Genomic DNA, 50,484 nt, shown 5'->3' with positions numbered 1-50,484 from the left:
GTGAAATTGATCCACGCAACAATGCCTACTCACAATGACGTATCTCCAAAAGTTTTTTAGCTTCATCATCTGCAATTAAAGCTTCAACAAACTCATCTAATTGTCCGTTTTTAACTACTTCGTCTATCTTATAAAGTGTTAAGTGTATTCTATGGTCGGATACTCTTCCCTGTGGGAAATTATAAGTACGTATCCGCTCCGAACGATCTCCCGAACCTACCTGCCCTCTTCTGCTATCGGCTCTTTCTTGTTCCTTTTTACGTCGTTCTTCTTCATAAATTCTAGCACGTAGAATTTTTAATGCCTTTGCTTTATTTTTATGCTGTGACTTCTCATCTTGCAAGGCTACGGTAATACCAGTAGGGATATGAGTTATACGTACGGCAGAATCGGTAGTATTAACGTGCTGTCCACCAGCTCCTGAAGCTCTATAAGTATCGATTCTTAAGTCTTTATCTTCAATTTTAATATCAACCTCTGCAGCCTCAGGAAGTACTGCAACCGTTGCTGCCGAAGTATGAATACGTCCTTGTGATTCCGTTTCCGGTACTCTCTGTACTCTATGAACGCCCGACTCAAATTTGAGCTTAGAAAATACATCTTTGCCTTTTATTGACGCCGATGCTTCTTTATAACCGCCTATTCCCGTATCGGAAATTGCTAATATCTCAAAACGCCATCCTTTTAACTCAGCATATCTTTGATACATATTAAAAAGTACGGCAGCAAAAAGTGCCGCTTCTTCTCCGCCGCTTCCTGCTCTAACTTCAATAATAGCACTTTTACTATCCGCATCATCTTTTGGTAATAAAGCAATTTTTACGGCTCTTTCAAGTTTTGGTAACGAATTTTCAAGAGTGTATATTTCGTCTTCAATCATTTCTAAAGTGGCATTATCAAGTCCCACTTCTAGCTTCAAATTATTTGCTTCTTCAAGCTCAGATTTAGCCTTATTATATTCTTTAATTTTTGCTACAACATCTTCAAGTTCTGCATATTCTTTAGATGCCTTAACAAACTCGTCTCCCATAATGCCGGAAGATAGTTTGTTGCCTAAATTTTCGTATTTGTCTAAAATTTTTGCTAAATTATCTGAAAAACGCATGTTATTTTATTGTGATTTGTTTATGGGTGAGATTTCAACGTTATTGCAAGAAGCAACTGAAAGTTGTGACGAAGCAATCTCAGGATATTTGACGAGATTGTCACGCAGCCTATGGCTGCTCGTAATGACGACTTATATCAACATCAAAACGGGACTCTCTATAAACTTTTTAAATGCTGTCAAGAACTCAGCACCGACTGCTCCGTCTACTACTCGGTGATCGGCAGAAAGAGTTACGTCCATAATTGTGGCTATAGTTATTTGATCATTCTTGACTATAGCACGTTTTGCAATAGCTCCGACACCCATTATACAACTTTGCGGTGGGTTAATTATAGCATTGAAATTCTTAATACCGTACATACCGAGGTTAGAAATGGTAAATCCTCCACCTTGAAATTCTTCAGGGGTTAATTTATTATCTTTTGCTTTCTTTATTAATGCTTTCATTTCACGAGATAGTTCTAGAATATTTTTTTGATTGGCATTTTTAACTATCGGTGTAACAAGCCCGTTCTCAATCGCTACCGCTACTGAAATATCGATATTATTGTAATATCTAATTGCATCTTCTCCCCAGCTAGCATTGGCATTTGGCACTTCTTGTAAAGCTTTGGCTACTGCTAAAATAATAAAATCATTAACCGATATCCTTGTTGATTTATCTTCAGAAAAAGATTTATTAATGTCTTCTCTTATATCTAACAATTGATCGACATTACATTCTATAGATAAATAAAAATGTGGAACTGTTTGTTTAGATTCAAGCAGACGCTTTGCTATAATCTTGTGGATATTATTATTTGGTACTAAACGATATTCTTCAGGATTTCTGATAACTATTTTATTATGAGCAGTGCTAGGAGTATATGATAAGATATCTTGTTTGACTATTCTACCGTGCGGACCGCTACCTTTCACGCTCTCAAATCTAATATTTCTCATTTTTGCAAGTCTTTTTGCAAGCGGTGAGGCGAATATTTTACTAGCATCATGTTTTATAACTGTTACCTGTTCTTCTACATTAGTTATATTCTCGTGGGGTTTCGGAAGATTAGCATCTGTTTTCGGTGACGGTGATACACTATTATTTTTTGCAATAAACGCATCAATGTCTGTTTTTTCTTCTCCCTCTTCACTTAACACGGCAATTAAAGAGTTAACAGGTACATTTTGACTATTTTGTGGGATAACTATTTTGGCAAGTATACCTTCGTCTACTGCTTCTACTTCCATCGTTGCTTTATCTGTTTCAATTTCAGCAATTACTTCTCCAGGATTAACTTTGTCCCCTTCTTTTTTTAACCACCTAGCTAGATTTCCTTCCGTCATAGTTGGAGATAAAGCAGGCATTAAAATTTTAATCGGCATAACTTATTTAGATTTGACTTTTTATTGTTGTTATTACACGTCATTGCGAGGAGAGGCCAAGCCTCGACGCGGCAACCTCATGAAACAGTAAAATTCCTGAGATTGCCACACTCTCTATGTTCACGCGCAATGACGATTTGAGTAGCTATTGCACCTTAATATCAGGGCTAACGATCATTATCATCTGTTTACCTTCCATTTTAGCATGCTGATCGATTTTAACGAGTCCTTCGAGCCCTACTTCTATACGTTTAAATAGTTCTTGACCGACCTCTTTATGAAGAATCTCTCGTCCCTTAAACCATAAAGAAATTTTTACTTTATCTCCGTCTTTTAAAAATTCTTTTATTTTTCTTAACTTAGTTTCAAAATCACCTATACTAATATTAGGTTTAAATTTCATTTCTTTAAGTACGATGATTTTTTGTTTTTTGCGTGCTTCATGTAAACGTTTTTTGCTTTCGTACTTAAACTTACCAAAATCTAGAATTTTACAGACAGGTGGTACAGCATTCGGTGATATCTCGACTAAGTCAAGACCGGCTCTTTCCGCCATATCTAATGCTTCTCTAATATTTACGACGCCGTGCATTTCGCCGTTTTCGCCTACTAAACGCACTTCTCTAGCTCTGATTTCTCTATTAGCCTTAGGAAAATTATTTTTAGAAATAAAATGTCTCCGTATTATGTTTATAAATAAATATATATTGCATTTAACTTATTTTATTTAAAATTACAAGTAAATAAAATATTTTATCTTTAATTTTATTTAGAAAGTTTTAAAAAAAATTGAAACTATAAGGCAAATTCCAAATATTAATAAACAGATTCGTGTTAATTTAGCGACTCTTGCCTGTATTTTCAAGTTTTTTAGGTCTATAGCATGCTTATGAGCTTGCTCTTGTTGTGCCATATGCATTAATTCCTGTAAAGTACCGGGATAAATACTCTCATACTCACTGATTAAATCAATTGGCGGTAATATATGTTCAAATTTTTTACGGTAAAAATTATTATCAGGTTCGTTTACACTAAAAGTCTTAGCATAACCTTTATTTAATCTATTATTTTTGTTAAAAAAACGTTTAGTCTCTTTCATATCCCTGTTTTATTTTTTGAAATGTATATAATATATTACTTTCAACTATTTTAAAATAATCAATTAATTGCGTTTCTTTTTTTTGCTGTTGTTTGGAGCTTTTCATATTTATTATATTCTGTAGCTCTACATATACTAGTTTTATAAAACTTTGTTTCATTGATTATACTAAATTTATAAAATCTTTTTTTGGTATTAGCGGTTCGTCCCTAAAATTTATAGCATTATTAAATTTATTGCAACAGGTTATAAAATTTTTATCACATCCGGCAGTAATTTTTACTTCCTCGGCATCTTTAACATAATCCGGTATAATATCTAATATAATCAAATCACCGAAATTGCTTAGAACTTTACTGTTAAAACGATTGTGCTGAATATAATTTGACCGCCGTTATAATAGCTGTTTTCCTCAAAAATACCTGCAATGATTATATGGTTTTGTACGGAATCGTTAAATTCTGCTTCTTTTAAATCTAAACTGGAATTCGGTACAAAAATTCTCTCTTCACTTTTTATAGCATGATCGCTATTTGTTAAGTTTAATTCCTCACCGCTAGCTCGCTTAATTTGAAAACAATAAACAAAATTCGTAAGCTTTGTAATTACCTCTTCAATCGCAATACTCATATAATCACCTCCACTAACTCTATGTTGTATAACTCTATAGAACCGTCATTACAATAAGAATATTCAAAACTATCTATACTAAATCTAACTGTTACGTCAAAAATAAAATCAGCAGTTAAAATTACATCTTGACCTAAGGGACTTGGTAAGGTCACTATACCATCGTTATAATCTACAATGCCCATAGTTCTTACATTAATGTATAGAATGACACTATTATTAATTATTAATCGGTTTAGTAAAATAACTCGTTCGTAATAATTCCTAAATCTCAAAGCAAAATTACTTCCACATCTTGCTTTAAAAAAGCTATTAAATCGCTCAAATTCCGTACTGCTTAACCTTGCATTTTTGATTAAATATTTCTGACTCGTTAATTGCGAAAGGATCTTCACTATTTTGCTGTTGACATATTTAATAGTTTTTACGTGAGTAACAATGGTTTGAGAAATTTTTCATTAATATTTACTGACAATAAGGAGGTATTTATACATTGTTTATGCTTAAGTTCTCTTCCGACTAAGACCATAATATCTCTAAATTGTGTTATATTTATATTTTGAAGTTCCTAATTAGGCATTTTTTATTACTTCGTCATATAATTCTACTAAACCTTCACATGCGTTATTATTACCCGTAAATATTGTACATTTAAAAGCTTTTTCAATTTTATAAAATCTTGTATTAATGTACGAATGTTATTAGAAGAAAGTGTTTTAAATTCGTTTAATGGCTCATATGCATTTGTTAAAAACGCTTGAGATAGATAACTTGGGTTGTTATTCTCTTGGGGCATATATTTATTACTTTGTTAAATTGGAGCTTAAGTAGAAGTTAACAGAAATTAAATCTATAATTTAAATTTAGTAATATTTTTTGCTAAAAAAAAGTTCGGCATTGGAAAAAGAGATTATTTTTTTAGACGGTAGTTGCAATATTATTCTGCCGGTATTATCGATATCTTTAAAAAGACCGGTTACTATATCATTTTGATATTTAACGCTAATATTTTCATATAACTTATAAGCATGTTCTAACCATTTTTTTCTAATAAAAGGAAAACCGTTATTATGCCAAATTTGATAATATTCTTCAAAATTTTCTATTAATATCTCAAGTAAAGCTTGCGGTTCTATAGGTGGTAGATTTTCGCTTATTAAGCTAGTAGTAGGCTGGTCGATATTATCAGGGTGATAGCTAATATTAATGCCGATACCGATAATAAGGTAATAATTATTTTCTACTTTAACAGATTCAAGAAGTATACCGGCAATTTTCCGACTGTTAATTAATACATCATTGGGCCATTTTAGTTGTATAATGTTATTTTCATTCCTTATGTCATGCCCGCTTTCGCGGGAATGACATAGAGAACTATAGGAGTGACATAAAGAGGTTATACTATCATAAACGCTAAGTGCCGTAACAAAAGATAATTGCGGCACTAATTCTAGCTCTTTATCAGGCTTTATTAGTAAACTTACATGTAAGTTACCTGACCTAGACTGCCAGTGTTTGCCGCTTCTACCATGTCCATTAGTTTGAGATTTGGCAAGTACTGCATAGTTTGAATCAACTTTAGTATTCTGAGCCATTTTCATAGCCTCAGAGTTTGTACTGTCTAGCTTGTCAAAAACAATTAGTTTAAATTTACCGATATTCATTTTTTTGATTAGCCGTCATTGCGAGGAAAGGCGAGTTTTGTTGCATGGCTTGAAAAACCCACTTGATGTCATTCCCGCTTTCGCAGGAATGACATCAAAACACCTCACTCGCCCCCTACTGACATGACTTGTAGCTACACTATATTTGCTTTGAATTTTTGGTGCTTCGCTTTTACTCTTAGTTATAAAGCTTTCTAAATCTTGTTTAGTAAATTTAAACTTAGCAATATTTTCATCAAAGGTTTTAGTTTTATCAAATCTTACATCTTTATTTTTATCTATTCCAAGTACCTCAATGAAACTATCTTTTATTTTACTTGAAGCAGCAGTATCATTTAAGGTATACAATAAAGCGTTCAATGAGTTTGTATCGGCTTTTAGTGTATTATTACGACTAGTTGCAGCAATAATTACATATTCTTTAAGCTTTTCATTTAATTCTTTTTCGTTTAATGCTCCGGTTTTACAAAATGATAATAACATCTTTGCTTTATCATCATGATTTTCAATAACTCCTTCTTGCCATTTAGAAGTATTATTTTCTTTTGACTGAATAAACATTTCTAACAATTTAGTGCCCAATATTTTATGTAGATTTTTATTATCATAAACTTCATAAACATTATAGTAGAAATTTTTGATGGTCAAATATTTTATCTGCTTCTTTGCCAAGGTCATGATTATTCAAATGTTCTCTAGTTTGACAATATCCTTTAATATGCATATAATTAGAATATTTTTGTGCATCTTTGAAATCCAAAATATCTATTCCGGTAGTATCTAAAACAGCAGTGTTTAAAGCATTTTCACGTAACTGTTTATTAGTTGCTCTTAGAGTTTCAGTATATTTAAATTTTCCTCCTATTTTTGCAAGTGTCTTAAATAATATATCAGCTAAAAACTTTACGATATTACTTGGGCTTTCAAATTTTTTTGCACTATATATAGCAATATTTGCATCAGCTTCCATACACGTACCAAAAGCCATAGCTAGAGTTCTACCTTGTTGTTTAGCTAAGGTAATCTCCTCCATATTATCAGTTATTGTTTTTGTATCAAATTCCAGTTCATTGCCTTTAAAATATTTTGTTGGTATACTATCTCTATATCTATATCTGCCGTCTATATATTTTTTACTATCAATTTCTACCGGCTTAAAAATAAGCGGTATAGAAGCAGAAGCACAGCAAGCTAAAGTAATTTCAACATTTGGCGTATCAAAGCTATGGAAAATAGTTAGTTCACTTGTCTCGTGCTGAGTTGTCATAATTACTAAATCTTTATACTGCACTGGATTGTATTTTCGCAGTAACGCTATATCCTTAAAATATATTTTACCGTCTTTTTGGTTGTATCTTTCTCTTAATTCATCAAGAGCTTTATCATCTTTAACATTTACTATATCTGATCTCTGTAAAAAATTTCCTATATTTTCTTTAATAACAAGTCCTAATAGAGCATATAAAGGTTTACCATCTTTATTTAACTGTACTATATCCACAGAAAATCCTTTTTTTCCAAGTAAAGTTTGCAGATTTGTATTTTTAGAAATTTCTTCAAATCGCTCAGGCGGGTGTCCCAAGAGCTACCACTGTGGCAGTTATAGCACCAGCGGAAGAACCTGCTACCGCCTTGACATTATCTAAAATACCAGCTTTTTTTTGCTGTCTCATAAGCTCCGGAATATATTGCTCCCTTAGCTCCTCGTCCACTAAAAGCTATAATATTCGATAGGAGCTTTCTGTGCTTGCTCTAACTCCTGCAATGTTTTTGTTTGATTGCTAGAAGATTGTAGAATTTTTTTAGGTCTTTTAACTCCTCTAATATATCAGATTACTCATTAACTACAGGAGTTTGTGACTCTTGCTTCAGATTATTAATAATAGGATGTTTTCTTACCTTTATATCAGCCATAGTTTTATTTTATTAAGTTATCTTCTACAAACTTCCAGTTGATCATATGCTTAATAAATATGTCAACATAATCAGGTCGTTTGTTACGATAATCAATATAATAAGCATGTTCCCATACATCACATGCAAGAAGCGGCTTCATACCGTGTGCTATAGGTGTACCGGCATTAGCAGTTTTTATAATTTGTAACCTGTTATCGTGATATACAAGCCATGCCCAGCCGCTACCGAATTGCCCTACTGCCTCTTGCTTAAACTGTTTGCAAAACTCTTCAAAGTTACCGAAATCTTTATTCATTTGTGCTAATATTTTACCGCTTGGCTTACCTCCACCCTGTGGCTTTATTGAATGCCAAAAAAAGGTATGATTCCATATTTGGGCTGCGTTATTAAAAATAGCTGCATTTGAGTTTTGTGATGACCATTCTATTATTTCTTCTAAATCTTTTTTTTGTAATTCTTCTTTATCTTTGAGTAAATTGTTTAGATTTTGTACATAAGTATTATGATGCTTACCATGATGATAATCAAAAGTCTCGAGAGTAAAATATGGTTTAAAACTTTCTTTCTCATAAGGTAAATCAGGTAAGATAAAAGGATATGAGGTTTGATTAGATTTGTTGCAATAGGTCATGTTATTTTCTCCTATGTTGGTTTTTATATATTTATAGCGAGAATCAATACGTCATTGCGAGGAAAAATTGAAAATTTTGACGCAGCAATCTCAGGAGCCCTACTTTATGAGATTGCCACACTCCTTGCAGTTGCTTGCAATGACGATTTAGTATCCACGCAGGCATGACATCATAGTAACTTATAAAAATNNNNAGCTAAATAAAGCGATCCGGTTATTATAATATTTGCTTTATTATCGCCGTTTATCTTCTTTATATCACTAATCGCTTCTTCGAGTGAGTTGCTTTCGCTAAAATCAATACCACTCTTTCTGCCTTCCAAATTTATTGTTTCTGCACTATAGCTTAGCGGTTCGGATAAAACTTTAACGCCGTAACCTTTAATTATCAAATCCTTAAAGTAAGAGCAAAATTCCTCAATATTCCTATTTTTAGTCATACCGAGTATTAAATATATCGATGATTTTAAATTATCACGCATCCAATTTGTCAAAACTTGAGCTCCGCTATTATTGTGAGCTACGTCTATCCAAATTTGAACATTATCACCTATTAATTTAGAATATTTTTTCGGTTCTATTTTTTCGATTCTAGCAGGCCAAATAGTATTTTGTAATCCTTTAGCAATAACCTCATTATTAATATTAAATTGTGTGTTAATAAGGCTTATTAAGGCGATAACGCTTGCAGCATTTATTAATTGATGATCACCAAGTAGCGAAGGAGTCGGAAACTCATAGGTAAAATTTCGTGATGAATAAATAAATCCGTTGTCCGTCTTTTTAATACCAAAATCATATTCATAACAGAAACTCGGTACTTCTAACTCTTCAGCCTTGGCAAATAATGTTTCATAAACTTCCAAAACTTGCATACTTATAACGCAAGGAACGCAAGACTTCATAATACCAGCTTTCTCAACTGTTATTAGGGGTAATGTATTACCCAGCATATGCATATGATCATGTGAAATAGGTGTAATTAAAGTAATTAACGGTTGTTCTACTATATTTGTTGCGTCTAACCGACCGCCTAGTCCCGTCTCTAAAATTAATATATCGGCTTTTGTTTTCTCAAATGCTAAAAACGCTGCTGCCGTAGTACCTTCAAAGAAGCTAGGTTCAATATTAAATTTTTCGCTTGCTACCCTCACCTGCTCACAAACCTGCCATAATTCATTATCCGAGATTTTCTCACCTGCTACTACGATTCGTTCATTAAATGCTAATAAATGAGGAGATGTATAGCAATGTACCTTATAACCGGCAAGCGTAAAGATGCTTTTAAGCATAGCACTACTTGAACCTTTACCGTTTGTACCTGCTATATGTATGACGGGAGGAAGCCTTAAATGAGCGTTACCTAAGGCTCTTAAAAGTCTTGCTATATTTTCAAGATCATATTTAATGTTATGTTTCCAGGTCGGCACCGGAAAATGAGGCATTAGCATTGTTATTGACTTTTTTCATGAATGATAGGGTTATACCATATTTGTTGTCAACTTAAAGATCGATGCCATTCCTGCAAAGGTGGTGTTTTTGCATGGCTCGAAACAGGGTAAAGCGAGATAAATCAAGCTTTTAGAAAGCTTAAAAGTAGCGGATTCCCGCTTGCGCGGGAATGACATCGAAACTTTAGATCAACTGTTTTTAGGCAATACTGAAGTTCATCGAGTTTTTGGTTTTACTGCATTGATAAGTCCAATTAATAATACTGATTTAATTATTCCCGGTATTATAAAAGGTAATACGCCGCCGTAAAAGGCACCGCTTGCTCCTAAAAGTGTAGAGAGCCACATCCAGCCTAAACTCATAATAATTATATTACCGATCAAACATAACGATATCTGATTTAACCATTGATTAGAAGTAAAAATTTTATCTTTTAAGCTAGCCATAACATATACGGCAATTACAAAACCTGCTAGATATCCTCCGGTAGGACCGAATAATATTCGTAAACCGCTTGAAAATTCTCCGAACACAGGGATTCCCATTGCTCCAAGAGTTATGAAAGATAATATTGTTAAAGGTGCGGTAGTCTTATTATATGTAAGTCCGATGAATATTACTGCAACGGTTTGCAATGAAATAAATATAGGCTTTATAGGTATTACTATTTGTGAACAAATAGTAAGTAATGTCACTCCTAAAACTATTTCTATTGCTTGCCTTGTGGTTAACGGTAGTGAGATTGAATTAAGTTGCATAAAATTACCGCATGATTTATTTTTAAGTAATTACACTAAATAGAATTATATAATGTCCTTGTCAATAAAAATGAAAATAAAAATTTATAATGATCTAGGAGTTTCAAAAGAAAGTATTAAGCATTGCATGCATACCTTAAGACTTTATGCTCCAAAGTATAACGTAGATTATATTACTGCACAAGAAATTATAGACGAAAAGTGGGATCAAAACACCTTATTACTTATTTTACTCGGTGGAAGAGATTTATACTATGTACAAAAATTGCAAGGCAAAGGAAATGCTAATATAAAGAATTATATTGAAAACGGTGGTAATTTTCTTGGGATATGTGCAGGCAGTTACTACAGCGGTAACTATGTAGAATTTGCTAAAGGAACAAATATAGAGGTTATAAGTAAAAGAGAATTAAAGATTTTCAATGGAACGGTTAGAGGACCATTGCTTGCTCCTTATTATTACAACTCACATAAAGGAGCAAGAGCCGCTTATCTAAAAATAAATCCAACACTTAATTTAAATATTAAGGATTGTTATGCTTTTTATAATGGCGGTGGATATTTTATTGATGCAGAAAATACCAAAGATACTGAAATAATAGCAAGTTATGAGAATTCTCAGGCTGCAATAATAAAATGTACTTACGGCGATGGGACAGCTATTTTAAGTGGAGTCCATCTTGAATATGATCCTGCACTCATAAAAAATCAATCTCTTAATAATATTCAGAAAATACTAAAAGCTCATGATACGGAAAGAATCAAATTATTAAATTATATATTGGACTTCTTCGGAAACGCGCTTATAGAGAGGAATTTGTAGGAAACACGCAGCACAACAGAACCGCAGCGTATGTAGAAGTACGTGAGAGGATGCGAGCAGTGAATTGACGCACAAATTAGCTCTAGAAGTAGAGTTTCCGAAGAAGTCTATTTAAAAATCTAAATCTGTATAATAGTTTGGAGGGGTAAAGCCAGGGATTCTATCTTGTAGTAATAACCTAAAAGCCGGTCTTGATTTAATTAGTGAATACCAATGTTTGATAAGCGTCCATTTATCCCAATAAATCTCACCGAAATAATCGAGTACCGATAAGTGACAACTTGCGGCAATATCAGCAATAGTTAGTGAATCCGATACAAGATAGCTTCTTTTTTCTAGTAAAGAAGTTATATATTCTAAGTGATAATTTAAATTATTTTTTGCAACACGTAAAAACTCGGTTCGTGGGCTGCTCATTTTAGCAATTGATCTTATAACTTTTTCATCGATAATAATCTTAGTAACTTCACGATAAAATTTATCGTTAAACCAAAAGAATAATCGTCTAATTTCGCAACAAATATCAATATCTTCATCTAAAAAATTAAAATTCGGATATTTGCTATTAAGATATTCAACAAAAGGATAAATACCTACCACAAATAAGCCGTATGATTCTGCTAAAATAGGTACAGTTCCGGCAGGATTTATTTTTAAGAAATCTTTATTGAATTGCCAATAATCTTCTTTAATCGTAGTAAATTCTATATCTAATGCTTTTAAGAAGACACGGGCTTGTCTTGAAAGAGGACAAATAGGATTATGATATAACTTTTTCATTAAATTGTGTTACAGTCCTAGTCATCCCGCGACTTGATCGCAGGATCTATCAATATTTGTTAAGCTATTTTCTAAGCTCCCGCGATCAAGTCGTGGGATGACAATAAGGTCTATAAGCCGGATTCTGTATGAATATCAATTCATTGCAGTTATTTATCTAGGATAAACGTTACCGTTTACCTCAAGCGATCTACCCGCATTACAAGCCGGCTAGAGATAACCCGGGAACTTAATAAGTGTTCTGTAACGCCTATTTGATCTTGCTCTTGGTGGGGTTTACCATGCGTAATTTGTTACCAACTTACCGGTACGCTCTTACCGTACCTTTTCACCCTTACCAAAAATACTCGATCAACTGCAAAAATTGGCTGCATCATTGCACAAGTACTACGGTACTCACGTATTAAGTATACGCTCCGTTCCTCGTCTTGTGAACTCCTAGCTCTTTTTGAAGTTGATTTTCGTATTCATACTTGGCGGTGTATTTTCTGTGGTACTGTCCCTAAAGTAATAATACTCTGCCGGAGGTTAACCGGCACCATACCTCTATAGAGTCCGGACTTTCCTCGTGATCTATAGCTTTGCTATATTATCACGCAACTGCACGACCATTTAGAATTATGGTCAATTTTCTTAAATTAGTCAATAATATTTAGCATAAGTTCAATTAACTTATTAGGTTCTGTGAAGGTTTCTAATTGATTTGCTATTTTGAGATATTTTTTAGCGAAAATTAATAAGATTTTTTTTGAAAATGTGACTTTTGTACACAGAATATAATTAAATTAACAAGTATAATAACAAATTTAAAATTTCAACTATTTTATTAAAGATATTCTTAATTTAACGTTGCTACTATTTTTTTCATACTGTATAAATATGTATTTAATGCTCCTAAACACATAAATTGTTAGCAAATTTTGATATATGATATGAAAAAATTAATTTATTATTTTGGCAGTAATGGTAGTGATGGAAACGCTAGAATGAAAAATATACTTGGTAACAAAGGTGCTGGTCTTGCCGAAATGTCCAACCTAAAACTACCTATTCCTGATGGTTTTACAATAACTACAGAGCTATGTAATTATTTTTATACCCACAATAATAACTTTCCTAAAAACTTTCAAAGCGACTTAAAAAAAGCTATCACTGAACTTGAAATAATTACCGGTAAAATTTTCGGCAGTACACGCAATCCTTTATTGTTATCGGTGCGTTCGGGCTCTACGGTTTCAATGCCTGGAATGATGGATACTATCCTTAATCTTGGAATGAATAACGAAGTGTGTAATGCTCTTGCGGATTCCTGCGGTGATAAACGATTTGCTCTTGATAGTTACAAAAGATTTTTAGAAATGTACGGTTCAACGGTATTATCTATACCTAGTGATCTATTTGAACAAATTTACGAAAAGCACAAGATGCAAGCCGATATTCATAAAGATAGCGATATTACCGTAGAATTATTAGAAAAAATTATTGATGATTTCAAAAGGTTGCATATTAAGTATACTAAGCAACTAATTAATGATCCTTATGAACAGTTAGAATCGGCAATTAAAGCGGTGCTACATTCTTGGATGAGTAATAGAGCGGTTATATATAGAAAAATCAATAATATTTCGGAGGATTTTGGTACGGCTATTAATATCCAAGCAATGGTTTTCGGTAATTTAGGTAAAACTTCAGCTACGGGAGTTGCTTTTACTAGATCACCTTCTACAGGAGAAAAAAAGCTCTTTGGAGAGTTTTTAATAAATGCTCAAGGTGAAGACATAGTATCGGGAACTAGAACACCTATGCCTATTATTGCAAATGATTCAAATTCTATGCAAGCAATGATGCCGGAAGTGTTTAAGGAGTTATCACAAATTGCACAAAAGCTTGAAGAACATTACTTAGATATGCAGGATATAGAATTCACTATAGAAAATAATAAGCTATATATTTTGCAAACACGTACTGCAAAAAGAACAGCCATCGCTGCTATTAATATTGCCGTACAAATGGTAGAAGAAAAGCTTATTTCTAAAGAACAAGCCTTAATGCGAATCGATCCGGAATCATTAAATCAATTATTACATACAAGAATTGATTACAGTAAGGGGCTTACTTCTATTGCTGAGGGGCTACCTGCTTCTCCTGGGGCTGCAACAGGTATTGCAGTATTCTCACCTTATGATGCCGAAAAATTATCTCATCATCATAAAGTAATTTTAGTACGCCATGATACTAGTCCTGAGGATATTAACGGAATGCATGTTTCTTCAGGTATTGTAACTATTAGAGGGGGAATGACTTCACATGCTGCAGTTGTGGCAAGAGGTATGGGGAAGCCTTGTGTTTGCGGTACAAGTAATTTATCTATAGATGAGAAAAAACAAATATTAACAGCAGGCGATATAGTTATTAAACAAGGTGATATTATAACGATTGACGGAGGTAGCGGTAAAATCTTCTTAGGTGAAATGCCATTAATTCAACCTACTTTCAGTGAGGAATCAAAATTAATTTTAGATTGGGCAGACGAGATTAGTAGCTTAAAAGTTCGTGCAAATGCTGAAACAGTTAACGATGCTTTAGTATCTGTAAAGTTTGGAGCTCAAGGTATAGGTTTATGTCGTAGCGAACATATGTTTTTTGATAAAAATAAAATTCCTTTAGTAAGAGATATGATTATTGCTCCTGATATAGAACGGAGAAAGCTTGCCGTGCAGAAATTATTACCTCTGCAAACTGAGGATTTTAAAGCTTTATTCAGAGTAATGAAAGATAAACCGGTAAATATTAGATTACTTGATCCGCCGTTACATGAGTTTTTACCTACCACCGAAGAAGATAAAAAGAATTTAGCCAATAGCTTAAATCTACCTTTATCCATGATTAATCAACGTCTTCATGCCATGCATGAAGTAAATCCTATGCTCGGTCACCGTGGATGTAGACTTGGTATATGTTCGCCAGAAATTTACCAAATGCAAATTGAAGCAATTTTTACAGCTATTTTTGAGCTACATAAAAAAGAACATATAGAATGCAACTTAGAATTAATGATTCCTTTAATTAGCAATGTAGGTGAAATAAAAAAGCTTAAAATGGATATTTATGCGGTAATAGAGGAATTAGAGCAACGTTATAGCTATAAGTTTTCCTTTACGCTCGGTACTATGATAGAACTACCCAGGGCAGCACTCGGCAGTAAGAAAATAGCTAAGGAAGTTGACTATTTTAGTTTTGGTACTAATGATTTAACTCAGACTACATATGGAATTTCTAGAGATGATATTGCCTCTTTTCTTCCATATTATTTAGAAGAAAAGATTTTTGAATCCGATCCATTTACTACTCTCGATGAAGCAGGAGTAGGAGAATTAATTGAAATTGCTATAAAACGCGGAAAAAGCAGTAATGCTAATTTGAAACTCGGAGCTTGCGGAGAACATGCAGGGAACCCTGCCTCTATAGAATTTTTTCATAGAATGAATTTAAACTATGTTTCTTGTTCTCCATACCGTATCCCTATAGCAAGAATCGCCGCAGCACAAGCTAAAATTAAACACGGGTGATAAAGGTGTTGTTGCGAGCGGGTATTGGATACCTATAGTACCGGACATTTTCGTTCTATATCATTTCCGCGTGGCCTTGTTGCGTGAATCAATTTCACCTCTGTCACCCCGTGGCTTGACCACGGGATCCAGTGAAAAATACTAACATTATTAGTATTGTTTATTGTTTTTTGGACCCCGTGGTTAAGCCACGGGGTGACACAGTGGGTTTTACCGGTTCACGCAATGACCAAAAAATTATTTACAATATTTACAAATTAATATGATCATAATACCAATATTAAGCATTTTTGGGTTTTCATCTTTTTTTGCCAAATATTTCAAAACAAAATTGACTTTCGCTATTCCCATAACAATCAGCATATTAGTACCGATTTTATATTGTTTTGCTATGTTAAAGCTATTACTGGCTACAACATATATATATTATTTCATCGGTATATTTTTAGCTTTCATGTCATTCCTGCATTTTATAGGCGTTGTTGTAGGGGGTGGCTCCGCTCCTGTCATCCCGCGACTTGATCGCAGGATCCAGTTAAAAATGTTTAGTATTTTTAAGTTATATTTTTGGATACCGTGGTCAAGCCACGGTATGACACCGCACGCATTTCTTGATCTACGCAATAATACCTCCTTCATGTCATTTCTGTGGAAGCAGGAATCTAGAAAAAATATAATTGAAATCATTGTATTTACTTTATTGATTCTTTTGTTTTTTCTTTATACCAGAGATGCATCGCTGCATTCTTATGATGATTTCTCACATTGGGGAATATTTACTAAAGAATTATTATATTTCGGTGTTTTTGAAAATCAGTCTTCGTTAACTTCCATTATTACTACTCATGCCCATTATCCAAGAGGAGCTGCCGTTTATCATTATTTTATGCTGCTACTTTCAGGTTATTCGGACGGTAACGTATTATTTGCTCATTTCTTATTACATTTAGCATTTCTAGCTCCTTTAGCCGCAAATAAGAAATTGTGGCAAACCGGAATGTTGTTTTCACTGTTACTTTGCAGCGTAGTATTATATACGACCGGAATTCGTTCAATATATAACGATAGTACTATTGGCTTAATGTTCGGAGCTATTTTTGCAATTTATATCCTTGCGGAAGACAAGAAAAAAGCATTATTGCTTATTTTACCTATTACGATATTACTTGCCTCTTTCCGAGAAATTGGAACATGGCTTGCTAGTTTTGCTTCGATAATTCTTATAGCTCATTATACAATTTTTTATAAACAGCCTAAAAAATCAAGTGATTATATTACGTATCTGATTTTACTTACTTTACCTATTTTGTGTAATTTTATTTGGATGAGTTATTTTAAAAACACCCATGATTTTTTTGACAGATGCGAACATAGTTTTAGCAATTTAGTATATATTGCTGAAAATTTTAATGAACAGCATAGATCATTATTACTAAATTACGGTAAATTTCTCTTGTTATTCTTATTAAAAGAAGGAAGTTTAGTTGTATATACTATTTGTATAGCTGCATGGTACGGAATTCGTAAATATAAACCGGATTTGCTGAAAGAATATAAATTTTTCCTGATAAATACGTTTGCGTGTTTTATAATTTTTGCTTTGTGGCGGTTATATTTATATTTCTTTAACTTTAGTTATGAAGAGGCAATTAGAGGGGCATCGTTACTTAGATATCTTGGATGTTATGTTATAGCTATCGGAATGATTGCAGCTTCGTATGTTAAAAATAGTATTTTCTTACACATGCAAAGTAATAAAGAGTTATTTATATTCCTTCTGCTTCTTGCTGTTTCTACGTTTTCTGTAGTAAAAAATATACTAAGAATCAAACGCTTAAACTTAGAACAAAAGAATTTTATCCAGCAAACAACAGAAGTGAAAAAGCTATTGGAGCAAGGCAATAAAATTGAATTTAACTTTAGCGGTAAGAAAGATAATTTACAATGTTATATATTAAATTATAATCTAGTACCGTATTTAGGTAAGAAATCCTTACAAGAATGCATAAAAGCTCCTAAAGAAGCGATTATAGAAACAAAGGAAGAAGCGGTATACGCTCCTTTTAAATAGCGTTGAGGATTTGTTGCACAGCTCCTATGTCATTCCTGTGTGGCCTTGTTGTGTAGATATTATCCCATCATTGCCAGCAGTTGTAGTACTTGCGTGGCAATCTCATAAAATAATAACAGACTTCTGAGATTGCTTCATCAATTGCTATGCAATTCCCGTAGCTCAGATGGGAAAGCTGATTCACGCAATAACATCACGCGAGAATAACATAAAACCAATATAGATTTTAACAATTATGGATATAAAATATAATTTAGCTGCCGCTTACCGAATAATGGCGTATTTATCGCTGGATGATCATACTTATACGCATCTATCCGCAAGACCTAAAAATGCCGTTTTTTACTATATTTATCCTTTTGGACTAAGATTTGAAGAAGTAACTACAGAGAATCTTTTAAAAGTTAATTTAGACGGACAAATTTTAGAAGGAGAAGAATATCAATATAATAAAACCGGTTACTTTATTCATGGTAGTATTTATAAAACACGCCCTGATATTTCTGCTATTTTTCATTATCATACTCCTGCAGCTATTGCCGTTTCTGCTTTAAAATGCGGGCTTTTACCGATCAGTCAATGGGCATTACATTTTTACGACAGAATATCATATCATAATTATAATTCTCTAGTACTAGATGCCGACACACAGAGTAGTAGACTTGTTACTGACCTTAAACAGAATTATGTGATGTTACTTCGTAATCACGGTGCTATTACCTGCGGAAAAACTATTCATGAAGCTATGTTTTATACTTACCATTTAGAACAAGCTTGTAAAACGCAATGCCTACTAAATTCTACAAAAGAACAAGAGCTTATAATACCTTCCGTAGAAATATGTAAGCAGACGGTAAAAGACTTATTATCGTTTGAAGAAGATTTAGGCAAACGTGACTGGGCAGCTTGGCTACGACTTGTGAAGATGTGATCACAATACTACGACCCCAGCGGCTTTACTTGCTTGTTTTAAGGATTTATCCAGTGTTGCTATTGGTAACCCACAGCGTAATACTAGTTCTAAATAGCTAGCATCATAAAGTGTTAATCCATATTGTACGGCTAAATCCATTGTCTCAAACCATATATGTTCCAATGTTATTTGATCAATTTTGATGTAAAGATCCTTTAAAGTATAAATTGCTTGGTGACGTTGATTTGCAGTAAGACGTTTTGCACGCTCTGCACATAATAATACATTTCCAATCTCAAGCCCCCAAATAGCAGGGACAATTGCTCCTTCTGTTATGGTTTTATCTAGTATATCCAAGCTTGCTACTCCATCAGGCATAAGCCATGATAAAGCAATTGAAGAATCTAAAACAAACGAGACCATTTTTTACTTCTTACCCTCATTTTTGTAATTTAGCCATACTTCTAAATCCGATGGTTGTAAATTAATTTCTTTTGCAAGTTTTCGAAGTCTAAGAGCTGCAATCTTTGCTATTTCAATATTATTATGAGAATCAATAGGAACAATTTTTGCAGCAGCTGTTCCTCTTTTAGTAATTAAAATTTCTTCACCTTTACTAACTCGGTCTAATAATTTAGAAAAATGGGTTTTAGCATCAAAGGCTGTAATTGTGTTTTTCATATAATCAACTAGTTAATGAACTAGTCAATTATAACATATTTTAAATTTAAATGTCAAAAACTTTAATAGATATCTTTCCAAACACTTATAGAGAGGAACGTAAAGGAGACACGAAAGCACTTGTCACCGCAGCGTACAAATTAAGTACGTGAGGATACGAGTCTAGGCTTGATGTATAAAAATTACTTCTAGAAGCACAGTTTGAGACAATGTCTAATGCCTACAACCGTTACCGTGAATATGTGGAGGATAGAGTTTTATATGCTTTAGCATCTTTTTAAGTAGTGTATCACGCTTAAGTTTTGATAAATAATCTAAGAAAGTTTTGCCGTTTAAATAATCTATTTCATGCTGAATTACAGTTGCTAAAAAGCCTTCTGCTGCTAGTTCTTGCTTATTACCGTTATAATCAAGATATTTTACCTTGATTGCTTTTGATCGTGTAATAGATGCTTCAATGCCTGGAAACGATAAAGAACCCTCAATAAAAGTTTGTTTTTCTTCTGAAAAATATGTTATGTCCGGATTAATAAAAACTATAGGCGATGATTTATTATTTTCATGTAGGTCAACTACCGCTATACGCTTTAATATTCCTACCATATTAGCACCCAAGCCCACTGCCCTTTCTATATGTAAATTCTGAAGCATTTTATCGACAATAGTACGAATATTATCATCAACAATGTCTATATATTCTGCTTGTTTTTTAAAAATATCGTTTGGTGCATAAACTATTTGATAGTAAGGTTTATCTTGATTCATTAATATACTCCGATAAATGCAGAGTGATTTTTGCATTGCTAAATAAAGATAGATATCGTTATTGCGAGCGAGCATTGTTGCATAGACCGGTTTTCCCGTCATTACAAGGAAATTACAAAATAATTGACGAAGCAATCCAGTAAAAAATTCTAATTTACAGAATTTTTTAATTATTTTCTAGATTGCCACGCAGCCTACGGCTGCTCACAATGATGACTCAGTGTCCATGCAACAACGCCTCCTTGCAATGGTGTAGCTTTTTCAAACCATCAATATTTATTTAGCAATGCCATTATTTCATTACGATAGCTGATAATATATTCTGATTATAAGGTTCTTGCAAATGATATGAGCGTCTTTTACTTGGATATTTTAACGGATGTGTGTAAGTATCTTCAGCAATATTTTTTATATCTTTGACGCCTGCTTCTTTAAGTTTTAACTCTACAAAAGCCGGTAAATCAAACATATAATGATTTTCTTTTATAGAGTTTATAAAAAACTGTTTATTGTTAATATCCTTACTTAAGAAAGCTTTATAATATTCATCATCAACTTCATATGAACTTTGAGCTATAGCAGGACCTATCACTGCTATTAAATTCTTTGCTCCTTTTTCTGTTATTTTAGTAACTATATTACTAATAATGTTATTTATACTTCCTTTCCAACCTGCATGTGCCGCTCCGATTATTTTACCGTCGCTGCTTGCAAGTAATACCGGTACACAATCTGCTGATTGTACCGCTAATACTAAATTTTTCTTAGTTGTAATGCTGCCATCTGCTTCAGGTACGGCAATTATGGACTCGTCAGCATTAACAATTTGATTGCCATGTACTTGGTTTAAAATTAAAATATCTTGTGCTTTAAAATAAGTAGTAATAGATTTTTTGTTTTCAACTATTTCTGTTTCATTTATAGAGTTATTTTTTTTTATATATCTATGACTAGAATTATTGAATGTTTTATCAAAAATTTTATAATAAACTGATCCGTTTATTAATCCTTCCATGAAAATATCCCATATTAATTATAATAGTTTTATTAATACTTTATCCGGTCGTTTACAAAAAAATAAACAGCTAGAAAAAATAATAGCACAATTTCATCAAGACTATAACCTAATCCCTATTATTGGCGTAGAAATAGAGTTTTATTTAAGTCACAATATTGATATAGCTAAATTTGAAATACTTTCAAGAAAATACTTAGCTAGATTTAAAATTGCTAAAATAAAAAAAGAAAAAGGCAATAACCAATTTGAAATAGAGCTCCCTCCTTCTGTAAACTTAATACAATATATAAAAAATATATTAGAGGTTAAAACTATTTTAAAAAAAATGGCACAGCGGTTAAACGGTTATATAGATTTTTCGCCTAAGCCGTTTTTGGATGATTATGGTAATAGTATGCATTTTCATATTAATTTTCATTCCGAGTTCAATGATTATTATATAATTTTAGCAGCACAAGGGCTATGTCACTATATGTTAGACACCCTACTCGCTTTTATGCCTACTACTCTAGATTATTCACGGATAAATAAAAAATTTATGGCTCCTACGCATATATCGTACGGTGGAAATAATAGAAGCGTAGCCGTACGAACTCCAAATGCTTTTCCCAAACGTTTAGAACATCGCTTATCTTCCCCCGAAACCGATCCATATATAGCAATTTTTACTATTTTAAAGTCAATATTGTTGGCTTTGCAATCTCCAAGTTCGCTCCAAACAATAGAAAAAATTTACGGGAATGCTTTCGATCCACAATATAATTTAACTCCATTACCGACATCATCTCAGGCGAGCTTTATGTTATTTAAACCGGATTTTTTTAAATAATTTGTATTTTGTTCACAAAACCTAAAAACTAAACAATAATTGTTTTTTACAACTAAAATAAAGATTGATATAAAATATTAAATATAAAACTGCCGAAATTGTTTCAATTAAGTATTTTATTTTTCTGATGAAGTGCTTTAAGCTGCACTTCACTCTATATTTTCATAATTTTTCATTAGATAATTAAATTCCGCACCATAGATAAATATCATATTTATAATATAAAAGAATATTAATGTAACTATTATACTACCAAGTGAACCATACATTAGATTTAATTGATTATAGTAGACTATATAAGTTGAAAGCAAATAGCCGCTTATTATCCATAATATCACAGTTAATAAAGCCCCTGGAAATACATCAATAAAACTTAGTTTTACATTAGGTAATATATAATACAAAGATGAGGCACCTAAAAATAATAAAATTAAAATTAAAAAATATCTTATAAAATTTAAAATGATCTTATATTTTTCAATGGTCTCTAATATTATCGGAATTTTTGTAAATAATATTGGAATCACCACTAAAAGAAACATAGTAAAAGTAATCAAGGCACTAATTATAAGAAACTGTATAATACTAAGTAATCTTCTTCTTATATAAGGAGGTGGAGATTTTATTTGATATACACGATTTAAAATAGTCCTTAAACATTCTACAAAAGAAGAAGCAGTCCAAATACTGCCTACTATGGCAAGATTCATTAAACTTTGAGGAGGAGCACTTAGTAATTCGCGTATTCTTTTTTCTATTGATTCCATTGCTTGTTCTGGAAGACTCTCTAGAAAAATTTGTATAAAATTTTGACCAAGTTCTGAAGCTCCTAAAAAGCTTGTTAAAGCTAATAAGAATACTAGGAAAGGGAAAATAGATAAAAGTATCATAAATGACATATATCCCGAATGTTCAACGCCATCATCTTCTATTGTTCTAAATAAGGCTACATAAAGACAATTACAAATTTTTCTCATTATAAAAGCTAAGTTGTTATTATTAATTTTATATTTAATCTTAAATAAGTTCGCTGTAAATAATTAATTTATAATTAAAATGCCACTATACTTTATCCTTGATTTGAAATATTAATATAGAAGAAATTTTTTCCTTGCATTAATTTTATATTTTTCTATAATGCACCAAAATTTATTTTTTATAAATTGTTACTTTATGCTTCAGTAAATAAGTTTTTAAAACATAAGGTATTCATATTTTACAAATAATTTTAAAGTTCTTATGATATTTTTATTTGATAAGAAATAATTTTATTCTTTAATAATTATTTACCAAATGATTACAAAAAACTTAAAAAATGTTATTTTATAGTTGCTTATAATATTAATTTATGGTATTATTTCTACTTATACTTGGATAAGTTTAACAGTATTAAATTATTAATAACCACATGTTTTATAACAATAAAGGATAATATCATTTTTGTTCAAAGAAAATTTTTAAATATAGATATAATTAGTAACCAAGGAGAGGATAATGGGTAGAAAAAACGATATTATACAAAAAATCGATAGTTTTATCGGCAAGAAAATTTATTCTTTAAGACTCGCTAAGGGGTTGTCTCGTCAACAACTGGCTGAAGTAATTGATGTTACGCATCAACAATTACAAAAATATGAAAAAGCAATTAATAGAATTTCTGTAGGAAGGCTAGTACTAATCGCAGAAGCTTTAGATAGGAATATTGATTATTTCTTTGAAGGTTTAGAAGAAGCTAATAAACCGCAGCCCGTACATACTCAACATCAACGTATGTGTATTGAAGTTTCAAGAAATTTTATGAAAATTAATAGCACAGAAGAACAACAAGCCGTTAATAATTTAGTAAAATGTTTAGCTGGAAAGAAAAACTAATGCATAACAGCAAGTTTCCATCCTGATTACGTTGTGATATAATTTATGTCATCCCCGCAGAAGCGGGAACAACATTGCTTGCCTTGATAATATACAGAATACAAATCTTGATCAGCGTTGTGGAGGGGAAGACTCTCTTTTAATAGGTGTTGATTTATTTAAATTTTCCGACTGAATGATATCTCTTGCATTCATTAATGCTCCCATAATTTTTATATTCCCTTTGATATTAACTCTATCTCTTCCTACTACCATTTTAGCTTTTTCAATATCTGGATTATCTTTACTTATAGGTTTTAATTGAGACTTTCCTGATACTACCCTTACATCTTCCGTTTTAACACTAGGGTTTTCAATTGCTGCTGCTCGTTTTTGTTCTTGTAATAACTTATCTATAGTTTGTAAACGTACCTCTTTAGATAAAGTTTTATCATCAATTAAATTAGTTTTAATGAAACTTTGTTGTTCTTCAGTAGAAGATTTAGTACCAAATGCCTTTACCAGCTTATCTACTTTTTTTATTGATTCCTCTTTTTTTTCTTCAAGAGTTTTAAGGTTACCATTTGGAGAAAGCATAGCACGAAAATTATTGACTTTCTCAACTGCAAGCTTAGAGATATTATTTAATATACTAGAAGTTTCTTGTACAATTCTTTCTTCTGCCGACACTACCGGTTCTTTAGATTTTTCTAATGCTTCTGTAACAGGATTAACAGCGTGAATTACTTCTCGAGCTTTGTTATATATATCATCGTGAGGCTTGTGTTCTTCTATATTTTGTCCTTTTAACCCTTCAGTTAAATTTTGAGTGTCTCTATCTAAAGCTGTCTCATGCGCTGCATCTTTAGCTTTTTTAAGTACCTCTTTCTCAGAGTCATTAATATTACTATTATCGATCCCGCTAGAAACTGCCTTAGTTATTTCAGGACCTCCTTTGCCTTCATAAATACCGTCTACTAACCCTTTAGTCATTAGCTCTCTATCAGGTAAATTGGTCTGACTTTCTGCAATACCTTTTTCCGCTGATGCCATAATAAGTGCTTTATTAGGTAAGGATAAAGAGGCATCACTATGAGTAGCTATAGTCTCGCCTACCCCTTTAACAATCATTGCTTTGTCGTGAGCTTCAAGCGAGCTTCCTGCAACTGTGTTAGTAATTTCTTGAATTATTTCGCCTTTGACTGCTGCTGTAGCCGGACCATCTAAAACATTAGATATAATGGCTTGTATGTTTGTTGTTTTTAATTCAGTATTACTTAGAGGATCAAACAAAATATCATTTACTTTTTTTATTGTATCTTTTTTAGTTTGTTCTGCCATAATCTTATCTAAATGCTGCTGCATCAATTGTTGTTGTGCCGGACTGAGCACTTGGGCTTCTACACCTTTCTTTAATACAGAACCTAATAATTTTTGTTTTTCCGCATTGCTTAATTCAGAGACATTAACCTTATCACCTACTGCTATAAGCATTGCAGTAGAAAGGTTACTTTTGATTACAACATCCTTAATACCGTCAATTGCTGCATCTCTACTTGCATCATCTTTAAGACTTAAACCGACATCTACTGCCTTTTCTAACACCTGCTGTTTTTGCTTTGGCTCAAGATTCTCTGAATTTAAAACGATAGCTACTGTAGCTTCAAGCATTTTTGATTTTTCTAGGTCTGGGGTATTCTGATTATTTTTTATGGTTTCTAATACTGCATTGACTCCAGCTACTTTTGCATCTGGTTTGAGGTTTTTATTATTGACCGTATTTTCAGCGAAAGCAATGATATTAGCCTGCTTTTCAGCAATATCACTTTTCTCATTATTAAGAATTGCCGTAGCTGTTTCTTTAATTAAATCAATTTGTTTATTGCTATCAATTTCTTTTGTTAAACCTGCATTTACATAATTTAATAAATCTTGCATGCTGCCTGATAAAGCCGTAGCTGCATTAAGAAGATTTGGATTCACTTGTTGCGACTGTGGCATTTGTGAAGTCTCAGGTTGCAGTGGTTGGTTAGTAGGAGTAATTAGTGGTACTTGTTGTTTATACTGAGGTGGTTCAACCGATGAACTTGTGGTTTGCTGTGGAGTTATTAGCGGTTGTTCCTTACTTTGTCCTTGTCCTATTATAATATCTTCAGCTTGTGATAAATCAACGCTCTGCCCTTGGTTTAGTTCCACCTCCTTCATCATTTCTTTATATTTACCACGTGTTACCGCAAGTGTATAAATTTCTCCACCATGCTCTATATAAGCTATTGCGTCATCTCCGGTTCCGGCAAATTTTAAAGGTTTTGGTGAGCTTATTTCTTTAAGTTGAGGTTTACCGTTTGGTCCTTCTTCGTAGTGGGCAGTGAAATATACGGCTTTATCTTTGGAGGGCTTTGTGCCATCAGCTTTTAATGCTACAATCGATAAATGCATTGACCCATCGGCTTTATCAAGTTTTATAGGAAAATCTATTTCCCTATATGAGCTGATCTGAACTTGAGTACCGTCTTGTTTAGCTAAAGTAAAAGGCGTAGTTTTAACAGTTGTTTCATTTAAGGTACAGAGTTCATCACCTGCATCATTTTTAACTACTGTTGCTCTAAGATCGCTTGCACTTACGTGATTTTCCCACTGTACCGGTTTAAATCCACCAGGGTATCCACTAGCGGCGCTAAATGTATTATGCAGATTTTTATAGCCGGCTATTTCTATTGATTCTAATTTCTTTTTAAGCTCAGGCTTTTCTAAAGCCTTATCAATAAATTCTCTATTAGTCGGATTACCGAAAAAAGTACTTAATGTTTTATCTTTATCTTTTTCTTCTTCTATTTCTTTTCTTTTTTGTTCAGCTAAATCACGGTCTGTAAAGGCTGCCAGATCTTTTAATATTTGTTCTATTAAATTATCTTTTTGCGGTTGTATAATTGTTTCTCTTACAGCCTTGGTTATTGGATCTGATGCCTGACTGTCAGGAGAGATATTGCCCGATAAAGCACTCATTGAAGGGGTAGATTGAGTAGCAGATGCAGAAGTAACGATAAAACCATCGTCAGCTTCTAGTTCTGGGGTTGTAGTTTGAGATAAAAATTCTTTTTGCTCTTGTTCTTCTGTATATTCCTTATTTGCTAAAGGATCAAATTCACTTGTATCTAGGTTACCGTCTTTACTCATAAAACCTCTCATTTAACCAAAAATTAATTAGCATAAACTGTAAGTGATGCGTAGTCAAGCCGATGTTGTTACATTGATCTTTACCTTCTTATGTCATTCCCGCGGAGGCAGGTATCCAGTCACTAAAAAGTCTAAGCACACTAGATTTTTAAATTAAAAGCTCGATTTATTTCGTTTTTTTCTGGATTTCCGCCTCCGCGGGAATGACATAACATATCCTTTTTTCACAGTTTGAGTTATACTGTCAAAGATAGTATATAGAGATTTTAGTAATATCAAGACAAAACTAATATCATTGAGAAAATTTAATAGAATTTTTATATTCTTTATTGAGTGCTTTAGTTGCCCAAAGCCAGGTTAAGCAAGTAATTATAAATATAATCATTAAACAGATGGAAATAGATTGATAACTAGCGGAAGGTAATATTATAAATACCAATGATTGTAAAAATGCACTACCAGATTTACCGAGTTTTGTACCTATCACGTCGGCAGCAGCTTTGCCTTTTATTTTTATTTCCAGATCTAAAGGAACATAGGCCATTTCTTTTGTTGAATCAAATAAGGTATATTTGCTTGATTTACTAAGCACATTTTGAATAGCACCTATTGTTATAGCAATTAAAGCAGGATCGGTTAGAATAAAATTTGCTATTATTAAGCCGGCAAATCTTTCAAAATTATTAACGGCAAAAAATAATATACCGGTAATAAAAACTATTAAAGGGGTGATAACAGCCGCCGTAAACCAGCCAAGTCTTCTCACTATATTTGAACCAAGTAGGACAAATAAAATAGTAAATACTCCGGTATAGCTCAAATAACTTCCTATAAAAGCTGCATATTCAGTGGGAGTTTGATAAATTTTAGTAGCTGCTGCTTTCCAAGGACCTTCTACTAAATTAATGGCAATGCCATAGCAGATAAGCAAAGTTGCAATTAATCTAATATGTCTTGACGATAGAAGCATCTGAAAACTTTCGGCAATAGTCATAGATTTTTTCTTTGCTTTAAACCTGAGTAACGCCATATGCTCTTTGTCTAGTACTTTATGATTAAGCAACCAAAAAGTTTTAATAGCTATTATTCCTAAAATTAATACTATAGTTAGTATAATTTGTATAGAAAGTGTATGAAAAGACGATTGCAATGCAAATTTATTAGTTACGTAATCATTAATATTACTTAGATTTTCTAAAAACTGCCCTGCTAAATAAATACCTGTTTGACTAAGTAAACCGAATAACGGATAAAATCTTTTAGATTCTTCTACTGTAGTAATATTATTAACAAACTGCCAAAAAAGTAATGCGAAAACTACGTTTGGCCATAATTCGGCTATTATATAAAATAACGAAAAACTCCATTTTGATAAAAGCAATATAAACCATTTTAAATTAGGTAAACTTGCCGTTAAATTTTGAACGGTTACAGGACTGAAATGTAGCATTTCATGATTTGGAAAAATAACGTAAGCAAAAAGAGCAAAGAATGTTAAAAATATTGATATAATAAGATAAAATATATTTTCTGCTTTCATCTTATTAACAAGCTTTACATATATAGCAGTCATTAAAAAAGCTGACGGCATCACTCCCCAAAACTTCAAAAACGAGATAATCTCGGCACCGATCATAGTAGTAACAATACTATCTTTTAAAGCTCTGATTAGATTTTGGATCAATAAAATACAGAACATTAATAAAGTGATGAATAAAAATTTAGAAACTTCATGGCGTTTTATAGGCCAGATATAATCGGTAAGTTTAGAAAAATAGCTATTGATTTTAGAGGAAGAATTTTCTATATTACTGGGGTTAATCGTCATTATTTGGTCTAACCTATCTTGCTATTGGCTAGAGTTATATATTAAAGATTGTCTAAATTTAAGTCAAGTTAAAATCTCATTAAAATGAGTAATTATTGGTTAAATATTTATAAACCAAGAGGTATAAGTTCTGCTCAACTTGTTAGCATAGTAAAAAAAATACTCGGTAAAACCAAGATAGGACATGCCGGTACTTTAGACGTAGAAGCGGAAGGAATATTACCGTTTGCTGTAGGTGAAGCTACAAAACTGATACATCTGCTAATTGATGCTAGAAAAACCTATATTTTTACCGTAAAATTCGGAATGCAAACCAATAGCGGCGATTGTGCCGGTAAAGTAATAGCAACGAAAGATTGTGTCCCTTCTCAAGAAGAAGCTTATGCCGTATGTTCTAAATTTATCGGTAGCGTCACACAAATACCGCCGGCTTTTTCAGCTCTTAAAGTTAACGGTGTAAGAGCTTATAAATTGGCTAGAGAGGAAAAAAAAGTAGAATTAAAGCCACGAAATATAACTATTTATGATCTAAAATGTTTAAATTTTGATGAGAAAAATGCTATCGCTACATACTATACGGAATGCTCAAAAGGTACTTATATAAGGACTTTAGCAGAAGATTTGGCATTGTCCTTGCAAAGTTTAGGATTTGTGATAGAATTACGCCGTACTCAGGTTGGAATATTTAAAGAAGAAAATGCTATCCGAATTAAATCGCCTGACGAAATTACCAAAAATGCCCTAGAGGAAAAAAGTATAAAGATAGAAGCAATACTGGACGACATCCTGGTTCTTGATGCAACTGACAGCCAAGCACAGCAAATTAAATATGGACAGAAATGTTTATTTAATTATGAACAAGTCTTTAGACATCTTGCCAAATTTGCTTATAGAGAGGAATTTAAAGGAAACACGGAACGCAGCACCACAGCGTACACTTTAGTATGTGAGGATGCGAGTACCGGATTGACGTACAAATTACCTCTAGAAGTAGAGTTTGGCAAGATGTCTGTTGATCTTTTGTGGGTTCGTTATAAAGGCACTTTGCTTGCAATAGGTAGTTTAAACAAGAGTTGCTTTAATTCTTTACGAGTATTTAATTTAACACAAGACTTCTTTTAAAACTGGAAGTCTATATATTTAAGGAGAAATTATCGATGTCGATTACTACAGAACGTAAACAACAATTAATTAAAGAATATGCTATAACGGAAAATGATACCGGTTCAAGTGCAGTGCAATGTGCTATCTTAACTGAAAGAATCAATAATTTAACCGAGCATTTTAAATCTAACCATAAAGATCATACTTCAAGACGTGGATTATTAATTTTAGTCGGGCGCCGCCGCAGATTACTTAACTATATTAAAAAGAATAATGTTAGCAAATATTTAGATTTAATAAGTAAGCTAGGAATTAGAAAGATTAAGTAGTTGGATAATCGTCATTGCGATCAGCCGTAGAATGTGTGGCAATCTCGTCAAATATCCTGAGATTGCTTCGTCGAATTACTTCGTAATTTTCCTCGCAATGACGTGGTAGAATACAATAAAATATAAATTATGAGATGAGATAAATAGATGTTTAACGAAATAACTAAGAGTGTTATATGGAATGGGCAAGTGCTTGAGCTTAGTGCAGGTAAAATAGCAAGGCAAGCTGATGGGGCAGTTACGGTAAAAATGGGTAATTCCGTTTTATTATGTACGGCAGTAGTAGCTAACAAAGCAAAAGAGAGCATAGGTTTTCTTCCTTTAACAATTAATTATAGAGAAATGGCATATGCTGCAGGTAAGATACCAGGGGGATTTTTTAAACATGAGGGAAAAGCATCAGATAGAGAAGTTTTAGTATCTCGTTTAATAGATAGACCGATTAGACCATTATTTCATCCGGCTTTTGTGAATGAAACGCATATAACTTGCAGTGTTCTTTCATATGATCCTGAAACTCCGGTAGATATACTTGCAATTATCGGTGCATCGGCTGCACTTAGCCTATCCCCTGCTCCTTATCTAGAAATAGTTGCAGCAAGTAAAGTAGGTTTAATCAATGGTGAATTTGTTTTAAATCCGACACTTGCATTATTAAAAACAAGTCAGCTTGATTTAGTAGTTGCAGGAACATCAGATTCAGTAATGATGGTTGAATCGGAAGCTCATTTACTTTCTGAAGAACAAATGTTAGAAGCTGTAAAATTTGGATTTGAAAGCTTTCAGCCGGTAATAAAGATAATTAAAGAACTAGCAGAAGAAGCTAAAAAACCAAAACTTGAAATGCAAGCTTTATATCCTGCTTCATTAAAGAAAGAAATTGAGAAGTTATTTATAAAAGAAATTGAACAAGCTTTTGCAATTAAATCTAAACAAGAACGTAGCACTAATTTAGATTTAATAGCTGAAAAAGTTCTTACACATTTTGTAAGCGACATAGAAAATAAAAAATATAGTAATTATCAAATCGAATCAGCTTTAAAAGCTATTGAATCAGATATATTACGTAACGAGATTTTAGAAAAAAATAGACGTATCGATGGAAGAAGTACCACGGATATAAGACAAATTGCTTGTGAAATAGGTTTACTACCTTCCGCACATGGTTCAGCTTTATTTACTAGAGGTGAAACGCAAAGCTTAGTTAGTACTACATTCGGTACTAGTTTAGATGAGCAGATAGTTGACAGTTTAGAGGGTGAATATAAAGAGCGTTTTATGCTCAATTATATCTTTCCGCCCTACTCTGTAAATGAAGCAATGCCAATGAAAGCACCTAGTCGTCGTGAAGTCGGACACGGTAAACTCGCATGGCGTGCTATTAATCCAATATTACCTAATAAAGTACAATTTCCTTATTCTATTAGAGTAGTTGCCGAAACTACGGAATCTAACGGTTCTTCTTCAATGGCAACTGTTTGCGGTAGTTCTCTTGCTTTAATGTATGCCGGTGTACCGATAAAAGCACCGGTTGCGGGTATTGCTATGGGACTTGTTAAGGAAGGTAAAAATTTTGCCGTATTATCGGATATTCTCGGTGATGAAGATTATTTCGGTGATATGGACTTTAAGGTTGCAGGAACTAGTGAAGGGATTACTGCATTACAAATGGATATCAAAATATCCGGAGTAGATTTTAAAATAATGAAAGTAGCTTTAGAGCAAGCACGACTCGGTCGTTTGCATATACTGGAGCAAATGAATAAAGTTATCAGTAAACCAAATAACGAACTAAGTAAAAATGCTCCTTCTACTACTACTATAAAAATAGATAAGGATAAAATTAGAGATATTATAGGACCGGGAGGTAAAGTAATAAAGGAAATTTGTGAAACTAGCGGTGCTAAAATAGATATAAGCGATGACGGTACGGTGTCTGTTTATGCTTCAGATAGAGATAAGCTAAAAGTTGCATTAGATAAAATTAAAGCTATTGTCGTTGAACCTGAAATCGGTGAAATATTTAACGGTACGGTAGTGAAAGTCTTAGATTCCGGTGCTTTTATTAATTATGTAGGTAATAAAGACGGCTTTGTTCATATTAGTGAAGTATCAGGAGAAAGAATAGAAACGGTTAGCAGTGTTTTAAAACAAGGCGATATAGTAAAAGTTAAGCTAATAGGCTTTGATAATAAAGGCAAAGCAAAATTAACTATTAAAAATGCTGATAAAGATAAATCTTCAAATAATACAAAACCAAAAACTAATGTTAATAATACTAAGGACAATTCAGAACCTGAGCAGCGACATGATTCTAGTAAAAAACGAGCTTGGAATGAAGATAATAATGCTGAAATTGCTGAAGTAATTAAAGAACGTAAGTATTTTAATTGATATGAAGCTTAATCGTCATTGCGAGGAAATTACGAAGTAATTGACGAAGCAATCTCAGGAGTTTGTTATTATTTCATGAGATTGCCGTGCAGCCTACGGCTGCTCGCAATGATGGTTCGGGTATCCACAAAAATAGCTCATAATACTAATAATTTGCTGGATACCGTGGACAAGCCACGGTATGACAATGAGTAAATAAATGACCAACACAAATAATTACCGAATCATCGCAAAGAGGGTTATTTCTAGTGAAGCAAGTGCTTTAGAAAAATTATCCGAAAATATCCCTGAAGACTTTAACAGAATTATAGAATTTTTACTATCTTTCAAAGGACGGATAATCTTAACCGGCATAGGCAAAAGCGGTTATATTGCAAGAAAAATCGCTGCTAGCTTTTCTTCAACCGGTATGCCTGCTTTTTATTTACATCCGGCAGAAGCAAGTCACGGCGATTTAGGTATGGTGACGAGAAATGATCTAGTAATTATGTTATCTAATTCCGGCGAAACTAAAGAACTATTTAATATAATTGAATATTGCAAGAACTCTTCCATAAAAATTGCTGCAATGACAATGAATAAAAATTCTACTTTAGCTAAAAGAAGCGATTTTTTATTAATAGTACCTGAATACCAGGAAGCTTCTGTAATTGGAGTTCCTACTATATCATCTTTAATCATGCTATCACTCGGTGATGCTTTAATGACTGTTATACATGAAAAACGAGGCTTTACTAAAGATGATTTTAAAATTTATCATCCGGGAGGTACAATCGGCGCTAATTTAACAAAAATTAAAAACCTAATGCGTAGCGGTGATGAAATACCTTTAGTATATGAAGATACTTCCTTTGCCCAAACTATAATTATTATGAATAAAAAACGTTTAGGTTGTACGCTTGTAACAGATAAAAACCAAAATTTGATGGGAATTATAACCGATGGGGATTTACGTCGTCATATTAACGATCAAATCCACTTAAAAACAGCATCAAGCCTTATGACCAAAAACCCTATTCATATCTCATCGGAAATATTTGCAAAAGAGGCTTTAAATTTAATGAAAGCCAAGAATATCACTAATATACCGATTGTTGATGATAATATTATTATAGGCATTATTCATATGCATGATTTACTACGCATAGGGGTTAGCTAAACTCTATGCCCTCTTCTTATAAACGGCGAAAAAAAATTTGGAAATCTGTATATCTTTTAATAACAGTTGGAATTTTATATATAGGGTATATATTAATTAAAAGCGGTTATATTAATGAAAAAAACGATATTAACGTTACAAAAAAAAGTTTAAAAGACAATAAAAATTTTGATTTAAAGTATAATATTATATTGAAAGATTCAATTTTTGAAGGAGTAAGTAAAAATTTAAATGCGTATAAGATTAAAACTGAACGAGCTATAAAAGAGTCGAATAACAAATATAAACTAGATATAATAAATGCTATTTATAACGTAAATCAAGACCAAACTCTTATTATCAATGCGAAAGAAGGTTTTTTAGATGAAGAATCAAGCATATTAGATTTAAAAAACGATGTAAAAATTTTTTTTAATGAGATCATATTTAACACTAACGATGCAAGGATTGATTTAGTCAATAAGAATATAACCGGTCATTCCCCTGCTAAGTTACTTTACAAAAACTCTTCAATTACTTCGGATAGTTTTAATACAAAAGATGAAAATAATATTATAATTTTTAAAGGCAATGTTTCTACAATCATCGATTTATCGGATTAGACATCTTGCCAAACCAGCTTATAGAAAGGAATTTAAAGGAGACATGGAATGTAGTACCGCAGCGTACAAAGAAGTACTTGAGGATACGAGTACCGATTTGACGTCTAAATTACCTCTAGAAGCAAAGTTTGGAAAGATATCTATTATTAAACTTGTTTTACTTCTTATAATTAGTAATATAATATATGCTAATGATAAAAATATTTCAAATTTACATGTCACATCTGATAGTTTAATTATTGATAGAACCAAACAAAAAGCAGCATATCTTGGAAATGTTATTGTTTACTTCGATAATGCGATACTTAGAACGAAAGAATTATATATTTTTTATAAAACAATAGATGAAAAGCAAACTATTGATCATATAGTTGTCCCTACTAAATTGACTGTAGAAAGAAAAATAAATAATGAATTATTACTTGCAGATAGTGCTAAATATTTTTGCGATAATAAACAACTTATTCTAGTTGGTAATGTAATATTACAGCGTGACGATAATGTTTTAAAAACTAATAAACTAATCTACTATGTAGATATTATTAAAAAATAGAGCTATTTACCGTTGGTACGTCATTGCAAGCGATTGCAAGAAGTGTGACAATCCAGAAAATAATTAAAAAAATGCTAAAGATTAATATTTTTAACTGGATTGCTTCATCAATGACTTACGTAATTTTCTCGCAATGATGTTGAAAATTAATCCACGCAACAAAATCTTAACAAATAAAAAAGATGGACAGCTTACACGTTAAAAATATATCAAAATCCTACAAAAAAAGGAATATATTAACTGATATATCTCTGAATATAAAACAAGGAGAGATAGTTGGTTTATTCGGTCCGAATGGAGCCGGTAAAACAACTTGCTTTAACATTATTATCGGTTTAATGAAACTGGACTCAGGGCAATTACTTTTAAATAATATAAATATTACCAACTTGCCTATTTATTTACGAGCAAGGCTTGGACTCGGCTATCTTCTTCAAGAACCTTCGATATTTCGGGAATTGTCGGTTGAAGATAATATTAAGGCTGTAGTTGAGATATCTAACAATAATAAAGAAATAATTGAACAAAAAACCCATAATTTGTTAGAGAAGTTTTCGATAGTTCATTTAAAAGATTTATCCGCTGCTAGCTTATCAGGCGGTGAAAGACGTAGGCTTGAGATTGCACGTGCACTTGCAATAGAGCCTAAATTTATCATGCTTGATGAACCGCTTGCCGGTATTGACCCGCTTGCTATTTCCGATATTAAAAATCTAATTACTTATTTACGTGAATTTAATATAGGTATATTAATTACCGACCATAATGTACGTGATACTCTCGATATAGTCGACCGTGCTTATGTTATTTTTGAAGGTAAAGTATTATTAGAAGGAAGTGCTAAGGAAATAGCAAATAGCAAGAAAGTTAAGGAAGTGTATTTAGGTGAGAGCTTTAGTTTCTAGACTATGCAAATTCGTCATTGCGAGCGACTTGCAGGTGTTGTTGCATGGATTGTTTTATGTCATTCCCGCCTACGCGGGGATAACATCGAATAGGTTTTCCAAGCCATGTAACAAGGCTCTTTTGTAGGAATGACATAAGAGCCATGTAATAATATTCAAAACAGTTTTCTATGCAAATTAACAAAGAAATTTTTAGGGCTTATGATATAAGAGGCAATAGCCTTAAAGATTTAACAGAAGAAGTAGCTTATAAAATCGGCTTTGGTTTTGCCGAGATGACTATAACGAAAGATAACTATAAAATCTGTGTCGGTTTAGACGGTCGGCTTAGCTCCCCTACCCTTTGTAAAGCTTTAGAACTAGGATTAACTAATGCAGGGGCTGAAATCATAAATATTGGCGTAGTTCCAACACCAGTTTTATATTTTGCCGATAAACACTTTACGCCCGCCGGTAGTATTATGGTCACGGGGTCACACAATCCTCGTGACGATAACGGCTTTAAAATACTACAAAATGGTAAACCTTTTTTCGGTGATCAGATACAGGAGTTATTGACTAAGATTTTGGATAACTACTCCAATACCACACCAGCATCCCCTTATGTCATTCCTGCGAAAGCAGGAATCCATAATATACAATCTAAATACCTAAAACGTATTTTAGATGGAATAAACATTAATCCAAAATTAAAAGTGGCTTGGGATTGCGGCAATGGAGCAACCGGCGATATTGTTGAAGAACTTAAAAAGCATCTCTCAAACAAGAATATAATCATACATAGTAAGATTGATGGGAATTTTCCAAGCCATCATCCTGATCCTACAAATCCTGCTAATTTGCAGGAGTTAATAAAAGTGGTTAAAGAACAAAATTGTGACCTTGGTATAGCTTTTGACGGTGACGGTGATAGAATCGGCATTATAAGCTCAAGCGGTAAAATATTATTAGGTGATCAAATTTTATGCATTTTTGCTGAGGATATTTTAAAGGAAAATCCAAACGCAACTATAATAGTTGATGTAAAAGTCAGCCAATTTATAGTCGCTAAAATAAAATCATATGGAGGACATCCTATAATATGGCGAACAGGTCATCCTTTTATTAAAAGCAAAATGCTTGAGACAAAGGCTTTACTCGCTGGCGAAATGAGCGGGCATATATTCTTTGCCGATAAATATTTTGGTTTTGACGATGCAATTTATGCAGCTCTTAGATTTTTAGATTTACTTAGTAGATCAAGTAAAACTCTAGATGAGATAATAGAGGATGTACCGAAAAGCTATAGTACACCGGAAATTAAAATTGTTGTTCCTTCAGAGTTAAAATTACAAATTATTCAAGAGATTAAAGAAAAATCATTAGAAGAGAAAATGGAGTGTAATGATATAGACGGTGTACGGGTAAATACTGCACATGGTTGGTGGCTCTTGCGTAGCTCTAATACCGAATCTATTATAGTTGCAAGGGCTGAATCAGATAGTAAGAATGGTTTAGAGGAAATAATCACTATAATTAATAAATATCTTGAAAAATACGGGTTATTAATTAATTATTAACACATTATTGCTTTCTAAAATATTATTTTATATATTTTTCTTACATTAAATTAATATAAAGAAAAATAATATGTTAAAAATCTCAAATATCAATCACTCATTTGTTGATACTAGATTAGTTACAATAACGCCAATAGGTGTAAATACATTAAATATTAACATTGAGGCGCCATTTTAGTAATAAAACATAAAGACCTTGAGCCTACTGATAATCCTCTTAACAGTGACGTAGCCGCATCTAACGGTTTAAATAGTCTGACCATTGACTACAGTGATGCGGGCTTATTTAGTGCTCTAACTATTAGTTATGACAACAAACTTGGTACAATAACATTTAGTGGACCAGCAGATAGTAATGCTAATACTGACACTTTAGGAAATACTAATGAAACCGTTTAAGGGTATGAGGTCATTCCTGCTAGGCGTTGTTACATGGATAGGTTTTTCCGTCATTGCGAGGAGTTGCGTTAGCAACGACGCGGCAATCTAATAAGATAATATAAAAAACTCTTGAGCTTGCCATGCCATCATAAATGCTGGCTTGCAATGACTATACAAGTTTGTATTTTTTAGTTAAACAAGTGACAAACAAAGAAATATACTCAAATGATTTGGAGAATGGGAATGTAAAACGAGGAGCGAGTACGCACAGCCTATATTTAATAGGTGATCCGAAGTTTTGCAGAAACAATTCTTCAAAGCAGAAGAGTATAATTATATTATGCGGGCCGACTGCTAGTGGGAAGTCTTATTTAGGTCATGAACTGGCTAAAGCTTATAACGGCGAAATCATTAATATCGACTCAATGCAGGTTTATAAGGAAATTCCTATTATTACCGCCTCCCCTCCGAAAAGCTACAAAACTGAAATCTTGTATCACTTATATAACTTCTTATCAATGACAGAAGATTTCTCGGTAATAAAATATCTAAAACTTGCGACAGAAAAAATAAAAGAAATAACCGACAGGGGTAAGCTACCTATATTAATAGGTGGAACGGGTTTATATATTAATTCTTTAGTTTTTGGCTATAATAATATTCCTGATATATCAGAAGATTTACAAGCACAGGTAAGAAATTTACATGTTAAAATAGGCAATATAGAATTATGGGGTAAATTAGAGAAGTTGGACCCGCTTGCTGCTTCTAAAATAAACCAAAATGATACTCAGCGTTTAATTAGAGCTTATGAAGTATTCATGCAAACCGGTAAATCTATTTTTTCTTTTCAAACTTTGCCAAAAGAACAAATCTTATCTGATTTTAATTTCAAAATTATTTTCTTAAATCCTGAGCGAAAGTTTTTATATAAAACATGTAATGAGCGTTTAGATAAGATATTTAAAGAAGGGGCAATTGACGAAATAGCTTTAATAAAAAAGCAATTTGCTCCTAAAGATTATACGAATTTGAAAGCTGTAGGGATAAAAGAAATTTTAGCTTATTTAAACGGCAATCTCACTTTAGATGAGGCTTTAAATGCAGCTCAAATACGAACCCGTCAGTATGCTAAAAGACAAGTTACTTGGTTTAAAAATCAGATACAAGATAAAATCACATTGGAATATGCTAACCAAGAAGAATTTACTCAAACTTTAAAAAACCCTTTTAAAACTATATAGCTTATCTACGTATTGCTTCTTTCTTTTTATTATTGGAAATAGGAGTAATGGAAAGTGTATTTGTCTTAGGTCCTACAATATTAATCTTACTATTTAAATTTGAGACGATACTTTGTGCTTCTTTTAATACATCAGCCGGAACTTTATTTTCTAATTCTGGTTTCTTATCAGATTTGTGATTAAGGTAACCAACTCCTGCTTGAACAACATTTAGTATTTGTTTAATAATATTCAGTGCTTGTCCTTCTTTCCAAGCTAAACTACCTATACTAGTAGCAACATTAATATATTTTTTATTTTCAATATTTTCTAAGATTGGAATTAGCTTATCCGGTTGATTGAGCATAGGTGTTAGTATACTATATAATTCTTTCTTATCGAGCTTATTTATACCGGGTACATCTTTTAAAGTTTTATCTAAAATACCTGTAAATATTTCCTTATTATCGTTTAAATATTTTTTGATCTCGGGATTATCTTTAGTTAACATTACCAATTCTTTAGCTATTCCCGTATAATCACCTTTAACAAATCCATCAAAAACCTTTTTTAATTATTCAGGATTATCAAGTAATATAGACATTACATTCGTAAGTTTTATAGTATCTTTTGTTTCTAGTCCATAATTTTCAAACTGCTGTTTATAGTGTGGCTATTTTTTTCATCTTGCTCTAAAATGCCTGTAATTAAATTATCGAATAAACCCTCTTGACTTTGCTCTACTAATATATCTTTTAATTTAAATAAAGGATCATTAAGGGCGGAGATTATATTACCGGTTAAACTCATATAATCGCCTTTATTTAAGTCTGCAATAATCTCATGAGCAACTTCCGGTTTTGACATAACTTCACCTACTATACTAAGCATTTGTTTATTAAAATTATATTCTTGCGTTATGCTTTGTATATTCGGAGTATTTTCAATAATAGCTGCAGCAATATCTGGTAAGACTGTTTTATTATCAGCAAAAAAACTTTTTAATTTATCGTCACCCGCTACCATACCTGCTACCATTTCTAAAGATTTCTCACGAGCCACCATTACTCCTTGATTTGCATTCAGAGTATCAAAAATCTCTTTTGTCTCAGGCATTTTATTTAATAAAGTAGGAATAGTCTCTACACTTTATAGCTTTCAAAATATTCTTTTAAGAAAGGTTTAGCTTGTTCTTTAGTTTCTATTAAGAAACCTTCTATAATTATTTATTTTTCAGGAGATAATTTATTAAACCTTTTTAGAGCATTAGGATTGTTTATATTTTCAGCCAGCTCTTTTTTAAACTCAGGATGTTCATCAAATATTTTTATAACTTTTGCATATGTGTCATTTACTTTGAGGTTTTTGTAATATATCATCAAAAGCTTTTATATAGTCGCTTGGAAGTATTTCAGTTATGTAATTCGCAATATCGTTACCTTTTTCATTAAAAAATTTTCAGCAATTTTTATCCGTGGATAACATTCCTAATGTTTTAGAAGTTACTTTATTCCATAGTCCGGTACTTCTTGCTTTATCTCAAGTGCAATTTCTTGAAGGTTTTTAAGTACAGCATCATTTTTAAAACATTCTTTTAGTATTTCGAGTCCCTTTTCATCTAAAGCACTCTTATCTTGAAATTCTCTAAAACCTGCTTTTGCTAAGATTTGTCCTATTTTTGGTAAATCATCGGAATGCTTTTTTAGAAAATTCTATATTTCGGATTTTTCAAGAACAGATTTTTGAAACTTTGAATCAAGATATATATCAGAGGAGCTTGCAAGTTTAACAAGATTATAACTATTTACGGGATTAGTGAAGGCAAACTTCGCGCCTTTTAATAATGCTCCTATACTAACTGGTAATATTTTTTCTTTGGAGATGCAAGGTCATAAATAAAGCTTGTCAATGCCTTTCTGCATCAGTAGAAGATAATGTCCTTTTAACAGTTTTATTAAAATTCTTTAATTTAATATCTTTAATGGAATTTGTAACTGCCGTAAAAATAATGAAATATATTTAATTACATAAACATTAAATTATCTTAAAATTGATTCAAAGAAATAAATTATAAGCACTACTTAAATATTTTAATTTATGTTACATAATATGGTAATTAAATCAATTTGATCTAAGATTTATGGAGTTATTTGTGTATTTGTTTATTTTTTGTAGGTAATGATGCGTAAGTATGTGATTTATCGTGATTATCTACTACATGCACTTTACTATCTAAATTTGAAACTATATTTTTTGCTGCTTTTAAAACATTTAATTTATTAATATTTTCGAACTCATTTTTAAAGTTGTCTTTTAACTGTTCATTGAAGATTTCTTTTGGTAAATAAATTCCACCGGTAATAGTGCCTACCCCAGTATATTTAGATTTAGAATATAAAGTAGAGGCAATATTACTTGCTAACTTTTCTAGATTTTTTGGCTCTAAAAAATTATTTATATTATCAGGATTTTCTTTAGAATATTCAGAAATGATAGGTTTTAGCATCTGATTTATCATGTAAAAATCTTCACCTCTATTATCACCTTTATCAAAAAGTTTTTGTGATATTTTCTCGCTTAAAATATTTGCTAATAAATTACTCTTAATATTTTGTTTATTTGCAATATTTTCATATAAAGGGTTCAATACTTGTAATGGAGAATTTACATGATTTGTAATATGTTTATATTGATTTGTTCTAGGAGTCGCTAGGTTAGTAACCATATTCATAGGTAGTGAATTTAGTTTTTCTATAATATAGTCTTTAATCGTTTGATTTTCTTCATATAATCTTTTTACTTGTTGAGCAAAATTTTTTTTACTAAGTACATTTTTTTTTCCTTCAGCTTGTATTTGTAAAAATAATTTATCAATTGCCTTATCAATTAATTTTGCTTGTTGTTCTTTAATTAGTTTAGGTACTAAAGGAGGGATAGCCTTATCAAGATTGTAAGTATCAGTAAGTAGCATTAAATTATCAGGTAATTTAGCCTCTGCTAAATTAATTTTTTTAAAATTACAATCTTTGAAAGAAGTGACTTTAGTTAAATCTGCATTTTTTAATGATACGCCTGAGAAGTCGATATTAGATAAATCACCTACTAATATAGCTCCCTCTAAGCTGAATTTTCCATTTTGTATTTTATATAAATTATTTCTAAGAGTAATTGCATCTATAGTTTTATCTTTAAAATCTTGTGATGGACTAAATACGTCTTTTAGTTTTTCAGTAGCATAGCTAAAACCTGCTTTTATAATATTCGGCAATTGCCCTTCCAAATAATTTGTTTTTTGAGCTAGATTATATATAGCACTAGCAGCCTCACGATAATTACTTTTTTCAACCTCTTCTATAACTTTAACTAATTCATTAGGATGGTTTAACATTGATGGAAGTACATTATATAATTCTTTCTTATCAAGGTTATTTATACCGGGTATTTCTACTAAAGTTTTATCTAAAATACTTGCAAATATTTCTCTATTATTGTTTAAATATTTTTTAATTTCAGGATTGTCTTTAGTTAAAGCTATTAACTCTTTTGCCATTCCCGTATAATCACCTTGAATAAAATCTCGAAAAACCTTTTTTAATGATTCAGATTGATCAAGTAATATAGGCATTATGCTCGTTAGCTTTGTAACATCACTCGCTTCCAGATTATAATTTATAAGTTGTTGTTTTATAGTTTGGCTATTTTTTGCATCTTGTTCTAAAACTCCTGTAATTAAATTATCAAATAGACCTCCTGTACTTTGCTCTACTAATATATCTTTTAATTTAAATGAAGGATCATTAAGGGCGGAGATTATATTACCGGTTAAACTCATATAATCGCCTTTATTTAAGTCTGCAATAATCTCATGAGCAACTTCCGGTTTTGACATAACTTCGCCTACAATACTAAGCATTTGTTTATCAAAATTATATTCTTTTATTACGTTTTGTACGCTAGGAGTATTTTCAATAATACCTAAAGCAATATTTGGTAAGATTGTTTTATTATTAGCAAAAAAACTTTTTAATTTATCATCACCAGCTACCATTTCTAAGGATTTCTCAAGAGATATCATTACACCTTGATTTGGAGCATTAAGAGTATCAAAAATCTCTTTTGTCTCAGGCATTTTATTTAATAAAGTAGGAATAATATCTAAAATTTTAAGATCAATTTTGTAGGTTTCAAAATGTTCTTTTAAGAAAGGTTTAGCTTGTTCTTTTGCTTCTTCTAAGAAATTTTCAATAATTATTTGTTTTTCAGGAGATAATTTATTAAATCTTTTTAGAGTATTAGGATTGTTTATATTTTTAGCCAGTGCTTGCTTAAAATCAGGATGTTCATTAAATATTTTTAATAAATTTTTCTTTTCGGGTTTTTGTAATATATCATCAAAAGTTTTTATATAATCGCTTGGAAGTATTTCAGTTACTCCTGTACGTATGTATTGCGTAATATCTTCACTCTTTTCGTTAAAGAATTTTTGGAAGTTTTTATCGGTAACCAGCATATCTAAAGTTCTAGAAGTCACTTTATTCCAGTCCGGTAGCTCTTGCTTTACTTCAACTGCAATTTCTTGAAGTTTTTTAAGTACTTGTTCATTTTTAAAACATTCTTTTAGTATTTCGAGTCCCTTTTCATCTAAAGCACTCTTATCTTGAAATTCTCTAAAGCCTGCATTTGCTAAGATTTGACCTATTTTAGGCAAATCATCCGAATGTTTTTTTAAAAATTCCCATATTGGAGATTTTTTAAGAAGTGATTTTTGAAATTCCGGATCAAGATATATCTTAGAAGAGTTAGCAAGCTTCACAAGATTATAAGTATTTACAGGATGAGTTAAAATAAATCTTGCTCCGAGTAATATCGTTCTTAAGCTTATACTCTTTGAAGATGATAAGTCCTGAATTGCACTCTTTAGTACTTTATTAGCTTTAGAAGAAGATAAAACTTGTTCTACAACTTTTTGATAGTTTTTATTATTTATAACAGCCATAAAATCACTTGCAATGTTTAAATATTCTAAATCTATTTTAAAAAATTTTTAAAAATAAAGATCAGGTATTTTTAATTTTTTGTTATTGTTGTTCTTAATATGTATACTTCGACACAACATGTTCAGCATAAGTGCTATCTGAGTATATTATTTAGCCTCCACTGTGGCGTCCATCTCAGTGAATACTTCTTCCCATGAACCGGTAGTCGCTGCTTTTGAATATTCAGTTGTTCTATTTTCAAAAAAGTTCGTATGTTCGACTCCGTTTAGCATTTCATCAAGCCAAGGAAGGGGGTTATGATTTACCAAATATACATCTTTGAGTCCTAGCTGCATTAAACGACGGTCGGCAATATAACGAATATATTGTCTTACTTCATATGCCGTTAATCCCTCAATACCGCCAACTTCAAAAGCAAGTTCAATAAAGGCATCTTCAAAATGCACAATAGTCGTACAAGCTTCATAAATACGTTTACGTAAAGTTTCTGTCCAAACTTCAGGATTTTCTCTTACAAAAGTCTTAAATAGAGTAATAATTGAGTTAGTATGAAGTGTTTCATCACGCACTGACCAAGCAATAATCTGTCCCATACCTTTCATTTTATTAAAACGAGGGAAATTAAGCATGATCGCAAAAGAAGCAAATAGCTGTAATCCTTCAGTAAAAGCTCCAAATACTGCGAGTGTAGTTGCTATATCTTCTTTGGCATCCACTCCGAATTGCTGCATATAATCATACTTGTCTTTCATTTCCTTATATTTAAGAAATGCTGAATATTCTACTTCCGGCATACCTACCGTATCAAGTAAATGTGAATATGCCGCGATATGTATCGTTTCCATATTAGAAAATGCTGATAACATCATTAATATTTCAGTCGGTTTAAATACTCGTGAATAATGCTTCATATAGCAATTATTCACTTCAATATCTGCCTGTGTAAAAAAACGAAATATTTGCGTTAATAGATGTTTTTCCCCTGGAGTTAAGTTATATTTCCAATCTTTAACATCGTCGGCAAGCGGTACCTCTTCCGGTAGCCAATGAATTTTTTGTTGAGTGTGCCAAGCTTCATATGCCCATGGATATGAAAACGGTTTATAAATTGGACTTGCATCAAGTAGTGACATAATTTTTCTTCTTTTAATTTTTCTATTTCTTCTTTTGAAAGCTTAGTATATTTAATTATTTGCTCTATCGGCTTTTGATTTAACTCTTCTGTTTGAGTAGCAAGCATCGCTTTAATATAATTATCATATTCTGCTTCGCTCCAGTTAAATTATTCAATAGTTTTATAAACTGATAATGCTATTTTCATCTTTTGTATGTTGCGGGGGTTCTTTTGCTCTATCGAATTTAGCCATCATATATAACCAATCATTTTCTAAGCTTTCTAACTCATCTGCTTCTTTGGTAAATTTGTCTAATTCAACAAATACGCAAGCATTTAAGTTGATGCTTACCGTTACCGACATTAATAGTTTGATGATAGCTAATACATTCTTTTTCCTCGGGCAATGCCTGAAGTCCAGAAATAATTACTACCATTACTACAGGAGCTAGATCAACATATTCTTTTCCTCTTTTTAATTGCGAAGAAAATGCTATACCACTGTCAAATGGTACTCTTGATAAAGAAGCATCGGCATAGCTATTTTGCATCTCAACAATATAAATATTGCCGGAGTTATCTTGAACTTTTACGTCTATTATACTCCTTGTATTCTGTCCTAAATCCGGCGCTTGTTCGTTTGAAATATACTCAAGGTTGATAATCCTTAACTCTTCAGGTAACCTCATAATATATTGAGAAAGCCTAGTCACCTTGTTTTATCCGTAAACAATTTTTTAAATGCTACATCATTTGTTGGGTCTAAATATATCTTTGCATAGTTATACTTACTGACAAGCTAAGCATTCTGCGTAGTTACCGGCTTCTGCTAACTTATCGTTTTGTTCCTCTAAATCTTTAAAATCGGCCTTTAATACGTCATGTGAGACCTTATCGGCTCGCTGTATTGATGTCGATCGACAGTAATATAAACTTTTTACTCCTTTTGTCCAGGCTTTAAAATGAATATTATTTAAATATTTCTTACTAACATTCCCTGGTAAAAAGATGTTTAAAGATTGTGCTTGCGTAATGTAAGGAGTACGATCGCTTGCCAGTTCAATGAGCCAATTCTGATCAATTTCGTAAGCGGTTTTGAAAACCTGTTTTTCTTCTTCGGATAAAAATGTTAAATGTTGTACTGATCCTTCATGTGTTGCAATCGAAGACCAAACTTGATCATTATTAAATCCTTTCTCTTCTAATAACTTTTCTAAATGTTTGTTACGCACGTTAAAAGAACCGGTTAAAGTCTTTTGTACAAAGCTATTAGCGGCAAACGGCTCTATCCCGGGTGAGGCATTACCTGCTATTACCGAAATTGAGGCGGTAGGTGCTATTGCGGTTTTATTGCTAAATCGTTCATTACTTCCTGCATCTAGAGCATCAGGACATACTCCTTTTTCTTTACCGATTTCTATTGAGGCTTTATCAGTTTCAGCAGATATATATTCAAATATTTTTTTATTCCAAACTTTTGCCATAACCGATTCTATCGGTACTTTTTTCATTTGCAAAAATGAGTGGAAGCCCATTACGCCAAGTCCAACGCTTCGCTCACGTAAAGCCGAATATTTAGCTCTTGCCATAGTATCCGGTGCTTTATTAATAAAGTCTTCTAAAACATTATCAAGGAACAACATAATAGAATGGATAAATTCTTTATCGTCTTTCCACTCTTCGTAATACTCTAAATTTAAAGAGGAAAGGCAGCAAACAGCAGTTCTTGACTTGCCTAGATGGTCAATTCCCGTCGGCAATGTAATTTCGCTACAAAGATTAGACATTTTAACTTGAAGCCCTAATTTTTTATGATGCTCAGGGATAGATTTATTAACACTATCGATAAATAACAAGTAAGGTTCACCTGTTTCTATTCTAGTAGTTAATAACTTAACCCATAAATCTCTTGCTCTAACTTTATTGACGACTTTTTTGGTAGCAGGACTAACAAGGTCAAAATCCGTATTGTTTTCAACTGCTTTCATAAATTCATCGGTTATAGCTATACCGTGATGAATATTAAGAGCTTTACGGTTAACATCTCCGCCTGTCGGACGTCTTATATCGATAAATTCTTCAATTTCAGGGTGATTAATAGGCAAATATACAGCCGATGAACCTCGTCTAATAGAACCTTGCGAAATAGCAAGAGTCATAGAATCCATTACTTTAATAAACGGTATAATACCAGATGAATGACCTTTATCACGAATCCCTTCATTAATAGCACGAACATTACCCCAATAACTGCCAATCCCACCACCGCGTGCAGCAAGCCAAACATTTTCTGTCCATAAATTTACTATATCGTCTAAGCTATCATCGGTCTCATTCAAGAAGCATGAAATAGGAAGTCCCCTACCCGTTCCGCCGTTACTTAAGATTGGTGTTGCTGGCATAAACCACATTTTACTCATATATTCATATAACTTCTGAGCATGCTGTTTATTTTCGGCATAATAACTAGAAACTCTTGCAAATAAATCTTGAAAATCCTCACCTTTCATAAGATATCGATCTCGCAGAATAGCTTTACCGAAAGGAGTAAGTAAATTGTTATGGTTGTTGTTTATAGTGATTTGAAATTTATTTTTTTTAAACGTGTTCATTATAGGTACTAATGGGGTTGTAGGATTTATAATGCTTATTTTGAAAAAATGACACCATATTCAGTGTATAGAAGCTTCACTTAAGTAGACACGAGAATAATAATTTATTCAATATAAATATTTATTTTTTTTTTAGATTTTTGACTTGACACAAATCACTCTTGATTACTATATAGCATTGTTTGTACATATATTATACTTTCTTAAGGCACAAACAGTCTTATCCTGCGGAAGTAAGGTAACGTTGAGTGGTTCCTGGTTGCATTTTCGCGTAGACATAAGTTTAAGGATTGATTCCATCGCTGTCATCTCACGATCAAGTCACAGCGTAACAGAAAGAAAACTGATCCATGCAACAAGACCTTATCTATAGGGGAATAACATTAAATACATTCTCTATCATTCGTATTAAGAGACCTATCGGTGTAACCTCATCCTTATATTCACCAATAAACTATGCAACAAACGTGGCGTGTCGGCTACTCTCCAATCAACTTCTACAACATAATATCCTGGCTCTCTATCTGGAAAAGTTACTTCAATCATTTTAGAAGGAACTAATGTATGATCCCAGTAAGGAAATTGATCAGAAAGTTCACTATAAATTTCTTCTAAATCATCGTGTTTCAGTCTATTTGCAAAGGTAAACTCTGCTTTTGTCATTTGCACTATATAACAGCAAGTTTTATGTGATACAGTATAATCCCATGCTATTGTAAGTTTTTTCTTACCTTCTAATGGTATAGTTTATCCAGTTAAACATTGGATCTTTTAATTCCGCTCTTATTTCTTCATTAGTAGCATTTACCCAATCTGTATCATCTGTACGCCCACCATTAAGAATATGCCCATCTAGTGGTAGCGGTTCCCCTGCGACATCATTTCCAAAACGCTCATCACTTCCTTTCCCTGTTTCAAATTCGTTAAGTTTCCACTCTTCATCTATTAGCTTCTTATCTACACAAACTTTTCCCATTGTGTAAAGCGGGAATATTATTCGACCATGTTTTGGAGTTGGTGGATTGTGTTGTTCTTCATTTTTCATAAATTCGACCTTTATTTAAGTTAAAAATATTAAGTAACTACAAAATACTAAATGTAGTTATAGTAATATAAAACTTAAATTGTTTTTGATATTATAATAAAAATACAGCTTCATAATACTGGACAGCCATGTCTAGCACCCTAGGAGTCAATCCATGCAAGCAACAAAGTTAGAACCTAGGCTCAAGCATTTTGATTGTAAAGATTTTTTATTATATAGCCATGGCTGGGTTACGGTAATAGTGTCTTGAAACGTGCTGGCAGCAGCAAGAGGTTGTGACGGCAGACGTGCATATACGGTATAGTTTTTTGTGACCGGTTCAAGACCTAGTGTATAGCTATCGGTAAATGTTACAGTACTACTAGTACCGTTACCGATGATTTGAGTAAAACCGCCATCTTTATACAAATTATAATTCAGCTTACGTACCCCATTAATCATATTTCTTGGGTTATAAATATTAGCAGCTCCCGTACTGAAAGTGACGGTATAGCTAACAAGTAGTGATAATAAAGCACTACAAGTAACTGAAGCAGTAACGGAAGTTGTGCTAATGGCACCGACATTAAAACTACCGAAATTTACGGTTGGAACTGACGGATTACATGTTGCAAGTAACATCATAGCATTTCCTGACATAATCATGTTGATTAATAATATTATTATTGATTTCTTGACATTGCTTAAAAAGAATTTGTCATACCGTGGTAGTCAAGCCACGGTATGACAACGGAGCGTTTTTAGTTCACACAGGAGTAACAATAAGTCTTCATTTGCATATTGCTTCGCCTAAATCAATTACAGGGTCATTTAAATCTCTATTAACCGGTACGCTAAAATGACAGTATTTATTATTCTCCGCATTCTCGTCACAAATAGAACCGTTTAATACTTCAAGATCTTTAATATATATCTTACCGTCATAGCCTACAAATATTTCTTCATCTAAACCTTCAATACTCACGTACTATCAAATACTATCATTTCAATGCTTTTAATTATTTTAATATTAAAGTCTAATAATACCGCTGATTTTGTTCTTGGAGCAACTTTCAAAGCAATTTCTTCAAACTCTGTATTAAGAGGTAGATTTTCATCATCTAGTCTTATTTCGGAAGGAACATACGGTGTTAAGTTAGGTACAAGCATTTTACCTTTATCATCGGTATCACCCGCTATTATTATAAACCCCGACATTCTTTAAACTATTTACTTTAATCAAAGCAAGACCTCTGTTAATCGGTCTTGTCTCATAACAGCTTTTATCAATAGAGAAAATTCCTCCTTTGATATTAAACTGTTTCATTATTGCGGTATCATTTTTCTGCAGATAAACTCCAATATCATTATTTTTACCGTTACGGTTAACTTGTACATTGTAATTTGTAGCTTTAGCTTTGGATCAGGTTAGCATTATATTCCCATCCCATATTTGAAGTAATCGGCGAGGAAACACCAAGTTGCTTTGTATGATATTTATTTTGATATAAATCGGTCAATGAAATGCTTTTATTGGAATCTAAATTTAAGTTAAATGGTATATAGGCAAAATTATTTTTACTTTTACTGTTTAAA

Annotated in this window: 48 protein-coding genes, 1 other RNA gene and 4 pseudogenes (1 of these 53 only partly in view); 17 read left to right on the top strand and 36 right to left on the bottom strand. The window is 32.2% G+C overall.

What is annotated here, in order from left to right:
- Positions 1-25 precede the first annotated feature (25 nt).
- The 13 genes and pseudogenes from prfA to BG75_RS03970 form a co-directional block, all read right to left on the bottom strand.
- Positions 26-1,105, bottom strand: coding sequence for a peptide chain release factor 1 (prfA, locus tag BG75_RS04030; RefSeq protein ID WP_062811532.1), 1,080 nt, complete (start codon positions 1,103-1,105; stop codon positions 26-28).
- A gap of 132 nt (positions 1,106-1,237) precedes the next feature.
- Positions 1,238-2,476 (bottom strand): pyruvate dehydrogenase complex dihydrolipoamide acetyltransferase, encoded by a 1,239-nt coding sequence (locus BG75_RS04025; RefSeq protein ID WP_062811531.1) that lies wholly within the window; start codon positions 2,474-2,476, stop codon positions 1,238-1,240.
- 145 nt (positions 2,477-2,621) lie between these two features.
- Positions 2,622-3,182 carry a translation initiation factor IF-3 gene (gene infC, locus BG75_RS04020; protein WP_080508225.1) on the bottom strand — a complete coding sequence of 187 codons (561 nt, stop codon included), beginning with the start codon at positions 3,180-3,182 and terminating at the stop codon, positions 2,622-2,624.
- A gap of 63 nt (positions 3,183-3,245) precedes the next feature.
- On the bottom strand, positions 3,246-3,575 hold the full coding sequence (locus BG75_RS04015; RefSeq protein ID WP_062811530.1) for a DUF2335 domain-containing protein: 330 nt from the start codon (positions 3,573-3,575) through the stop codon (positions 3,246-3,248).
- Positions 3,562-3,735 (bottom strand): hypothetical protein, encoded by a 174-nt coding sequence (locus tag BG75_RS09000; protein WP_217284881.1) that lies wholly within the window; start codon positions 3,733-3,735, stop codon positions 3,562-3,564. The genes BG75_RS04015 and BG75_RS09000 overlap by 14 nt, the downstream gene beginning before the upstream one ends.
- A gap of 3 nt (positions 3,736-3,738) precedes the next feature.
- Entirely contained in the window at positions 3,739-3,906 is a 168-nt protein-coding gene (locus BG75_RS07430; RefSeq protein WP_084777217.1) for a phage BR0599 family protein, read from the bottom strand.
- Between the two features lie 14 nt (positions 3,907-3,920).
- Positions 3,921-4,205 carry a DUF2163 domain-containing protein gene (locus BG75_RS04010; RefSeq protein ID WP_062811529.1) on the bottom strand — a complete coding sequence of 95 codons (285 nt, stop codon included), beginning with the start codon at positions 4,203-4,205 and terminating at the stop codon, positions 3,921-3,923.
- On the bottom strand, positions 4,202-4,600 hold the full coding sequence (locus BG75_RS04005) for a DUF2460 domain-containing protein (protein ID WP_062811528.1): 399 nt from the start codon (positions 4,598-4,600) through the stop codon (positions 4,202-4,204). Before BG75_RS04005 ends, BG75_RS04010 begins: the two co-directional genes overlap by 4 nt.
- A gap of 468 nt (positions 4,601-5,068) precedes the next feature.
- Positions 5,069-5,869, bottom strand: coding sequence for a biotin--[acetyl-CoA-carboxylase] ligase (locus BG75_RS04000; protein ID WP_062811527.1), 801 nt, complete (start codon positions 5,867-5,869; stop codon positions 5,069-5,071).
- A 111-nt stretch (positions 5,870-5,980) separates the two neighbouring features.
- A pseudogene (locus BG75_RS10620) lies at positions 5,981-7,696 on the bottom strand (patatin-like phospholipase family protein); the annotation flags it as partial.
- Between the two features lie 91 nt (positions 7,697-7,787).
- Complete coding sequence (locus BG75_RS03985; protein WP_062811526.1) at positions 7,788-8,417, bottom strand: superoxide dismutase; 630 nt, start codon at positions 8,415-8,417, stop codon at positions 7,788-7,790.
- Between the two features lie 194 nt (positions 8,418-8,611).
- Positions 8,612-9,868 (bottom strand): folylpolyglutamate synthase/dihydrofolate synthase family protein (locus BG75_RS03975; RefSeq protein WP_252903643.1); only part of this gene is annotated, 1,257 nt, incomplete at its 3' end.
- A 216-nt stretch (positions 9,869-10,084) separates the two neighbouring features.
- A complete protein-coding gene (locus BG75_RS03970) occupies positions 10,085-10,627 on the bottom strand; it encodes a biotin transporter BioY (protein ID WP_014364744.1) in 543 nt (180 codons plus the stop codon).
- A gap of 70 nt (positions 10,628-10,697) precedes the next feature.
- Between BG75_RS03970 and BG75_RS03965 the strand changes: the two genes are divergently transcribed.
- Positions 10,698-11,450 (top strand): BPL-N domain-containing protein, encoded by a 753-nt coding sequence (locus tag BG75_RS03965; protein WP_062811523.1) that lies wholly within the window; start codon positions 10,698-10,700, stop codon positions 11,448-11,450.
- Positions 11,393-11,559: pseudogene (locus BG75_RS07410) on the top strand (palindromic element RPE1 domain-containing protein); the annotation flags it as partial. The gene BG75_RS03965 and the pseudogene BG75_RS07410, both read left to right, overlap by 58 nt.
- A 2-nt stretch (positions 11,560-11,561) precedes the next feature.
- Here BG75_RS07410 and BG75_RS03960 read toward each other — a convergent pair.
- Positions 11,562-12,230, bottom strand: coding sequence for a glutathione S-transferase family protein (locus BG75_RS03960; protein ID WP_062811522.1), 669 nt, complete (start codon positions 12,228-12,230; stop codon positions 11,562-11,564).
- A gap of 97 nt (positions 12,231-12,327) precedes the next feature.
- Positions 12,328-12,846: RNase P RNA component class A (rnpB, locus tag BG75_RS03955), an RNA gene on the bottom strand.
- 316 nt (positions 12,847-13,162) lie between these two features.
- Here rnpB and ppdK point away from each other — a divergent pair.
- Positions 13,163-15,799, top strand: a complete 2,637-nt coding sequence (ppdK, locus tag BG75_RS03950) for a pyruvate, phosphate dikinase (protein ID WP_062811521.1) — start codon at positions 13,163-13,165, stop codon at positions 15,797-15,799.
- Between the two features lie 237 nt (positions 15,800-16,036).
- On the opposite strand, the gene BG75_RS10610 is transcribed toward ppdK, so the two are convergent.
- The gene (locus BG75_RS10610; RefSeq protein ID WP_012150863.1) at positions 16,037-16,162 is read right to left on the bottom strand and encodes a hypothetical protein; all 126 of its coding nucleotides are present in this window, start codon (positions 16,160-16,162) and stop codon (positions 16,037-16,039) included.
- A 28-nt stretch (positions 16,163-16,190) separates the two neighbouring features.
- Here BG75_RS10610 and BG75_RS10810 point away from each other — a divergent pair, with 28 nt between their 5' ends.
- A complete protein-coding gene (locus BG75_RS10810; protein ID WP_410525719.1) occupies positions 16,191-17,870 on the top strand; it encodes a hypothetical protein in 1,680 nt (559 codons plus the stop codon).
- 235 nt (positions 17,871-18,105) lie between these two features.
- A complete protein-coding gene (locus BG75_RS03940; RefSeq protein WP_062811519.1) occupies positions 18,106-18,801 on the top strand; it encodes a class II aldolase/adducin family protein in 696 nt (231 codons plus the stop codon).
- Here BG75_RS03940 and BG75_RS03935 read toward each other — a convergent pair whose 3' ends face one another.
- The 4 genes from BG75_RS03935 to pgeF all read right to left on the bottom strand — a co-directional run bounded on the left by BG75_RS03935 (position 18,802) and on the right by pgeF (position 21,244).
- Positions 18,802-19,206, bottom strand: coding sequence for a type II toxin-antitoxin system VapC family toxin (locus tag BG75_RS03935; protein ID WP_062811518.1), 405 nt, complete (start codon positions 19,204-19,206; stop codon positions 18,802-18,804).
- Positions 19,207-19,209: 3 nt separating this feature from the next.
- Positions 19,210-19,464 (bottom strand): type II toxin-antitoxin system Phd/YefM family antitoxin, encoded by a 255-nt coding sequence (locus BG75_RS03930; protein ID WP_062811517.1) that lies wholly within the window; start codon positions 19,462-19,464, stop codon positions 19,210-19,212.
- 213 nt (positions 19,465-19,677) lie between these two features.
- Complete coding sequence (gene def / locus BG75_RS03925) at positions 19,678-20,229, bottom strand: peptide deformylase (RefSeq protein WP_062811516.1); 552 nt, start codon at positions 20,227-20,229, stop codon at positions 19,678-19,680.
- 292 nt (positions 20,230-20,521) lie between these two features.
- The gene (pgeF, locus tag BG75_RS03920) at positions 20,522-21,244 is read right to left on the bottom strand and encodes a peptidoglycan editing factor PgeF (protein WP_062811515.1); all 723 of its coding nucleotides are present in this window, start codon (positions 21,242-21,244) and stop codon (positions 20,522-20,524) included.
- Here pgeF and BG75_RS03915 point away from each other — a divergent pair.
- Entirely contained in the window at positions 21,243-22,076 is an 834-nt protein-coding gene (locus tag BG75_RS03915) for a glutamine synthetase family protein (RefSeq protein ID WP_062811514.1), read from the top strand. The genes pgeF and BG75_RS03915 overlap by 2 nt on opposite strands.
- Positions 22,077-22,225: 149 nt before the next feature.
- On the opposite strand, the gene BG75_RS03910 is transcribed toward BG75_RS03915, so the two are convergent.
- Positions 22,226-23,053 carry a YihY/virulence factor BrkB family protein gene (locus BG75_RS03910; RefSeq protein ID WP_062811513.1) on the bottom strand — a complete coding sequence of 276 codons (828 nt, stop codon included), beginning with the start codon at positions 23,051-23,053 and terminating at the stop codon, positions 22,226-22,228.
- Between the two features lie 517 nt (positions 23,054-23,570).
- Here BG75_RS03910 and BG75_RS03905 point away from each other — a divergent pair.
- The gene (locus BG75_RS03905) at positions 23,571-23,948 is read left to right on the top strand and encodes a helix-turn-helix domain-containing protein (RefSeq protein ID WP_010977292.1); all 378 of its coding nucleotides are present in this window, start codon (positions 23,571-23,573) and stop codon (positions 23,946-23,948) included.
- 111 nt (positions 23,949-24,059) lie between these two features.
- Here the strand turns inward: BG75_RS03905 and BG75_RS03900 are convergent, their stop codons facing one another.
- Both BG75_RS03900 and tlc4 read right to left on the bottom strand, forming a co-directional pair.
- Positions 24,060-27,104 (bottom strand): Sca4 family spreading effector, encoded by a 3,045-nt coding sequence (locus BG75_RS03900; protein ID WP_062811881.1) that lies wholly within the window; start codon positions 27,102-27,104, stop codon positions 24,060-24,062.
- A gap of 292 nt (positions 27,105-27,396) precedes the next feature.
- Positions 27,397-28,932, bottom strand: coding sequence for an NTP/NDP exchange transporter Tlc4 (gene tlc4 / locus BG75_RS03895; protein WP_062811512.1), 1,536 nt, complete (start codon positions 28,930-28,932; stop codon positions 27,397-27,399).
- A gap of 84 nt (positions 28,933-29,016) precedes the next feature.
- Between tlc4 and truB the strand changes: the two genes are divergently transcribed.
- The 10 genes and pseudogenes from truB (at position 29,017) to miaA (ending at position 39,162) form a co-directional block, all read left to right on the top strand.
- Positions 29,017-30,054 carry a tRNA pseudouridine(55) synthase TruB gene (gene truB / locus BG75_RS03890; protein WP_062811511.1) on the top strand — a complete coding sequence of 346 codons (1,038 nt, stop codon included), beginning with the start codon at positions 29,017-29,019 and terminating at the stop codon, positions 30,052-30,054.
- 35 nt (positions 30,055-30,089) lie between these two features.
- A complete protein-coding gene (gene rpsO / locus BG75_RS03885) occupies positions 30,090-30,365 on the top strand; it encodes a 30S ribosomal protein S15 (RefSeq protein ID WP_004995678.1) in 276 nt (91 codons plus the stop codon).
- Positions 30,366-30,512: 147 nt separating this feature from the next.
- Positions 30,513-32,759, top strand: coding sequence for a polyribonucleotide nucleotidyltransferase (pnp, locus tag BG75_RS03880; RefSeq protein WP_062811510.1), 2,247 nt, complete (start codon positions 30,513-30,515; stop codon positions 32,757-32,759).
- Between the two features lie 199 nt (positions 32,760-32,958).
- Positions 32,959-33,918: an SIS domain-containing protein gene (locus BG75_RS03875; protein ID WP_062811509.1), complete on the top strand. Its 960-nt coding sequence runs from the start codon at positions 32,959-32,961 to the stop codon at positions 33,916-33,918.
- 5 nt (positions 33,919-33,923) lie between these two features.
- Positions 33,924-34,520: an LPS export ABC transporter periplasmic protein LptC gene (gene lptC, locus BG75_RS03870; RefSeq protein WP_062811508.1), complete on the top strand. Its 597-nt coding sequence runs from the start codon at positions 33,924-33,926 to the stop codon at positions 34,518-34,520.
- 43 nt (positions 34,521-34,563) lie between these two features.
- Entirely contained in the window at positions 34,564-35,073 is a 510-nt protein-coding gene (locus BG75_RS03865) for a palindromic element RPE1 domain-containing protein (protein ID WP_062811880.1), read from the top strand.
- A 182-nt stretch (positions 35,074-35,255) separates the two neighbouring features.
- Positions 35,256-35,978: an LPS export ABC transporter ATP-binding protein gene (gene lptB, locus BG75_RS03860; RefSeq protein ID WP_062811507.1), complete on the top strand. Its 723-nt coding sequence runs from the start codon at positions 35,256-35,258 to the stop codon at positions 35,976-35,978.
- 170 nt (positions 35,979-36,148) lie between these two features.
- Positions 36,149-37,537, top strand: coding sequence for a phosphomannomutase/phosphoglucomutase (locus BG75_RS03855; protein ID WP_062811506.1), 1,389 nt, complete (start codon positions 36,149-36,151; stop codon positions 37,535-37,537).
- A 70-nt stretch (positions 37,538-37,607) separates the two neighbouring features.
- Positions 37,608-37,936 (top strand): annotated as a pseudogene (locus BG75_RS10605) (hypothetical protein).
- 134 nt (positions 37,937-38,070) lie between these two features.
- Positions 38,071-39,162, top strand: coding sequence for a tRNA (adenosine(37)-N6)-dimethylallyltransferase MiaA (gene miaA, locus BG75_RS03850; RefSeq protein WP_062811505.1), 1,092 nt, complete (start codon positions 38,071-38,073; stop codon positions 39,160-39,162).
- A gap of 172 nt (positions 39,163-39,334) precedes the next feature.
- Here miaA and BG75_RS09850 read toward each other — a convergent pair.
- From BG75_RS09850 to BG75_RS07375, 13 genes and pseudogenes are all read right to left on the bottom strand, one after another.
- Positions 39,335-41,124, bottom strand: a pseudogene (locus BG75_RS09850) (hypothetical protein); the annotation flags it as partial.
- Positions 41,125-41,287: 163 nt separating this feature from the next.
- Positions 41,288-44,137 (bottom strand): pentapeptide repeat-containing protein, encoded by a 2,850-nt coding sequence (locus tag BG75_RS03835; RefSeq protein WP_062811502.1) that lies wholly within the window; start codon positions 44,135-44,137, stop codon positions 41,288-41,290.
- A gap of 147 nt (positions 44,138-44,284) precedes the next feature.
- Positions 44,285-45,271 carry a ribonucleotide-diphosphate reductase subunit beta gene (locus BG75_RS03830; protein ID WP_062811501.1) on the bottom strand — a complete coding sequence of 329 codons (987 nt, stop codon included), beginning with the start codon at positions 45,269-45,271 and terminating at the stop codon, positions 44,285-44,287.
- 162 nt (positions 45,272-45,433) lie between these two features.
- Positions 45,434-45,616, bottom strand: coding sequence for a hypothetical protein (locus BG75_RS09845; protein WP_062811500.1), 183 nt, complete (start codon positions 45,614-45,616; stop codon positions 45,434-45,436).
- Positions 45,570-45,965, bottom strand: a complete 396-nt coding sequence (locus tag BG75_RS08995) for a PD-(D/E)XK nuclease family transposase (protein ID WP_217284879.1) — start codon at positions 45,963-45,965, stop codon at positions 45,570-45,572. The genes BG75_RS09845 and BG75_RS08995 overlap by 47 nt, the downstream gene beginning before the upstream one ends.
- Before the next feature lie 75 nt (positions 45,966-46,040).
- Complete coding sequence (locus BG75_RS03815) at positions 46,041-47,864, bottom strand: ribonucleoside-diphosphate reductase subunit alpha (protein WP_062811498.1); 1,824 nt, start codon at positions 47,862-47,864, stop codon at positions 46,041-46,043.
- 417 nt (positions 47,865-48,281) lie between these two features.
- The gene (locus BG75_RS03810) at positions 48,282-48,536 is read right to left on the bottom strand and encodes a chitin-binding protein (RefSeq protein ID WP_368072223.1); all 255 of its coding nucleotides are present in this window, start codon (positions 48,534-48,536) and stop codon (positions 48,282-48,284) included.
- 55 nt (positions 48,537-48,591) lie between these two features.
- Positions 48,592-48,909, bottom strand: coding sequence for a hypothetical protein (locus tag BG75_RS03805; RefSeq protein ID WP_012150837.1), 318 nt, complete (start codon positions 48,907-48,909; stop codon positions 48,592-48,594).
- Positions 48,910-49,056: 147 nt separating this feature from the next.
- The gene (locus BG75_RS03800) at positions 49,057-49,533 is read right to left on the bottom strand and encodes a spore coat U domain-containing protein (RefSeq protein WP_062811878.1); all 477 of its coding nucleotides are present in this window, start codon (positions 49,531-49,533) and stop codon (positions 49,057-49,059) included.
- Positions 49,534-49,678: 145 nt separating this feature from the next.
- Positions 49,679-49,873, bottom strand: a complete 195-nt coding sequence (locus tag BG75_RS03795) for a hypothetical protein (protein ID WP_041472436.1) — start codon at positions 49,871-49,873, stop codon at positions 49,679-49,681.
- Positions 49,870-50,106 (bottom strand): fimbria/pilus outer membrane usher protein, encoded by a 237-nt coding sequence (locus BG75_RS03790; RefSeq protein ID WP_062811497.1) that lies wholly within the window; start codon positions 50,104-50,106, stop codon positions 49,870-49,872. The genes BG75_RS03795 and BG75_RS03790 overlap by 4 nt, the downstream gene beginning before the upstream one ends.
- A complete protein-coding gene (locus BG75_RS09840; RefSeq protein WP_252903641.1) occupies positions 50,078-50,215 on the bottom strand; it encodes a hypothetical protein in 138 nt (45 codons plus the stop codon). Before BG75_RS09840 ends, BG75_RS03790 begins: the two co-directional genes overlap by 29 nt.
- Before the next feature lie 85 nt (positions 50,216-50,300).
- Positions 50,301-50,484: the 3' portion of a hypothetical protein gene (locus tag BG75_RS07375; protein WP_252903640.1), read on the bottom strand. It continues 116 nt past the right edge of the window; the window shows 184 of its 300 coding nt (coding positions 117-300); its start codon lies beyond the right edge, outside the window; its stop codon occupies positions 50,301-50,303.

This window comes from Rickettsia endosymbiont of Proechinophthirus fluctus (assembly GCF_001602635.1).
GTDB classification, from domain to species: Bacteria; Pseudomonadota; Alphaproteobacteria; order Rickettsiales; family Rickettsiaceae; genus Rickettsia; species Rickettsia rickettsii.
Note: the sequence above shows the minus strand (reverse complement) of the source record. Positions and strands in the feature narration are given on the sequence as shown.

What these genes read in the sequence shown, in the direction of transcription:
- prfA (WP_062811532.1), bottom strand. Translation starts at nt 1,105, where the DNA reads ATGCGTTTTTCAGATAATTTAGCAAAAATTTTAGACAAATACGAAAAT.
- BG75_RS03910 (WP_062811513.1), bottom strand. Translation starts at nt 23,053, where the DNA reads ATGAGAAAAATTTGTAATTGTCTTTATGTAGCCTTATTTAGAACAATA.
- BG75_RS03935 (WP_062811518.1), bottom strand. Translation starts at nt 19,206, where the DNA reads ATGGTCTCGTTTGTTTTAGATTCTTCAATTGCTTTATCATGGCTTATG.
- pnp (WP_062811510.1), top strand. Translation starts at nt 30,513, where the DNA reads ATGTTTAACGAAATAACTAAGAGTGTTATATGGAATGGGCAAGTGCTT.
- BG75_RS03905 (WP_010977292.1), top strand. Translation starts at nt 23,571, where the DNA reads ATGGGTAGAAAAAACGATATTATACAAAAAATCGATAGTTTTATCGGC.
- BG75_RS03965 (WP_062811523.1), top strand. Translation starts at nt 10,698, where the DNA reads ATGAAAATAAAAATTTATAATGATCTAGGAGTTTCAAAAGAAAGTATT.
- pgeF (WP_062811515.1), bottom strand. Translation starts at nt 21,244, where the DNA reads ATGGAAGGATTAATAAACGGATCAGTTTATTATAAAATTTTTGATAAA.
- BG75_RS03875 (WP_062811509.1), top strand. Translation starts at nt 32,959, where the DNA reads ATGACCAACACAAATAATTACCGAATCATCGCAAAGAGGGTTATTTCT.
- ppdK (WP_062811521.1), top strand. Translation starts at nt 13,163, where the DNA reads ATGAAAAAATTAATTTATTATTTTGGCAGTAATGGTAGTGATGGAAAC.
- BG75_RS03835 (WP_062811502.1), bottom strand. Translation starts at nt 44,137, where the DNA reads ATGGCTGTTATAAATAATAAAAACTATCAAAAAGTTGTAGAACAAGTT.
- BG75_RS03915 (WP_062811514.1), top strand. Translation starts at nt 21,243, where the DNA reads ATGAAAATATCCCATATTAATTATAATAGTTTTATTAATACTTTATCC.
- BG75_RS10810 (WP_410525719.1), top strand. Translation starts at nt 16,191, where the DNA reads ATGTTAAAGCTATTACTGGCTACAACATATATATATTATTTCATCGGT.
- BG75_RS03865 (WP_062811880.1), top strand. Translation starts at nt 34,564, where the DNA reads ATGGAATGTAGTACCGCAGCGTACAAAGAAGTACTTGAGGATACGAGT.
- BG75_RS03970 (WP_014364744.1), bottom strand. Translation starts at nt 10,627, where the DNA reads ATGCAACTTAATTCAATCTCACTACCGTTAACCACAAGGCAAGCAATA.
- BG75_RS03815 (WP_062811498.1), bottom strand. Translation starts at nt 47,864, where the DNA reads ATGAACACGTTTAAAAAAAATAAATTTCAAATCACTATAAACAACAAC.
- BG75_RS03930 (WP_062811517.1), bottom strand. Translation starts at nt 19,464, where the DNA reads ATGAAAAACACAATTACAGCCTTTGATGCTAAAACCCATTTTTCTAAA.
- def (WP_062811516.1), bottom strand. Translation starts at nt 20,229, where the DNA reads ATGAATCAAGATAAACCTTACTATCAAATAGTTTATGCACCAAACGAT.
- BG75_RS04010 (WP_062811529.1), bottom strand. Translation starts at nt 4,205, where the DNA reads ATGAGTATTGCGATTGAAGAGGTAATTACAAAGCTTACGAATTTTGTT.
- BG75_RS10610 (WP_012150863.1), bottom strand. Translation starts at nt 16,162, where the DNA reads ATGCTGATTGTTATGGGAATAGCGAAAGTCAATTTTGTTTTGAAATAT.
- BG75_RS09845 (WP_062811500.1), bottom strand. Translation starts at nt 45,616, where the DNA reads ATGTCGGTAACGGTAAGCATCAACTTAAATGCTTGCGTATTTGTTGAA.
- BG75_RS03855 (WP_062811506.1), top strand. Translation starts at nt 36,149, where the DNA reads ATGCAAATTAACAAAGAAATTTTTAGGGCTTATGATATAAGAGGCAAT.
- lptB (WP_062811507.1), top strand. Translation starts at nt 35,256, where the DNA reads ATGGACAGCTTACACGTTAAAAATATATCAAAATCCTACAAAAAAAGG.
- BG75_RS09000 (WP_217284881.1), bottom strand. Translation starts at nt 3,735, where the DNA reads ATGAAACAAAGTTTTATAAAACTAGTATATGTAGAGCTACAGAATATA.
- BG75_RS04015 (WP_062811530.1), bottom strand. Translation starts at nt 3,575, where the DNA reads ATGAAAGAGACTAAACGTTTTTTTAACAAAAATAATAGATTAAATAAA.
- tlc4 (WP_062811512.1), bottom strand. Translation starts at nt 28,932, where the DNA reads ATGACGATTAACCCCAGTAATATAGAAAATTCTTCCTCTAAAATCAAT.
- BG75_RS03900 (WP_062811881.1), bottom strand. Translation starts at nt 27,104, where the DNA reads ATGAGTAAAGACGGTAACCTAGATACAAGTGAATTTGATCCTTTAGCA.
- BG75_RS03960 (WP_062811522.1), bottom strand. Translation starts at nt 12,230, where the DNA reads ATGAAAAAGTTATATCATAATCCTATTTGTCCTCTTTCAAGACAAGCC.
- BG75_RS04025 (WP_062811531.1), bottom strand. Translation starts at nt 2,476, where the DNA reads ATGCCGATTAAAATTTTAATGCCTGCTTTATCTCCAACTATGACGGAA.
- BG75_RS03940 (WP_062811519.1), top strand. Translation starts at nt 18,106, where the DNA reads ATGGATATAAAATATAATTTAGCTGCCGCTTACCGAATAATGGCGTAT.
- lptC (WP_062811508.1), top strand. Translation starts at nt 33,924, where the DNA reads ATGCCCTCTTCTTATAAACGGCGAAAAAAAATTTGGAAATCTGTATAT.
- BG75_RS03805 (WP_012150837.1), bottom strand. Translation starts at nt 48,909, where the DNA reads ATGAAAAATGAAGAACAACACAATCCACCAACTCCAAAACATGGTCGA.
- BG75_RS04000 (WP_062811527.1), bottom strand. Translation starts at nt 5,869, where the DNA reads ATGAATATCGGTAAATTTAAACTAATTGTTTTTGACAAGCTAGACAGT.
- BG75_RS03790 (WP_062811497.1), bottom strand. Translation starts at nt 50,106, where the DNA reads ATGTCGGGGTTTATAATAATAGCGGGTGATACCGATGATAAAGGTAAA.
- BG75_RS03830 (WP_062811501.1), bottom strand. Translation starts at nt 45,271, where the DNA reads ATGTCACTACTTGATGCAAGTCCAATTTATAAACCGTTTTCATATCCA.
- rpsO (WP_004995678.1), top strand. Translation starts at nt 30,090, where the DNA reads ATGTCGATTACTACAGAACGTAAACAACAATTAATTAAAGAATATGCT.
- BG75_RS03985 (WP_062811526.1), bottom strand. Translation starts at nt 8,417, where the DNA reads ATGACCTATTGCAACAAATCTAATCAAACCTCATATCCTTTTATCTTA.
- BG75_RS09840 (WP_252903641.1), bottom strand. Translation starts at nt 50,215, where the DNA reads ATGAAACAGTTTAATATCAAAGGAGGAATTTTCTCTATTGATAAAAGC.
- miaA (WP_062811505.1), top strand. Translation starts at nt 38,071, where the DNA reads ATGCTGGCTTGCAATGACTATACAAGTTTGTATTTTTTAGTTAAACAA.
- truB (WP_062811511.1), top strand. Translation starts at nt 29,017, where the DNA reads ATGAGTAATTATTGGTTAAATATTTATAAACCAAGAGGTATAAGTTCT.
- BG75_RS03800 (WP_062811878.1), bottom strand. Translation starts at nt 49,533, where the DNA reads ATGATGTTACTTGCAACATGTAATCCGTCAGTTCCAACCGTAAATTTC.